29 protein-coding genes (2 of these 29 cut by a window edge) are annotated in these 57,671 nt (G+C 40.5%); all 29 read right to left on the reverse strand.

What is annotated here, in order from left to right; translation table 11 throughout:
* Window positions 1–821: the 5' portion of a TonB-dependent receptor domain-containing protein gene (locus tag ACE38W_RS09895; RefSeq protein WP_375830493.1), read on the reverse strand. Its footprint begins 2,350 nt before the window's first position; only the first 821 of its 3,171 coding nucleotides appear in the window; it begins with the start codon at window positions 819–821; its stop codon lies off the left edge, out of view.
* A gap of 29 nt (window positions 822–850) precedes the next feature.
* Window positions 851–1,759, reverse strand: a complete 909-nt coding sequence (locus ACE38W_RS09900; RefSeq protein ID WP_375830494.1) for a FecR family protein — start codon at window positions 1,757–1,759, stop codon at window positions 851–853.
* A gap of 77 nt (window positions 1,760–1,836) precedes the next feature.
* Window positions 1,837–2,466: a hypothetical protein gene (locus tag ACE38W_RS09905; protein ID WP_375830495.1), complete on the reverse strand. Its 630-nt coding sequence runs from the start codon at window positions 2,464–2,466 to the stop codon at window positions 1,837–1,839.
* A 4-nt stretch (window positions 2,467–2,470) separates the two neighbouring features.
* Entirely contained in the window at window positions 2,471–3,193 is a 723-nt protein-coding gene (locus ACE38W_RS09910; protein ID WP_375830496.1) for a hypothetical protein, read from the reverse strand.
* Window positions 3,194–3,207: 14 nt separating this feature from the next.
* On the reverse strand, window positions 3,208–3,504 hold the full coding sequence (locus ACE38W_RS09915; RefSeq protein WP_375830498.1) for a hypothetical protein: 297 nt from the start codon (window positions 3,502–3,504) through the stop codon (window positions 3,208–3,210).
* 19 nt (window positions 3,505–3,523) lie between these two features.
* Window positions 3,524–3,826, reverse strand: a complete 303-nt coding sequence (locus tag ACE38W_RS09920; protein ID WP_375830499.1) for a hypothetical protein — start codon at window positions 3,824–3,826, stop codon at window positions 3,524–3,526.
* A gap of 111 nt (window positions 3,827–3,937) precedes the next feature.
* On the reverse strand, window positions 3,938–6,058 hold the full coding sequence (locus ACE38W_RS09925; RefSeq protein ID WP_375830500.1) for a tail fiber domain-containing protein: 2,121 nt from the start codon (window positions 6,056–6,058) through the stop codon (window positions 3,938–3,940).
* 215 nt (window positions 6,059–6,273) lie between these two features.
* Entirely contained in the window at window positions 6,274–8,949 is a 2,676-nt protein-coding gene (locus tag ACE38W_RS09930; RefSeq protein ID WP_375830503.1) for a tail fiber domain-containing protein, read from the reverse strand.
* A gap of 191 nt (window positions 8,950–9,140) precedes the next feature.
* Window positions 9,141–11,672 (reverse strand): tail fiber domain-containing protein, encoded by a 2,532-nt coding sequence (locus ACE38W_RS09935; RefSeq protein WP_375830504.1) that lies wholly within the window; start codon window positions 11,670–11,672, stop codon window positions 9,141–9,143.
* 216 nt (window positions 11,673–11,888) lie between these two features.
* Window positions 11,889–14,021, reverse strand: a complete 2,133-nt coding sequence (gene pilV / locus ACE38W_RS09940) for a shufflon system plasmid conjugative transfer pilus tip adhesin PilV (protein ID WP_375830506.1) — start codon at window positions 14,019–14,021, stop codon at window positions 11,889–11,891.
* A gap of 218 nt (window positions 14,022–14,239) precedes the next feature.
* A complete protein-coding gene (pilV, locus tag ACE38W_RS09945; protein ID WP_375830507.1) occupies window positions 14,240–16,378 on the reverse strand; it encodes a shufflon system plasmid conjugative transfer pilus tip adhesin PilV in 2,139 nt (712 codons plus the stop codon).
* A 162-nt stretch (window positions 16,379–16,540) separates the two neighbouring features.
* Window positions 16,541–16,921 (reverse strand): hypothetical protein, encoded by a 381-nt coding sequence (locus tag ACE38W_RS09950; protein ID WP_375830508.1) that lies wholly within the window; start codon window positions 16,919–16,921, stop codon window positions 16,541–16,543.
* Entirely contained in the window at window positions 16,890–25,130 is an 8,241-nt protein-coding gene (locus ACE38W_RS09955; RefSeq protein WP_375830510.1) for an RHS repeat domain-containing protein, read from the reverse strand. Before ACE38W_RS09955 ends, ACE38W_RS09950 begins: the two co-directional genes overlap by 32 nt.
* A gap of 672 nt (window positions 25,131–25,802) precedes the next feature.
* Window positions 25,803–26,396: a hypothetical protein gene (locus ACE38W_RS09960; protein WP_375830511.1), complete on the reverse strand. Its 594-nt coding sequence runs from the start codon at window positions 26,394–26,396 to the stop codon at window positions 25,803–25,805.
* Window positions 26,393–34,717 carry an RHS repeat domain-containing protein gene (locus tag ACE38W_RS09965; protein WP_375830512.1) on the reverse strand — a complete coding sequence of 2,775 codons (8,325 nt, stop codon included), beginning with the start codon at window positions 34,715–34,717 and terminating at the stop codon, window positions 26,393–26,395. Before ACE38W_RS09965 ends, ACE38W_RS09960 begins: the two co-directional genes overlap by 4 nt.
* A gap of 58 nt (window positions 34,718–34,775) precedes the next feature.
* On the reverse strand, window positions 34,776–35,513 hold the full coding sequence (locus ACE38W_RS09970) for a hypothetical protein (RefSeq protein WP_375830514.1): 738 nt from the start codon (window positions 35,511–35,513) through the stop codon (window positions 34,776–34,778).
* A 1-nt stretch (window position 35,514) separates the two neighbouring features.
* On the reverse strand, window positions 35,515–38,973 hold the full coding sequence (locus ACE38W_RS09975) for a hypothetical protein (protein ID WP_375830515.1): 3,459 nt from the start codon (window positions 38,971–38,973) through the stop codon (window positions 35,515–35,517).
* Window positions 38,974–39,005: 32 nt separating this feature from the next.
* Window positions 39,006–39,512 carry a hypothetical protein gene (locus ACE38W_RS09980; protein ID WP_375830516.1) on the reverse strand — a complete coding sequence of 169 codons (507 nt, stop codon included), beginning with the start codon at window positions 39,510–39,512 and terminating at the stop codon, window positions 39,006–39,008.
* 10 nt (window positions 39,513–39,522) lie between these two features.
* The gene (locus ACE38W_RS09985; protein WP_375830517.1) at window positions 39,523–45,198 is read right to left on the reverse strand and encodes a PA14 domain-containing protein; all 5,676 of its coding nucleotides are present in this window, start codon (window positions 45,196–45,198) and stop codon (window positions 39,523–39,525) included.
* Window positions 45,199–45,250: 52 nt separating this feature from the next.
* Entirely contained in the window at window positions 45,251–46,327 is a 1,077-nt protein-coding gene (locus tag ACE38W_RS09990; protein WP_375830518.1) for a hypothetical protein, read from the reverse strand.
* A gap of 9 nt (window positions 46,328–46,336) precedes the next feature.
* Window positions 46,337–48,637, reverse strand: coding sequence for a hypothetical protein (locus ACE38W_RS09995; RefSeq protein WP_375830519.1), 2,301 nt, complete (start codon window positions 48,635–48,637; stop codon window positions 46,337–46,339).
* A 264-nt stretch (window positions 48,638–48,901) separates the two neighbouring features.
* On the reverse strand, window positions 48,902–50,737 hold the full coding sequence (locus ACE38W_RS10000) for a tail fiber domain-containing protein (RefSeq protein ID WP_375830522.1): 1,836 nt from the start codon (window positions 50,735–50,737) through the stop codon (window positions 48,902–48,904).
* 17 nt (window positions 50,738–50,754) lie between these two features.
* Window positions 50,755–51,726 carry a hypothetical protein gene (locus ACE38W_RS10005; RefSeq protein ID WP_375830524.1) on the reverse strand — a complete coding sequence of 324 codons (972 nt, stop codon included), beginning with the start codon at window positions 51,724–51,726 and terminating at the stop codon, window positions 50,755–50,757.
* 74 nt (window positions 51,727–51,800) lie between these two features.
* The gene (locus tag ACE38W_RS10010; protein WP_375830526.1) at window positions 51,801–53,405 is read right to left on the reverse strand and encodes a tail fiber domain-containing protein; all 1,605 of its coding nucleotides are present in this window, start codon (window positions 53,403–53,405) and stop codon (window positions 51,801–51,803) included.
* A gap of 501 nt (window positions 53,406–53,906) precedes the next feature.
* Complete coding sequence (locus ACE38W_RS10015) at window positions 53,907–54,260, reverse strand: hypothetical protein (RefSeq protein WP_375830527.1); 354 nt, start codon at window positions 54,258–54,260, stop codon at window positions 53,907–53,909.
* A gap of 73 nt (window positions 54,261–54,333) precedes the next feature.
* On the reverse strand, window positions 54,334–54,630 hold the full coding sequence (locus tag ACE38W_RS10020) for a YrhB domain-containing protein (RefSeq protein ID WP_375830528.1): 297 nt from the start codon (window positions 54,628–54,630) through the stop codon (window positions 54,334–54,336).
* An 881-nt stretch (window positions 54,631–55,511) separates the two neighbouring features.
* Window positions 55,512–55,805, reverse strand: a complete 294-nt coding sequence (locus ACE38W_RS10025) for a YrhB domain-containing protein (RefSeq protein ID WP_375830529.1) — start codon at window positions 55,803–55,805, stop codon at window positions 55,512–55,514.
* 245 nt (window positions 55,806–56,050) lie between these two features.
* Window positions 56,051–56,530 (reverse strand): hypothetical protein, encoded by a 480-nt coding sequence (locus tag ACE38W_RS10030; protein WP_375830530.1) that lies wholly within the window; start codon window positions 56,528–56,530, stop codon window positions 56,051–56,053.
* On the reverse strand, window positions 56,502–57,671 hold the 3' portion of the coding sequence (locus ACE38W_RS10035; protein ID WP_375830532.1) for an RHS repeat domain-containing protein. It continues 63 nt past the right edge of the window; 1,170 of the gene's 1,233 nt are visible here — the last part of the coding sequence; its start codon lies off the right edge, out of view; it ends in the stop codon at window positions 56,502–56,504. The genes ACE38W_RS10030 and ACE38W_RS10035 overlap by 29 nt, the downstream gene beginning before the upstream one ends.

The following is a 57,671-nucleotide window of genomic DNA, read 5'->3' on the forward strand; positions in this document are numbered from 1 at the left end:
ACTACTACATATTTATTTTCCATGGTAGATAGGCCAGATATGCGTTTCAGTACTTCGCCCACATTTTTATCTGGGGTGCGGCCTATTTGAGCGGAGCTGATACCATCAGTAATACCGGGGCTATTTTTTTGTACAGCGTAAAGTCCTTCTACAGAAGCACGTTTATACGTTCCCGTTACTGTTACTTCTTTAAGCTTGGAGCCATTGCTTTTCAGCACCACGTTCAGCGGGGTGGTTCCTTTAGGAGCCACCACCACATCTGTTATTTTGCGGGAATCGTAAGATATAAAAGAAAAGGTGAGGGTATAGGAACCTGGTGCCAGTGGCAGATCGAAGGTACCGTCTACATTGGAAACCGTACCGGAGCCATTGCTTACCATGATGGTAACGCCAGGAATAGGTTCATTTTTGTTATCTACCACTTTACCGCTAACGCGGCCATCGGCACGGCTTGCAGGCTTTTCTGCCCGGCCTTTGCGCAATGCGATGGTATTAGTAGTTGTCATTTCAATATCTATAGGTGCGTTATAATCAAGATATTCGAGTACAGAAGTGAGTGGTGCACTATTGAATTTTACGGAGCCAACAGCGCAGTGTTGTAAATATTCAGGATCGTATACAAAAGTATAGGTGGTCTGTTTCTGCAGTGATTTCACTATTTCAACCGCGTTAGACTTTTCGAACTGAAGAGAGACTTTGTCTTGCAGTCCTTTATAAGACTGTGCATAAAGATTATTAGCTGATACAGTCAGCATCAACAGGGATACCAATTTCACGGGCATACGATTCCCTGTACAAAATCCTTGTAAAGATTTTTGCATACTTTTTAGCTTATTAAGAATTGATTAGTTTATTTTTTTCCGGTAACCAGGAATGTGCTGTCGTTTACACGCGTACAGGATAAGTTATGTACATAAGCCAGTGAGTTGAGCACATCCTTCACGGGAGTTCTGGCACTAAATTCACCTGATATCTTTTTGTTTGCCAGTTGTTTGTCTTGCAGTACAATTTTTAGGCCTTCACGTTGTTGCAATCTTGTCAACACGTCTGCCAACGTGGTTTTATTAAAAATGATTTTGTTGTTTTTCCAGTCTAGCACTTCATTACTATCGAAATGCGCCATGGCAGGAGGTGTATCCTCTTTGCTGGTAAGCATTTCTCCTGGTTCCAGAATTTTCGTATAGCCGTTATTACCAGTTACGGATACTTTTCCTTCGATGAGACTAACCTGGATACCGCCATCAGCGCGGTTATCGGTGGAGATCTGGAAGGTAGTTCCCAGCACGGTGGTAGTTAGGTGTCTGGTATGAACATTGAAAGGCTGTTTGGGATTACTCACTACCTTAAACAATGCCACTCCCTGGAGCCAGAGGTTTCGGCCATTCGTATTATAATCTTCTCTATAGCCCAGCATGCTATGAGCGTTTAGCCATACCTGTGAGCCATCGGGGAGGTTATAGATTTGTACGTTGTTGGTATTATTAAAGATGGTATCAATTTTTTGAGCCATCTGTTTGGAGGGTTCATGTTTATAGAATCCTGCCAGTAGTATAATACCGGTGGCAACAGCGGCGGCAACGCCGTACCATAGCTTGTGTATGCGTGTTTTAGGTTTATTGGCCGCTTGATAGGTGTCATGGAGCATATTATCCAGCGTGGGCGTTTCGGCTTGCTGCAGGTAGGTTTCTACGAGTAGCTGTTCCTGTTCGGAGCAGTTGCCCTGGAAATACCGTTCTAATATGTCGCGATTGATTTGCATACATAGAGAGTACGCTTCAAAAAAGAAGAGGGACTAAGGAGGACGTTGGAGTTAACAATTTGGTAATATCCGGGTGATCAGCCTTTTAGTTTTTTGTTGTCCGTGCTGCGGTAGATGGCGTGTGGCGCCTTGCCGGTGGCTTTGATTTGAAAGTCCAGGATACCATCACCATCGAGATCGCCGAGATCTACCTGGGTGAGCGGCTGGGCCGTCTGGAAGTCGGAGGTATTCAGCAGGTTATCTTTGGCGTCCAGCTTGAGCAGGAGATATTCGCAACCATTGTTACTGCTTAGTGATACCAGGTCCAGCTCCAGGAGGAGGTATTTATCACTACCAAGGCTAAACGAAGTTAGTTCCGTAGGTAGTAATATAGCGCAGTCATTGATAGCCTTTGGCAAGGTTACTTGTTTGCCGTTATAGAGGAGTATGGGTTTGGTATCGGTGGCCGCTTTGAGGTTTTTGAGCATAACCGGCTTTGCTTTCTTATCGATTACATCCAGCTCTGTGATACTGTAGTAGCCGATTTTGGCAGAGGTGCTTTCCATAAAAGCGTAGGTACCGTCGCCGACTTCTACTTTAGCAGCCTGCGTGGGAATGATGGTATAATTACTTATTTGTGTTTTAAAGGGCGATTTTCCTTTCGTTTGTGCGTGAGCGATAGCTGGGCAAAGAGCCAGGGATAGGAGATAGGGAAGAAGGTATTTCATCAGATTAATAATTAAGACTGATTTTATTGATACTTAGGCTGTCTTTATCACCCATACCGTTTAATGGCATGGTGCGTAATGCTGCCAGGTGGCCGTCTTCCGCCTTGATAAAGCAATCGCCGGATTCGTTCAGTGTAGAGATACCATATACGGTATTAGTAGAGATATCAAAGATAAATGCATAAACGATTTTGGAGAAGGAGGAGAGTGCTGCCTCGATAGCGGTTCCTTCTACGTAGTAATATTCTTTATTGTTGATTTTATAGGAGATGACAAAGGGCGCGTCTTTGAAATTCAGCCAGGCATTGGTGATAGGCTGGCCGTTTTCATCTTTGGAGTTCAGCGGCTTATCATCATAGTAGAAGGCTGTTTGGCCGGAACCACCTCTGGCGGCGGCGATGCTTTCAATGCGAAATTTATGATCCGGAATTACAAAAGTAGTCACAGCAGTTTTGCTACCATTTTGAACAGGAAACCTTGTATTTACTTTGGCTTCTATTCGTGTACCGAAGGTGGAGTCGTAGTGATAGGTGTTTATGACGTAGTTGCTTAGCTCCTCCGCTGCGATGGCGGTTTCGTCATCACCGGCAGTTGTTTCAACAGGTGCAGTTGCTTCAGCAACAGGCGCTTTTGCAATAGAATCCACAGCCGTAGTTAGCTGTTGTTTCTGTTGCTGCTCAGCACAGGCAGTACAACATAGCAGGAATATTATAGGAAGATATTTCATGTAAAATGGTGGATTTAGATTGGTAAATATGTCAATAACCCTTCACTAAAGTATTTAATTTTCACATCATCAAGGTAAGTCTGTAATTCTTTCGCTAAGTGGATGCCTTCATCAACTAAATTATTAATCAGTGTGAGCTTATCTTCTCTTTCAGGATGAGATAGCGGGATTATTTCCCGGTATGTGTTCCACCAGTTTTCAAGGTGCTCAAGTAAGGGTCCTGGAAGCTGAAGATCTGCGATGTTAAAATCAGGCTCGAAGTCATCTTTGAGAAAGGACATGTAGTTAGCAGAAAGGGTAAGGTATTGCATTTTACAAGACGTATATAAATCAATTAACCATCATCACGATTTGCAATGGTGGTATGCGCTTCTTTATTGTATCATAATCAGAATGAACTTCATGTACCATAGAGTTGGCGGGTAATTTTCCAACATGAATTGCTTGATGCGTGACAGAACACCAAATGATACCTTGAACTAAATCTTTCTTATTTTCATAATAAAAGAATATTGATTCAATAAGCCCATTCTCTGCAAATGGAGATGAAACAGGAACTTGTGGATTATCCATTACATTAATCAGTAGCTCCATCCAGATTTTCTCTTTTGTTGGTTTACTTTTTCTCTTCATGAAAAGTGAACATTATTTAGAGTACACAATTGTGCATATCTTCTTAAAGATAAAAAAAGGCAGATGCATGTCAAAAAACATACATCTGCCAAAAGTATAAGGTTTATGATGCTATTGCTTTTCCAGCGCTTGTACGCGTTTTAAAATTTCGGCCAATTGCTGTTTAAGTACTTCATTTTCACTTTTAAGGGTAGTGATTTCTATCTCTTGTTTATCTTTTATTACTGTCAACTCCTGCACTGCTTTCATGGTAATTGCCAGGGAGTTATTGGTATCAAACCTATCATGATTCTTGCCAGCAAAGTGCCAGTCTGTGCTATCAGCTATGATACCAAAATGAAGGTAATTCTCTGCATCACTTTTATAGATAAACTGTTTAATTTTCACTTGTCCCAATAAAGACAAACCGGATTCATTAAAGTCGGCGATATCTTTTTTCAGGCTGGCTTTTGAGGATTGATAGAAACCGGTAGCAGTGGCGGTTCCGCTTATGGTGAAGCTGGCATTTTGTGCAGCTGTGGTTTGGTTTTGTATAAATGACCCACTTGTATTCATGATATCTCCGGTAGCATTAGTACCTATAGAAAGCATATTAGCCCATTTTCCATTGACGCCATCCAGGCGGAGTTGATTTGTTTTGAGTCTGATATTGGCCAGATAGTCAACGCCTCTGCGAGGGCCAAATACCATACTACCAGAATTGGGTGCTTCAAACCAAATTCTATTTGTTTGGAGGTTGCCATCTATTCCGTCTTGATTATCACTATAAATACCGTAGCCTTGCTGTAAGTCGATGAGCCTATTACCAGTACTGATAGGTTTATTAAATGTGAGAACTTCATTAAAGGTCGTCTTACCAACGACGTTAAGATCACCTGTGATATTAACCTGATTGGCGTCTAATTCCAGCGGCGCTTTAGTGCTATAGTCGGTATTATTCCAGCTACCTGCATGTATTTGGGAAGTGCTACCAGACCTGTTAATACTAAGACCGGCATCTCCGGTGGAGGCTGATTTAGCGGCAGCCAAAAAACCTTGCGATGCGTTAGTAGCGCGAATGGTTCCATTTACATCTAATGTATAATTGGCTAAAGTATCTCCTATTCCAATATTACCAGCAAAAGGTTGTAAGATTAAATTAGTGGGTAAAGTATCAAGGCCTGAATATGATGTAATATTTCCAATTTGCGAAGTTTGAATGGTAATATTTGCACTTGTTCCTATTGGATAACGTGGGTTTGTTATTCCCGGATTAGACAAGCCTAAAGACAGAATATGATGGGTTGTACCAATAGCATTGTTGCCATTGCTTTCTAATCTGAATAATGCGGTTTTGGTAAGACTTTCTTTAAGGTTTCTGAATACCATCACCTCCATATCCTGCGGCACGGCACTAGATGGACCAAATAAGTGATAATACGCCTTTATTGGTCCTGAATATGCTGGTTCATGGAAGAATGCCACTGAATTTGTATTGTCAGAAGTAAATTTAAAAACCGAACGACCATAATTTCCTGTCATTTCAAATCCATAAGGGTTGAAGATGAGTCCCGCTGATCCTCCCGTCAGTTGTAGGTTGGTTAATCCTTGAAGGTCCATATTATTCTGGTTCACATTAATGTAAGATCCTCCATCCTCCATAGTAGCAGGCTCAAATGCTGTAAGTCTTATAGAAGTTGGCGTTTGGGATATTATACTAGTATATCCATTAAGGCCATTTCCTGTTTTAGAGGCAAATAGATTACCATTCTGGTTATAAATGGGCCAAGGTATTCCTAATGCGTTTTTTGGGTTTCCGAATACTGCATAAGAGGTATCCTTTCCATTGCCATTAGTAATAAGGAATGATTGTCCTTTGGCATCAATTTTTGTATCTCGTGTCAAATTTCCGCCGAAATACAGGCTATCACCAACTTTAATCAAACCACTACCAGCGCTTATATTTGAGCCGCCAATACCTGGTAGTATGCTAAGATCTAATGTATCTTGTCCAGTGATAGCAATACGAGAATTTCCAATTGCCTGGAGTTTGAGTTTTTGGAATTCAGTACGGCCATATCCTCTATTGAAAAGAAAGCCTTTTACTTGTTGCGTTTTGTTCTCAAGTATAAGTTCTGCGGTGTCGCAAACGTTATAAATACGTACGCTATCAGCACGGATCTGGTATACTTTCTGACCAAAGGCAACGGTGGTTAACAAAAAAGCGAGTACGCTCAAGATAACTTTTTTCATGGTATAGTTGAGATATAGGATTTACATTGATTAATAGGGATGTTAATAATTGTAGCAATGATAAAAAAAATAGTAGAGACTAGGCTTATCTTCTAAAATGTAAGGAAATCATTGGAGTGCAAAAAAAGGGCAAAAACCGCATGGGCCCCAAGATTATCCACATAAAAAAAGTTCTGCAGTATAAATCCGCAGAACTTTTTTTATGTAGGGAATTATTATTTAGACATTTTCTTTTCTAGTTCTTCCATTTTCTTCATCAATTCCATCATCTGTTTTTTCAGCAATTCATTCTCGCTCTTCAATTCCTGGTTTTGTGAGCTTAGCTCCTGCACTGCTTTCATGGTAATGGCTAAGGAACTGTTGGTATCGAATTTATCATGAGCTTTAGTAGAGAAGTGCCAATCGGTGCTATCAGCGATAATACCAGTATGAACATGTTCTTCCTTATCATCTTTATAAACAAACTGTTTAATCTTAACCTGGTTAATCAATGGCAGGGCCGATTCAGAAAAATCAACAATATTCTTTTTCAGACTAGCTTTGGAGGATTGATAGAACCCGTTCGCATATACGTTTCCGCTGGCATCACGTTGTACGAGATAGTTAGCAGTGGAGACTGTAGAAAATAACAGGTTGCCGGCATGATAGATAGTGTTACCATATATAGTAGGTGTTCCACCAGTAGGTACATTCATGGTAGCACCTTCCGAGCCTACCTGCAGGATTCCATCCGTACGCCACTTTCCGTTAGCTTGATAAACACTTTTATCACCATATACCCTTACCCAGGTATTATCGGTCATTTGCCACCCACCACCGAAATCCTGGAAATATAAACCTGATTGGCCTCTTACTCTCAACCAGTCTTTGACAGTAAGACCCGTATTATCAATCTGCACCTGGGCTACATCATTACCAGGAATAAACACAAAACCTCTGTTTCCTTCCTTCATTCTGAAATACATGTTAAAATCATTATCTGCTGCACTTACGTTGGCACGGCCAGATCCCGTTGTAGTGGTCATAGATATCGCATATTGCGGGGATCCATTCCAAAACCTGATAGCAGAGGCATCACCCGCCTGAAGATCTAAATGGGAACCATCAAATTGGCCATTGGTATTGTAGATATGCATAGCACCATTCACGTACACGCCTTTATCGAAATAAAAATTGGGAAGCGTAGTTCTGAAATGAGCATAAACTGCATTAGGCGCGCCAATAGACATAGATCCAAAGCCATTATTGATATTCAGGTATACGTTTGTTGGATCGGTATTGATATTAAATCCTGTTCCTAACTGCACGCCTGGCGTAGTAATCACGCTCGTAGTGGTATTACCGCGGCTGGACACCGATTGCAGCGTTTCGCCGGCAGTGGGCAAATTCAGGAAATTTTTGATGGCATTAGCATCATAGGCTCTGATGTAATTATCATTACTACCGAATAGTTTAACAGGAGCATTTGCTGTTTCAATTGGAGCGACTGTGTTGAAGTACTGTGCGAATATATTTCCATTTGAATTTCGTTCTGCAACAGTGTTGGCCACTGCATCCGGTGAGCTGATTTTTCCGCGTAAGAGGTCCGCATCCAAACCTGAGTTGATGCCGTCGTTCTTGTCTGTCCAAATGGTTTTCCAGGCATTCCATGTATTTTCATCTACTTTATCTCTGAATTGGAGGATTCCAGTATAACTTGCCAGCAGCTGGAAAGTTCCGGTACTACCTAAATTGCTAAAACTGAGCAAATTCATAGAATATCCTGGCGCATTTACGCGATAGGTGCCGTTAATCCCTCCTACATTATCCAGGTCATTTATAGAGATGGTACCTCTGTTTCGTAACAGGTCTTTATCATTACCAGTATGCCAGACATCATTGCCACTCACTTTCAGAGGTACTATCACGTTAAACATGCTATTGCTCCAACGTGCAATTTCCAAGCCTTTAGATCTTAACGTTAGAACACCTTCAGCTTCTGTATTAATCCCGGAAGCATAGTCCCCAACAGCCAGTGAAACGGTTGGTACTCCTGTTGTAAAAACCTGGTGAACCGCCATGGTTTTAGCGCTGGTATTTCCACGGGTAAGAACAGAGGTAAGGTTATCCTGTTCACTAGGAACATTCAGAATGTTTCCCCAGGCAATTTGCGCCTCTCCCGAAGTAGCAAGGTTTGATTTAGTATAGGTATTGCTTAACAGGGCATACTTATTATCCGCATAGTCTTTGAACAATAGTTCTCTCCATTGTCCCCAGCCGGCAGGATTAGTATCATCTTTTGTTCTAAGAAATGCCCCCTGAGGGCCATAAGTTTCGCTGTCCCAGTTAACGGCCATCTGATAGCCAATCCCACCATATCTCAATGCATGGCCCACATAGTATTGCTTACCTCCTGGCGTATGAGGCTGTGCCTGGTCCGAAGTTGGCGGCATATCAGGAGAATTATAGGCAGAGAAGCCTGTTAATGTTGCTCCATAATAATCAGTTATTGGATTATTTGCGCCTACAGGTACTTCAAGGAATGGAGACAGTACGCGGAATGAGTATACTTTTCCTTGTTTAGTAAATTGTACCAAATTACCACTGGCATATATGGTATCAACACCAGCACCTATGCCAGGCAAGGTACTCAGATCCAAAGTATCTTGTCCTACGATGGCAATCCTCGATGTACCAAGTGCTTGTAATTTTAATTTTTGGAATTCAGTACGGCCAGCACCTTTATTATAAAGAAAGCCTTTTACATTTTGAGTTCTGTTTTCCAGAATCAGCTCTGCGGTATCGCATATGTTATAGATACGGACGCTATCGGCGCGGATTTGATAGACTTTCTGTCCATAGGAAACAACGGTTAACAGGAGTGCTACAACACTCAGAATAGTTACTCTCATAGTATAGATAATAGGATCGTTATTTATTCACACATAGGTAAATCTTATCAAAGATGATTGCAATGATAGAAAAATTAAGAGATATTTTAATCATACATGCAGCTTCTTAATTGGCTTTATACATCTTCAGCTATAAAAAAGAAGGCCTGCAATCTTTAATTGCAGGCCTTTTCATAGATCTTAATGTATTGCTATTTTGTTATTTTCTTTTCTAGTTCTTCCATTCTCCTGATGATATCAGTCATTTGTTTTTTAAGTTGATCATTTTCGCTTTTCAGGTCATTATTCTGAGACTTCAACTCCTGGTTTTGTACACTCAGCTCTTGGACGGCTTTCATGGTAATAGCTAAAGAACTGTTGGTATCAAACTTATCATGGGCTTTGGTAGAGAAGTGCCAGTCAGTACTATCCGCGATAATACCTGTATGAACATGTCCCTCCTTATCATCTTTATAAACAAACTGTTTAATCTTAACCTGGTTAATCAATGGCAGGGCTGATTCAGAAAAATCAACGATATTCTTTTTCAGACTAGCTTTTGAAGATTGATAGAACCCATTCGCATATACGTTTCCGCTAGCATCTCGTTGTACGAGGTAGTTTGGAGTGGATGTCATGGAGTACAGCAGATTACCTGCATGGAATATAGTATTACCATAGATGGTAGGTGTACCACCGGCAGGGACATTCAACGTACCTCCACTCTCCCCTACCTGTAATGATCCATCTGTACGGGTTAATCCGTAGCCTAAATAGACGCTTTTATTGTTATACACTCTCACCCAGGTATTATCGATCATATTCCAACCACCGCCATAATCTTGGAAAAATAAACCAGCCTGGCCTCTTACTCTTATCCAATCTTTGACTGTGAGTCCAGTATTATCAATCTGAACCTGTGGCTGATCATTTCCAGGGATAAACACAAAACCTCTGTTATTCCATTTCATCTGGAAGTACATATTGAAATCATTATCCGCGCCAGTACTTACGTTTGGAAACCCTGAACTGGCAGTACTCTTCATGCCGATGGAGTATCCATCATTACCATCCCAAAAACGAATATTTCCATTATCTCCATCATGAAAATCTAAATGAACACCATCAAATTTTCCATAATTACCATTGAAATTAATTCCACCTGTGGTGATAGTTTTAGAAGTTGCGCTACCACGATCAGTTACAGATTGCAGGGTTTCTCCTGTTGCTGGCATTCCAAGGAAGTTCCTAACAGTATTGGCATCGTATGGCCTGATATAGGTATCATAACTACCGAATAGTTTTACTGGCTGGCTGGCTGTTTCAGTAGGTGCAGAAGTATTAAAATATTGAGCGAATAGATAACCATTTGCATCACGCTCAGCGATGGTACTGGCCACAGCTCCCGGGGAGCTTGCCTTTCCACGCAGCAGGTCAGCATCTAAGCCGGAGTTGATACCATCATTTTTATCTGTCCAGATACTTTTCCAACCGTTCCAAACACCTTCATCTGTTTTATTCCGATATTGAAGGCTGCCCGTAAAGTTGGCCAATAGCTGAAAGGTACCCGTACTGCCAGAATTTGAAAAATTCAACAGGTTATAGGAAAATCCATTTGCTTCCACTCTATATGTACCGTTGGTTCCTCCCACATTATCTATGTTTGCCTCCGTGATCACGCCTCTGTCTCTCAATAATAAATTATCATTTCCACGATGCCAGACAGGATTATCGTTCACAGTTAAATTTCCTTTTACATTAAACAGGTTATATGTCCATCGGGCAACTTCAAATCCATTGGATACGAGCGTTGTGGTACCGTCATTAACAGCATTGATACCAGAATCATAATCACCAACCGCTAATGATATAGTAGGGGGACCTTCACTGAAAACTTGGTGAACACCTATTGGTTTTAAACTTCTGTTTCCACGCGTGAGGATGGATTCCAGGTTATCTTGCTCTGCGAAAGTAGGTACGTTGATGATATTGCCCCATGCCAACTGTGCAGCGCCAGGGGTTGCAAGATCAGTTTTTGTATAAGAGTTGCTGAGCAAAGCATATTTACTATCTGCATAATCTTTGAAGAGTAATTCTCTCCATTGGCCCCAGCTAGGTTTGGTATCATCTTTTATTCTTATGAACGCACCTTTGGGTCCATAAGTTTCTCCATCCCAGTTGACAGCCATTTGATAACCATAGGCTCCCCATCTGAGTGCATGTCCTACATAGTATCTATTTCCAGCGGATTGGTTTATTTGTGCCTGATCAGAAAGTGCAGGCATATCAGGAGAGGCATAAGCCGAGAAGCCCGTTAAGGTAGAATCTTTGTAGTCGGCAAATGGATTTTCATTCCCCCATGGCACATACAAAAATGGGGCAGGTGCTTTAAAAGCATAAACTTTTCCTTGTTTGATATACTTCACAGAATCAGTGAAAGTGTAAATGGTATCAACACCAGAACCGATACCAGGCAAGCTGCTAAGATCCAATGTATCCTGCCCAAGGATGGCAATTCTTGAGGTACCCAGTGCTTGTAATTTCAATTTCTGAAATTCAGTACGACCGGCGCCTTTATTGAATAAGAAGCCTTTTACATTTTGTGTTCTGTTTTCAAGAATGAGTTCTGCGGTATCACAGACGTTATAAATTCGAACGCTGTCGGCACGGATTTGATAGACTTTTTGTCCATAGGTGACAACGGTTAACAGGAGTGCTACAACACTCAGAATGATTACTTTCATGGTATAGATGATAGGATATTAATTTACCGTAGTTAAAGGGTTCTCACATATTGAAATGCAGGTGTAAAAATAACTAAAATTCCAACACACCAATTATGTACTTGGCTATAAAATTCGATTGGGGGTCAATATCGGGTAGATGAAAATCTTATATTTCACTAAAAAGCAAAATGGCCTGCAATTCAATATTGCAGGCCATTCTAAGATTTTATGCTTTTATTGAGATTTTTTTTGTTCTAACTTTTCGAGTCGGCTTAATACATCTTCCATTTGTTTTTTCAGTACATTATTTTCATTCTTCAGTTCATTATTCTGCGCTTGTAATATCTGATTTTGTTTATTCATTTGCTGGTTTTGGGCGCTTAATTCTTGCACTGCTTTCATAGTAATAGCTAAAGAACTGTTGGTATCAAATTTATCATGGGCTTTGGTTGAGAAGTGCCAGTCGGTGCTATCAGCCATAATGCCGGTATGAATATGTTCATCTTTATCATCTTTATAAACAAACTGCTTAATCTTTACCTGATTGATCAAAGGCAGTGCCGATTCAGAGAAGTCAACGATATTCTTTTTCAGACTGGCTTTGGATGATTGATAGAATCCATTTGCAAATACGTTGCCGCTAGCGTCGCGTTGTACGAGATAGTTGGGAGAAGACGTCATGGAATAGAGGAGATTACCAGCATGGAATATAGTATTACCGAGGATGGTAGGCGTTCCACCGGTAGGAACATTCATTGTTGAACCATCTGGTCCAACCTGCAACGTTCCATCTGTCCGGGTTATTGCAAATCCCATATAAACGCTTTTATTATTGTATGCTCTGATCCAGGTGTCATCAGTCATATGCCATCCACCACCATGGTCCTGGAAGAATATTCCATTTTCACCTCTAACCCTTACCCAATCTTTGACAGTGAGTCCAGAGTTATCAATTTGAACTTGTGCAAGATTATTTCCTGGAATAAAAATAAATCCCCGGTTTCCTTCATTCATTTGGAAATACATATTGAAATCGCTAGGTTCATTGCTGACGTTAGCACGTCCTGATCCAGCAACAGAAGACATTCCTATCGAATACTGAGGAGAGCCATTCCAAAACCGGATAGCAGAACCATCGCCAGCATTAAGATCTAAATGAAAACCATCGAAGACACCATTGGTATTATAGATATGGAGTAATTTCTCCACATGCATTTCTGCACCAAAATAGAACCGACCTGTGTTGGTATTAAAATGAGCATATTGCGTATTACCACAGCCTAAAGTCAAGTAGCCGTTGGCGTTATTGACATTCAGATATACATTGTTTGGATCTGGGCTTAGGGTAATATTACTACCCAGATTAATTTTATTGACAGACAAAGGCACTGACAGACTAAACATATTATACGCCCAACGCGCTACTTCAAGGCCATTTGATCTTAAGGTTAAGAAACCATCTGCTTCAGAATTAATACCGGAATCATAGTCACCTAAGGCAAGAGAGATTGTAGGTACCCCTTCGCTATAAATCTGGTGTACGCCCATTTGCTTGAGGCTTCTGTTTCCACGAGTTAGTACAGACTCCAGGTTATCCTGTTCTGTCAGAGAAGGTACATTCAGGATATTTCCCCAAGCTATTTGTGCCTGACCTGGAGTAGCTAAACTCGCTTTAGAAGCATATTTACTATCTCCGTAATCTTTAAATAATAATTCTCTCCATTGGCCCCAGCCAGCGAGGTTAGTATCATCTTTTACTCTTAGGAATGCTCCTTGCGGGCCATAGGTTTCGCCATCCCAGTTGACAGCCATCTGATAGCCATAGTTACCAAATCGTGCTGCATGGCCAATATAATATAATGTGCTACCTACCGGATGCACTTGTGCCTGATCCGATGTTGGCGGCATGTCTGGAGAACTATAAGCCGCAAACCCTGTAACGGTGGCGTCTTTGTAATCGCTAAAAGGATTATTAGCACCGTCGGTCACATATATAAATGGTGCACGAATGTTGACTTCATAAATCTTCCCTTGTTTAATGTACTGAATTAAATTGGCATTTGCATAAATAGTATCTATGCCAGACCCAATACCAGGCAGGCTACTAAGGTCTAATGTATCTTGTCCAACGATGGCAATGCGTGAAGTACCTAGTGCCTGAAGCTTTAGCTTCTGGAATTCAGTTCGTCCAGCGCCTTTGTTATAAAGGAATCCTTTTACATTTTGTGTTCTGTTTTCAAGAATGAGTTCTGCGGTATCGCAGACGTTATAGATACGAACGCTGTCAGCACGGATTTGATAGACTTTCTGGCCATAGCTGGCGACGGTTAACAAGAGTGCTACGACACTCAGAAAAACTACTCTCATGGTATAGATAATAGGATATTTATTTATAATAGTTATAGGGCTTTCTCTTCTTGAGATGCAAAGATAAAAATAGGCAAATTATTTACACATTAAGAGATTATGGCCAACATGATTTGATTAAAATATTTCTTTTAAAAAATGCTTAGATAGTTTAAAAAAAGAATGACCTGTAATTTGACATTACAGGTCATTCTTTTAAATTATTTTCCGTTGCCGGATTATTTATGCTCTAACTTTTCAAGTCGACGCATGATATCCTCCATCTGCTTTTTAAGCAGATTATTCTCATTTTTCAGTTCGTTGTTTTGCGCTTGCAGTTCTTCGTTTTGTTTACTTATTTGTTGGTTTTGTTTGTTCATTTGTTGATTTTGCGCGCTTAGTTCCTGTACTGCTTTCATGGTGATGGCCAATGAACTATTGGTATCAAACTTATCATGGGCCTTTGTAGAAAAATGCCAATCTGTACTATCAGCGATAATGCCTATACGAGTATTCTCATCTTTATCATCTTTATAAACAAACTGCTTAATCTTTACCTGATTGATCAAAGGCAATGCAGCTTCAGAAAAATCATCGATATTCTTTTTCAGACTTGCTTTAGATGATTGATAGAAGCCGTTTGCATAAACGTTTCCACTAGCATCGCGTTGCACGAGGTAATTTGGAGTGGAAATGGAAGAGAACAAAAGATTCCCTGCATGATAGATCGTATTACCAAAAAGGGTAGCAGTACCGCCATCTTGAACACTCAATGTCTGTCCATTTATACCTACTTGTAAGGTACCATCTGTGCGGGTGATGCCATAACCCAGGTATACGCTCTTATTGTTATAGGCTCTGATCCAGGTAGTATCAGACATATGCCAGCCACCTCCATAATCCTGGAAAAACAGGCCACATTTCCCGCGTACGCGTAGCCATTCATTGGTGGTAAGGCCTGAATTATCTATTTGAACACGTGGCACATCACTACCAGGAATAAATACAAATCCTCTGTTATATCCATGCATTCGGAAATACATATTATAGTCATTGTCTCCCAGAGGTGTCACGTTAGGTACTCCTGAACCAGGGGTACTTGACATACCAATTGAAAAGGTATTGGACCCGCTCCAAAAACGTATAGCGGAAGAATCGCCAGCAGTTAAATCCAAATGATAACCATCAAAAACTCCGGCTGTATTATAAATGTGTAAGTACTTTTCTACATGCACTTCTGAACCAAAATAAAAACGACCTGTGTTGGTTGTAAAGTGTGCGTAGCTTGGGTTTCTGGTGCCCATTGTAAGATTACCATTAACATTTTTAACGCTAAAAACAGCATTGGTAGAATCAGGAGATAAGGTAACGTTGGCGCCTAATTTGATCTGATTTACGGACAATGGAGCTGTCAGGCTAAAAGTATTATAAGCCCAGCGTGCAATTTCAAGTCCATTTGATCTTAAGGTTAAAACACCATCTGATTCTGCATTGATTCCGGAATCATAGTCACCCACAGCAAGAGATATAGTAGGAGCACCTGCACCATATACCTGATGTACCGCCATTGCTTTTGCACTTACGTTACCTCTGGTGAGTACGGTGGTCAGGTTATCCTGCTCTGTTGGCGGGTTCACGATATTCCCCCATGCTATCGGTGCAGCACCAGCAGTAGCCAGATTGGCTTTAGAGGCATACTTATTATCTCCATAATCTTTAAATAGCAATTCTCTCCATGTACCCCAGCTGGTATTGGTATCATCTTTAACTCTTATAAAAGCGCCTTCAGGGCCTTTGGTTTCTCCATCCCAGTTAACGGCCATCTGATAGCCATAGTCACCATACCTTAGGGCATGTCCTACGTAATAGGAAGTACTTCCCGGAAGGTGTGATTGGGCCTGATCAGAGGTTACTGGCATATCCGGCGACTTATAAGCAGTGAACCCAGTAAGGGTTGCATATTTATAATCATAAATAGGGTTGGTGCCATCTATGGGAACAAATAGAAATGGAGGTGGTGCATTAAACGTATATACCTTTCCCTGTTTTACATACTGCATTGCATTGCCACTGGCGTAAATGGTGTCAACACCGGATCCAATACCAGGGAGGCTGCTAAGGTCTAAGGTATCTTGTCCAACGATGGTGATACGTGAAGTACCTAATGCCTGAAGCTTTAACTTCTGGAATTCAGTTCGGCCTGCGCCTTTGTTGAATAAGAAGCCTTTTACATTTTGTGTTCTGTTTTCAAGAATAAGTTCTGCTGTGTCGCAGACGTTATAAATGCGGACGCTATCAGCGCGGATTTGATAGACTTTCTGGCCGTGGGTAGCGATGGTTAACAGGAGTGCGAGGGCACTCAGAAGGATAACTTTCATGGTATAGGTTGTCGGATGTTAATTCTACAATTAATCTTCAAACAAATAGAAAAAAGACCTAAATGAGATTTTTCATCACTTCATTAAATTTGGCAATATATTGCGCGGTAATGCAGATTTCGGACCAATATGGTTAAAGGTCCGAAATCCGCATAAGTCGGTTTACCAGGTAATTTGTAAAGTATCTGTCTGTCCTAAAAAATCAGAGATAACTAAATATCGTTTTCCTTGAATCAATAGGCAGTTTAGAGAGTTATGAATTTCAAAGTACACGGTATCTGATTTTTCCAAACTTACAATGGACGTATAAGGTACGCTTTGTCTTTTATAATAGTTTATACAACAGCCTAATGAACCGTCTGTATTAACCTCGTATACTGAAACGCTACGAAAACCCTTGCCATTTAATTCCTTCAATTCATGTGTCGAACCTATATATTTAACATTTAAATGATTAGGTGAGCATCCCAACACCAGACTTAACATGAAAAATATGTAAACATTTCTAACCTCACCCAGCAGACCTATTACTTTGTTGTCCATTATTATTTTGTTGTCCATTTTCTTTTTCATTAAACTTATCAACTAATTTAAGTAAGGTCTTAAAATTAGCTTCATATCTTTTCTGTTGTTTTGCTTTTATTTTATCATCAGTGGTATTCTCTATTTTATTCTTTGCATCCTCCATTGCCTTTAATAAATTTAGCACACGATTATCATATAGTGTCGAAATTTGGCCATTTACTTTTCTTTTCCTTTCAAACCTTTCTCCATCATAGAAGCGTTTAAACTTAGCTTCAAATGAGTTTGCTTCTCTCTCTATATCGATATCATCGTGCATATCATCTTTACTTTTTCCCATACCTCCTATAAAAGCTCCCGCCGCATCTATACCATATTTCACGATCCAGCTTTTAACAGCATTTTTATACTCCTCTTCGTTAAGGTTTTTGCCAAACATTAAAATAAACTGTTGGACATGCACTTTTTCATGTGCTAAAAGTTTAAGCCAGCTTTCGGCTGAAGCGCGACCATAATTTTCTGTGAAGATCATTTCGTAACCTAAAGTTATGGCGCCACTTTGATATTTAGTAATCTTATCATGTATACTTTGATCAATCTTAATATTCGCTCTTGCTCCAGACAACCAAAAAGCTTCTCCATAAAGCTTTGCAAACATAGCTATTACAGGTAGCTTGAGATGCACCTTACCATCATTACGAGATTTGTCTGCTACATAGGCTGGTTCTGCACCATCGATATCAATCGCCTGGATTGGGGTATTACCAGCAAACTGATATGGAGTATACCATGGGTAATCTTTAGTGAGTGGATCTACACTAAGGAATTTCCCTATTCTTGGATCATATATTCTCATACCATAATCCTGCTGATTACCTATTCCTTTTACCTCATTATCATTCTCTTTACCATTAAAACCATATCTATAGCTACTTGCATTATATGATCTTCCGGTCAGTCCCATACCAAATGGTGCATAATCTTGCATCGATTTTATCCTTGGAATGAAATATGAAATGGTACTATCGTTAGATGTTATTGATAGTTTATCGTCTCCAATTGTTGCTAGCGAATTATCAACATGATTAGATAGTTCAAAGAATTTATAACCGCGTTGGAAATTACTAAAATGTCCAGTACCTAAACCTGGCATCGGATAACTATTAATCGTATCAGTAGCCATCATATTGGTAATCCAATTATTTATGCCAAGTCTGCTGCTACCATATAGATGGGTTTCTGTCTGGCTCATCTGTCCGTGGTTGATGAATGGATCGCCTGTTACATATACGCTTATTACATTACCTGTTGCATCCCGAACATATCTCGTTTCAATATCACCAATGGATTTGCTTACTCGATTGCCAGTTACATCATAAGCATATTTAATCTTTGTTCCATCTAGTTTCTCAATCTCAGCCATTTTTCCATAAATCGTCCAACTGATCTTCTTAATTTTTCCATCAATATCACCAATCACATTGCCCATTGCATCATATGTATAGTTCCCATTAGATTGATTATCTAAATCATTATCATAATTATCACCACTTACAGTATCGGAAATATAATCCAGCTTGTTAGTTCCCGAGATGTAGTGATAAGACAATCCATCCATATCTGGACCTGCACCAGCCAAATTTTTATTACCATTTCGGTTGTACTTAAGGATATTCCCATTATTATCATATGAAATAGATTCTGCAAAATCATTGATTGATACCGGTATCCATTTATTAGCAACTGTATCCAGACCACGGAAAGTATTCATCGCTTTAATACGGTTCAGTACATCATAAGTATAACTATATAACAATGGCTCGCCTACCTTTGGTAAGTTAACACCCATAATGGCTATGTTACCATTGTACAATGGACGCCCTACATTTAAATTGGCGATAGCCGTGCTTCCACTGATATTCGTATAATCGTTATTGTTATAATGCAAGCTATAACTGAATGCATCTCGTGCTGTCAAGCCCGAAACACTACCATCCTTACCCATATCCTGAGACGCGCCAAGTGTGGAACTATTTACTCCTTTTAACCAACCTTGTAAGGTATAAGCATAATCTACACCCTGCACTTGTGCCTGGCCTAGAATAGCTCTAGCTAATACACCATGCCTATAATACTGATAATACGCATCATTTTCCCAATAAATACTATCTCTGCTAGTTTCTACATTAGTGATTCTGTTTTCTGCATCATAACTATAACGATGGTAGAATGCATCTTTCTGACCAGGCTGATAACTAACCATATTTATTTTTTCGCTGATTAGATCATAGTCATAGTTAATTCTTTTAAAGATGTTTGCGCTGTCCTTCATATTCGAACGATAGTCCTGCAGCAAAGACCTTACATTACCATGAATATCATAACTGTAGTAAGTGGCTGACACATGCTTACCTGGAAGCGTATCTGCGATATTATTATATACTGCACTCCATGCCACTCTGTTTCTTAAATTGTCTGGTGTCCAGTTAATCGCGTCTGTAAAGAGATATGGTTTATCATAAACAGTACGGGTTATCTGTGTACGGCTTGCAGATGGCGCCGTCAGCCAGGATGTCAATAATATTTGACTCCTGGATATATTATCAGATATAGGAGTGCCCGTATTTATTTGCCCTACCTCAGTCACTCTACCAATTTCATCATAGATTGTATAACTGTAATTTCCATCAAGCTTTTGTTGCGAATTCTGTACAATCAAAGGTCGCCCTAAAGGATCATACCAGAAATTGGATACTCCTCCATCAGGCGACTTTTTCACCACGACGGTATTCAATGTATTATAACGATAATTTGTCGTTAAACTATGTTGCGGCATTAGCGTATTACCATTAGCTACCGCAGCTTTCACCTGGTTGATCCAACCTGCTGTCCTGTTTTTCACAACACCTGCCGGTGGAACTGTTTTAACCAGATTTCCTGCCTGATCATAATAGTATAAGGTATATTGGTACTCGCTATTCTCATATTGCATCGCCAGCTCTTCCTGTGTAGCGGCTTCCATCGCCTTGCTTACATAAGACTGCTCAAATGTATTCAGCACAGAGTCCTTACGGTAGTTAAAGATCTCATTGCCTTTCAAATCAGCCAGTATCAGACTATCGGAACATTTGGTCAGTGGCTCACCAGCCTCCTCAAATATTGGGTTCGTATTACCACACAGCAGACCATTATAAGTAAAGTAGCAGGTATCAATGCCAGGACAGGATAACGGTGACGCAGATACGATATTAAAGCGCTCACCAATTCCAAGATCATTCACATTCCAGCTACCAAGGTAGGTTACCACTCCGAGGGATGCCGTATCTATAGCGCCTGGATTTACCGTAGACGCACTATAGCTCATGGATGCCGCAACATCGTTACAACCTGTTTTACCACTACCATTGGTCATGATCAGCATTGCACTATTACCCGTCATACCAACCGCTGCAAAGCTCGCATTACGACGCTGGATGATATTATTTATACGCTCATTTGCAGGTAACTGGATATGGTTAGACCATAATACGGAGTCGCTGTACATCCGGTGCAACCACACATCTCCATTTGACTGACCACCGATGATACTACCGTCGCCGGTAGCTCCTGCCTGCCAGCTGCCGGCAGCACGGCCTGCCGCTGATTGCATCACCTGCATCGTAGCACTGCTGCTACCTGCTGTCAGGTTGATAACACCGCCGCTACCACCAAACTCTCCACTTAAACTATAACCCAGTGGCGTACGGATGATGTCGAAGTTATTGCTCGCTGCAGCAGTTGTGTTATAAGTCACCGCATCTATGTTCTGACCGGTGGTCACCAACTGACGGATCACCGTTGGATAGGTACCGCCTCCTTTTGGCACCGCTGCCGCCAGGTATAAAGTATCGTCTCTTTCTATCAAGCCCACACTACTGATAGTGCCGCCGATAGCTTGTTGTTTCACCCATTTCACTTCGCCTTCTGCTGAGATAACACCTGTTACCCAATCGGTGGCTACGCCGTTGGTAGTTCTTGCTCCTGCAAAGGCAATGTTGCCACTGGAGGTGACCACCACTCGGTTACCAATACCGCCATTGAATGGACCAAAGTCGATCGCCTTGTTCCAGATGATGGTACCGGAAGTATCCGTACAAACGATCATGATCGCACCATTATCATAGCAATAAGAAGTAGTGCTACCGATGGCTACATAGGCACTGTCGCCCAGTAAGGCCACATGGCGGAATACATCTCTGCCTGCGCTGCCATAGTTCTTAGCCCATTGTAATACCCCATTCTTGTTGGTGCGGATCAGGTAACCATCTTCTGCCCCCATAGAACGACCAGTCGTACTTCCTGCTAACAGGAACCCGTCCGGTAATTCTTTTACTGCCGTGATGCTATCGCTGCCCGTGTTATTATAAGAATAGATCTGTTGCTGAGAAGATGGGGCACCTGGTACACATACCTGTACTGGGTTACTGGTAAGACCTTTGGCACAGCTGTCGATAAAGGCAAGGTATGCCTGCGCCGTCTTACTGAAGCCGGTGCGGTTGTTCATGTAATTGGCGAAGATCTGATTGATCTGATGAAGGTTATCTGTTGAATCTTCGTATACTGGTGTTAGTTTATAGGCATCTTTAAATCCGTTATATAATTTATTAACGGTTGTACAGGACACACATGGCGGCGCAATATTACATTGCAACAGTCCTGGTACTTTTATCTGTGTTTCCAGGTAAGTGCAGGCGGTGCCTCCGGTACAAGCAGCATACATCGCATCCAGATCAGACTGGGCGATCGTTACACCACGTGTACGTTTGATGTAGGCTGACAGGGTAGTATCCTGTGTTTTCTTCGCTGCCGCATATTCTGAACGCATCATCGTCAGATTGGAACACTCACAGTCTTTAGGCTTCTGGTAAGTATATACGGTTACCTGTGATCTTTGCAGCTCATAGGCTTTAGGGAAAGTGATCAGGTCTGCATTACAGTTTAATTTATCAGTAATACCATGATCAGCATTGTATTTATTAATAACGTCTTCAAAACTTCTGAAACCATTTACTGGAGGTGTGTTTGGTGCTATCGTGCTGGCGCCGTAAGGGTGCATACCATCCTGTGCGCTACCGGCTACGGCCATCAGGTTACGTTTGATCGTCGCTTTGGCAGTGGCATCATAGTAAACACAAGGTGATAACTGCGTCAGCCAGATATTGGCCATACTATCCAGGTTACGCGCTTTCTCCTGGTTAGCCAGGTTATTGGCGTAGGCACCTGCAGCCGATTCCGGCTTAGTTCCGGCTGCTGGTATCTGGTTGGTAGCGATACCCCCCATGCTCAGTAAGTCATTGTTGGTAGTAAACTGAGGATGCTTGTTGTTTGCCAGCAGGTTTTTGTTCGTACTACCGTTATCGTTAATCGCTTTACTTAACAGCAGCTGACGGTGTTCGTTGGCATACATGCCACGGAACGTGCGCCAGATCATGTTACGGTCACCGGGACAGAACACCTGTTCTACGGTGGTCGGCGTATAGTTCATGTATTTTACCACACAGTCATTGCTCTTATCCTGGCACATGGTGGTGATCACGGCCATGGCAAACATGCTCACGTTCTGAGAGGCAATCCTGCTATTGGTGGCAGTACCTACCTTATATTCTATTTTCTGGTAGTTGGTAAGCTTGTTCTGTAAGGTATTTTTATCGTTGTTATTGCGCAGCAGCGTATCGTTGTTAACGCTCGCAGGTGCCAGATAGCCTAAATCTTTTGCTTGTGCATAGGTATCGGTATTATTAAAGTTTTTCTCCCACAACAAGGAACTTCTATATAAGGAGAAACGATTCAGGCGATCGTACTCCGGATGCTTTGAAAGCAGCGTTACTGCCCAGCTATCCTGGAAGTTATCACTGAACTGTACAGGATCAAGGTCTGTTGCCTTGAGTGTATCACCTGCTGGCGTGTAGATTTTGCTAATGTCTCCATTGGCATCTTTATAAACAAAAGACGATGTCTTATAGGCCGCTGAGATATTTCGTTTCTGGTCACTATAGAAAATAGAGTAGGGAGAAGATGAATCAGTAACATTAGCATATTGACCATACGGTGCGCTCATATCACTTAGCATCAGGTCACGGATATCATCGTAATCTGTGCGGGAAGGATTATCGCAATCGGCGCATTGTGGGTCGCAACTGGATTTCTTCAGCACTGTGAGTGCGCTATCCACCAGGTGTTCTACAGATACGCAGACATTGGAGTTCAGGAAGATGCTATCGCGGTAATAGTTCAGTACCTGTTGGTTGACCGTCAGCACTTTGCTGATGGTGTAAGAACCTTTGGTCAGATAGAGATGAATATTGGCGTTGATGGTATCGCCGCTGATGGTTTCTTTTCTGAGATCTTGCGGATCATAGTTACGGGCTGTTTTTTCTATCGCGCTACCACCAAGTCTGGCGTTGTTCAGGTCATCGGTCAGGCGAAGCAGCAGGTCAAAAGCGCCGATATAGCTGATGGTATCACCCGCACAGTTCTTCATTTTTAATACCGGTGGCTTCAGTGTATAGTTAAAATCATAGTAACCATCCTGGGCTACAGTGAAAGAACGTTGGGCTACCAGGTTTCTATCCTGGGTGTTAGCGGGCTTCCCATCGGTGATAACGTCGCGGTAGGTTTCCACCTGTACGCTATCCAGTGGCAGCAGGGAAGTATCTTTAGGATGGCCGGCAAGCGCGGTGGCAATGGTACGACCATGCATATCTAAATAACTTACACTTACCTGGCCATTGGCATCTGTGACCGTATTTTTAAAATAGTGGCTGGCATCCCCGACCTCGGTTCCAAAGAGTGCATAAAGATCTTCCTGAGAAGGAGTGCCATAGGTAAAGGAGATATCATGTCCACTATTTAAGATATACTGTTTTCCAGCAGCACCCTGTTGGCGGGGGCGATTCGTATTATCCATCGTATAGGCTGTCTCAGAAAATACATATCCTTCCGCATCCGGAATAAATTTATTAAAACCACTATCTCTTTGGGGGTTATTGGGAGAATAATATTGTGCAGTTCCTGAACCGGTACCCATGGCGGGTGCATGCTGAGTAAGAATATCAGAAGGTTGATTTAAGTAATCAAATTTATCAGGTGTATATTCAGCACCGTTAATATCGGTATTTAAACGGCGGGTATATTTTATGATGGTATTAAGGGTAGGAGCAGGGAGTACTTTTAAAGCCGCACGTCCCTGGTAGTCGTAAATATTTTCTCCAACAGCAATGGTGTTGGTGGTATTATCTTTTGTAACGGTTTGTCTGCCACGAAGAGAACCATCGAAATAGTTTAATACCGTTTTACGTTTACCTTCTTCAGCAAAGGAGGTTTGTGCCTGCCAGTTGAGCTGTCGTTCGTGGCCGGTGAATGCAAAAGAGCCTAAGCCACCGGTATACTGCGTGCTCCAGTTTCCTGTAATGCGGCCATTGCCTGTCTTCTCCTGTACAGGGCGGAAACGGAAATACAAGGCCCCTTCATGGTCATACATTAATGGGATGCCATAGCTGTTACTAGCAACGGTTACCCGGGTAGCATTGTTTTCAAATATCTTATCAGGGTTAATAGGATTCCCATATCGTTGGGCATCAATGGCAGAAGAATCTACATAAGCCCATTCCAGATCATAGGCATTGGCGCCAAATATTACAGGCCAGCTCACAGGTAATTCATCTGCATTCGATGGATCAATACTTGTAGCATGGATACCACTTAATGAAGTCGTCATGGCATCCATCTTAAAAGCTGGCGTTACTTCCATCGCATTTTCCAAAATCAGCGCGGGCAGAATATTCTTATTGGCGTCTGTTTTATAGGAAAGCACTTTTACAGTAACGGCATGTGCATTTTCAAAAATAAAACTACGCCGAAGGATATACGGATGTGCCGTATCATAGTTCAGCGTTAGTTCTTTATCTGTAGAATCTACCGTAAGCGTAGGAGTGGTGTAAATGATTCGCACATTCAAGGCGGCCGTGAACTTCACAGGTAAGGCACGGGTGGAATACTCATTCAGCTTAAAGGTGATGATATTCCTTACCTTGTAAGCATTATCCAGCTTACTTTTCAGGTTAGCATCAAAATACAGACTATCCTGTACGCTGACAACTGAATCCTTTTGCAGTTGCCTTTTGGCGCCGTCCAGCGTGCGGGTAATGATAATACTCTTGGTTTGTGAAAAAGAGTGTTGGGTTATAAACAATAAAAGACCTGTTAAAATCAGGTAGGATAGGGAAAATCTCTTAAAATAGCAATTCATTGTACTATAGGTTCGGGAATGCCGCAAAATAAGGTTACGTCAGTGACGGTGAGAATAAAATATTTCTATAATGATTCTAAAACAAAATAATTTAACTCATTCTATATCGAAAATTAATGTTAATGGTTTAAAAATAGTAAGAAATATATTTTTCCAACAAACAGATGCAAGCCTATTGGACATTTTTCAGTATTAATATAGAAATATTGGTCAGAAAAAAATTATCCTGATAATTTGTAATCACAATATTTCAAGTACGCATAGTTCCACCCTAAATCGTTTTTTTTCGATGCCTATCAAAGATGAGAAACTCAACGAATAACAACCTTTCATTAGCATATAGGACGCAAAAATATAAGCACTAACTATCAATTTAAACAAGATTTTCAGAATCACTCAATAAAGAATACAACATAGAATCAGGTCATGGTTACAAATGATAGTTCAGTACATCCCATTTCATACAATATTTTTTGAGATCGGAAACACAATACAATGCCTTTAATTATTCCACCAGTATATTCTAGTTGCCACATTATCCTCTTTAATAAAAAAGATCCGACCAACAATGTCACATTGAATGATGGTCGGACCTAAAGTCATATAAACATAGTTCTAATTGATATACTTCTTCAGCTCTGCTGGAGTCAGTTCTCCAGTAGTTTCAATTCCGGTTTGTTTTACAACAACTGAATTTTTAAGTTTTATAAGAAGATTATACCAAAAGTCTCCTCCCATGGAAGATACCAGGTTCATTCTAATCAGCACATAGTCTAAGCCGTTCTTCTTGGTATGACCAATGAAAGTAGGAAGCATTATCGTTCCGTCTTTGATTGGTTTTTCCAATCCAATCCACTTCCCATTTATTCTAAGCACCGCGTCTTTGGTTTTTAATTCAGCAACCAGATTAGCAGAATCAGTTGGAGTGGCAACGGAGTCAATTTGTGTAAGTGAGCTATTAAGATATAGAGCACATTGAATATCATCAATTGATGTCTCAAAGTAAGAGATTTGTGCGGTGTCATTCACCGAAAAATAAGCCGCGTGTATATCTTGTTCATGGTAAGTGCTATCGTACTGCTTATGTTCACTTGGTGTCACAGTTGATTTACTCACATCCGTAGAATTCAATGATCGCTGGTGACTTTGACAACTACATAATACCAAAAAAGAGAATAAAAACCCGCCATGAATAATATATTTCATCATAATTGTCCTGTTTTACTAATAGAGAATGAATATTTTGTGGATTTATAAAATAGTGTGGTTCCAAAATGCGTTCCTTTTGCTTTATTTTTTATACCACCTTGATATATAGCAGTAGCTTCGAAGAAAGCTTTTGACAAGGAATTTGTATTTTCCCATTTAGAGAAGCCATACTGCTGTTTCTCGGAATCAATATTTAGCCACTTTTTCCAGTTTTTATTGGTAAGAATATCTACTCCTTGCCATCCGATACCTCCACTTGAATAATCCAATCCAATATATTTATTATTCTTGTATTCAAATGCTTGTAAGGTAAAGGAGATAGCCAATTTCATTAATGGATTATTGTTTCGTCCTTGCAGATTTTTTGTTAGATCTGGAAATTCATGAAGATTAATATTCAGGAATTGTCTGAATGCAGGATTTCCAGAAGCACCATAGTGGAACTCACTCGCATATTGATCATCAGTCCAACGGTTTCTCATTGCGATTACCGTTTTATTTAGATCCCAGCCTTCTTTGTAGCGCTTAGCTCCGGATTTTATCAATTGATTATGATGATTCATAATGGCAAACGGAATACCCTTAATTACGTTCTCACTGTAACCAGATTCAGAATATGCTAACCCAGCAATTCTAGTAAACACGTTAATATCAGTATGTAAGGATTTTACATCATGATACAACATTAAACCATTGAGATACCCTGCTGAAGAAGCAATTCTAACATCATTGGATACACTTAATGGTAATTTATTACCATTTGCATCCACCGTACGATGACCTATATAAGCTCCATCTGCCGCAAAATAATATTCCAAACCATCTTGATCAATACCTGAAATTGGACTATTGGAAGCAAATTGATATGGTGTAAGTTCGGGATATTTAGCTGTTATCGGATCCAAACTTAAAAATTTACCAATTCTTGTATCATAAACACGCATACCATAATCTTGTTGATTACCTTCCCCTTTCACCTCATTATCATTCTCTTTACCATTAAATCCATATCTATAGCTACCGGTATTAAACGTTCTTCCGTTTAGCTCCATGCCAAATGGTGAGTAATCCTGGACAGATACAATTCTAGGAATAAAGTAAGCGATAGTAGTATCATTTGATGTTACTGATAGCTTATCATCTCCAACCGTGGTTAGCACATTACCAAGATGATTAGAGAGTTCAAAGAACTTGTACCCACGCTGAAAATTACTATAATATCCTGTACCTAAGCCTAGTATGGGATAACTATTAATAGTATCAGCAGCCAGCATATTGGTAACCATATTATTAATACCCAGTCTGTTTGTACCATATAGATGTGTTTCAGTCTGGCTCATCTGTCCTTGATTAATTGTTGAATCTCCGGACACATAAACACTTAACACATTGCTATTCGCATCACGCACATACCTTGTCTCCATATTGCCAACAAATTTACTAATGCGATTACCAGTAACATCATACGTGTATTTAATCTTCGTTCCATTCACTTTTTCTAACTCAGATATTTTACCATAAATCGTCCATTTGATATTTTTAATCTTCCCATCCACATCGCTAATAATATTACCAATTGCATCATAAAGGTAGTTACCTGCCGATTGATTATCAATATCATTATCATAATTTCCAATTGCTACTGCATCCGATACGTACTCCAGTCTATTGGTACCTGAAATATAGTGGTAAGTCAATTTATCCATATCTATGGATTTTCCTGCCCAGGTATTATTTCCGTTTCTGTTATACTTAAGAATATTTCCATTATTGTCATAAGATATAGACTCCCCAAAATCATTGACTGATACAGGCATCCATTTATTACCAATTGTATCCAGACCACGGAAAGTATTCATTGCTTTAACACGATTCAGTACATCATAAGTATAACTATATAACAATGGTTCTCCCACCTTTGGCAGATTAACGCCCATACTTGCGATGTTACCATTATACAGTGGACGTCCCACATTTATATTGGCTATAGCAGTATTTCCACTGATATTCATATAATCGTCATTGTTATAATGTAAACTATAACTGAACGCATCCTTTGCTGTTAATCCCGAAGCAATACCATCCTTACCCATATCCTGAGATGCACCAAGCGTGGAACTGTTTACTCCCTTTAACCAACCCTGTAAGGTATAAGCATAATCAACTCCCTGTACCTGCGCCTGGCCTAAAGTTGTCCTTGCCAACCCTCCATGCTTATAATATTGGTAATATGCATCATTCTCCCAATAGATACTATCTCTACTAGTTTCAACATTTGTGATTCTGTTTTCCGCATCATAGCTATAACGATGGTAGAAAGCATCTTTCTGACCCGGCTGATAACTAACCATATTTACTTTCTCACTAATCAAATCATAGTCATAGTTTATTCTTTTAAAGACGTTTGCACTGTCTTTTAAACTCGAACGATAGTCTTGCAGTAAAGATTTCACGTTACCATGAATATCATAACTATAATAAGAAGCTGAAACATGTTTACCAGGAAGTGTATCTGCAATAGCATTATATACCGCACTCCATGCCACTCTGTTTCTTAAATTATCCGCTGTCCAATTTATAGCTTCTGTAAAGGAATATGGCATATCATAGACAGTACGGGTTATCTGCGTACGAATCGCAGATGGTGATGTCAACCATGCTAAATACGAATTTTGATTTCTGGATATAGCATCAGTCATAGCCGTTGCAGTTGCAACTTGTCCAACTTCTGTAATCCTGCCTAACTCATCATATTGAGTGTATGTATAACTTCCGTCTATTCTCTGTTGTGCATTCTGAGATGCAGCTGGTCTTGCTAAACGATCAAACCAGAAATTCGTGATGCCGCCATCTGGAGATTTCTGGATAGTAGCAGCATTCAAAGTATTATAACGATAATTGGTTGTTAAACTATGCAGAGGAACCAATGTATTACCACTGGCCACTGCAGCCTTCACCTGGTTGATCCAGCCTGTGGTCCTATTCTTCACAACGCCCTGCGGCGGCACCGTTTTCACCAGGTTATCCGCCTGATCATAATAATACAACGTATACTGGTATTCACTATTCTCATACTGCATCGCCAGCTCTTCCTGTGTAGCAGCTTCCATCGCCTTGCTTACATAAGACTGCTCAAACGTATTCAGTACTGAATCTTTACGGTAGTTAAAGATCTCATTGCCTTTCAAATCAGCTAGTATCAAACTATCTGAACATTTGGTTAATGGCTCGCCAGCTTCCTCAAATATTGGGTTCGTGTTACCACACAGCAACCCATTATAAGTAAAGTAACAGGTATCAATACCAGGACAGGATAACGGTGACGCAGATACGATATTAAAGCGCTCACCAATACCAAGATCATTCACATTCCAGCTGCCAAGGTAACTCACCACACCAAGTGATGCCGTATCTATAGCACCTGGATTTACCGTAGACGCACTATAGCTCATGGAAGCCGCCGCATCGTTACAACCTGTTTTACCACTACCATTGGTCATGATCAGCATCGCACTGTTGCCTGTCATACCTACTGCCGCAAAGCTTGCATTCCGACGCTGGATGATATTATTTATACGTTCGTTCGCTGGCAACTGAATATGGTTAGACCATAATACGGAGTCGCTGTACATCCGGTGCAACCATACATCTCCATTAGACTGACCACCGATGATACTACCGTCGCCGGTAGCTCCTGCCTGCCAGCTGCCGGCAGCACGGCCTGCCGCTGATTGCATCACCTGCATCGTAGCACTGCTGCTACCTGCTGTCAGATTGATAACACCTCCACTACCACCAAACTCTCCACTTAAACTATAACCCAGTGGCGTACGGATGATGTCGAAGTTATTGCTCGCTGCAGCATTCGTGTTATAAGTCACCGCATCTATATTCTGGCCGGTGCTTACCAACTGACGGATCACCGTTGGATAGGTGCCGCCACCTTTAGGCACCGCTGCCGCCAGGTATAAAGTATCGTCCCTTTCTATCAAGCCTACACTACTGATAGTGCCGCCGATAGCTTGTTGTTTCACCCATTTCACTTCGCCTTCTGCTGAGATAACACCTGTTACCCAATCGGTAGCTACACCGTTGGTAGTCCTTGCTCCTGCAAAAGCGATGTTACCACTGGAGGTGACCACCACTCGGTTACCAATACCGCCGTTGAATGGGCCAAAGTCGATCGCCTTGTTCCAGATGATGGTACCGGAAGTATCCGTACAAACGATCATGATCGCACCATTATCATAGCAATAAGAAGTAGTGCTACCGATGGCTACATAGGCACTGTCGCCCAGTAAGGCCACATGGCGGAATACATCTCTGCCCGCGCTGCCATAGTTCTTTGCCCACTGTAATACCCCGTTTTTATTGGTGCGGATCAGGTAACCATCTTCTGCGCCCATAGAGCGACCGGTGGTGCTTCCTGCTAACAGGAACCCGTCCGGCAATTCTTTTACTGCCGTGATGCTATCGCTGCCCGTGTTATTATAAGAATAGATCTGTTGCTGAGAAGATGGGCCACCTGGCACACATACCTGTACTGGGTTACTGGTAAGACCTTTGGCACAGCTGTCGATAAAGGCAAGGTATGCCTGCGCCGTCTTACTGAAGCCAGTGCGGTTGTTCATGTAATTGGCAAAGATCTGATTGATCTGATGAAGGTTATCGGTAGAATCTTCGTATACTGGTGTTAATTTATAGGCATCTTTAAATCCGTTATATAATTTATTAACGGTTGTACAGGACACACATGGCGGCGCAATATTACATTGCAGCAGTCCTGGTACTTTTATCTGTGTTTCCAGGTAAGTGCAGGCAGTGCCTCCGGTACAAGCAGCATACATCGCATCCAGATCAGACTGGGCGATTGTTACACCACGTGTACGTTTGATGTAGGCTGATAAAGTAGTGTCCTGTGTTTTCTTCGCTGCCGCATATTCTGAACGCATCATCGTCAGATTGGAGCACTCACAGTCTTTAGGTTTCTGGTAAGTATATACGGTTACCTGTGATCTTTGCAGCTCATAGGCTTTAGGGAAAGTGATCAGGTCTGCATTACAGTTCAATTTATCGGTAATACCATGATCAGCATTGTATTTATTAATAACGTCTTCAAAACTTCTGAAACCATTTACCGGAGGTGTGTTTGGTGCTATTGTGCTGGCGCCGTAAGGGTGCATACCATCTTGTGCGCTACCAGCTACGGCCATCAGGTTACGTTTGATCGTCGCTTTGGCAGTAGCATCATAATAAACACATGGTGATAACTGCGTCAGCCAGATATTGGCCATACTATCCAGGTTACGCGCTTTCTCCTGGTTAGCCAGGTTATTGGCGTAGGCGCCTGCAGCCGATTCCGGCTTAGTTCCTGCTGCTGGTATCTGGTTGGTAGCGATACCGCCCATGCTCAGTAAGTCATTGTTGGTCGTAAACTGAGGATGCTTGTTGTTTGCCAGCAGGTTTTTGTTCGTACTACCGTTATCGTTAATCGCTTTGCTTAACAGCAGCTGACGGTGTTCGTTGGCATACATGCCACGGAACGTGCGCCAGATCATGTTACGGTCACCCGGACAGAACACCTGTTCTACGGTGGTTGGCGTATAGTTCATGTATTTTACCACACAGTCATTGCTCTTATCCTGGCACATGGTGGTGATTACGGCCATGGCAAACATGCTCACGTTCTGAGAAACAATCCTGCTGTTGGTGGCAGTACCTGTTTTATATTCTATTTTCTGGTAGTTGGTAAGCTTGTTCTGTAAGGTATTTTTATCGTTGTTATTACGCAGCAGCGTATCGTTGCTAACACTGGCAGGAGCCAGATAACCTAAATCTTTTGCTTGTGCATAGGTATCTGTATTATTAAAGTTTTTCTCCCACAACAAGGAACTTCTATATAAAGAGAAACGATTCAGGCGATCGTACTCCGGATGCTTTGAAAGCAGCGTTACTGCCCAGCTATCCTGGAAGTTATCACTGAACGGTACAGGATCAAGGTCTGTTGCCTTGAGTGTATCACCTGCTGGCGTGTAGATTTTGCTAACGTCTCCATTGGCATCTTTATAAACAAAAGTCGATGTTTTATAAGATGCAGAAATATTTCGTTTCTGGTCACTATAGAAAATAGAGTAGGGAGAAGATGAATCAGTAACATTAGCATATTGACCATACGGTGCGCTCATATCACTTAGCATCAGGTCACGGATATCATCGTAATCTGTGCGGGAAGGATTATCACAGTCGGCGCATTGTGGGTCGCAGCTGGACTTCTTCAGCTCCGTGAGTGCGCTATCCACCAGGTGTTCTACGGATACACAGACATTGGAGTTCAGGAAGATGCTATCGCGGTAATAGTTCAGTACCTGTTGGTTGACCGTCAGCACTTTGCTGATGGTGTAAGAACCTTTGGTCAGATAGAGATGAATATTGGCGTTGATGGTATCGCCGCTGATGGTTTCTTTTCTGAGATCTTGCGGATCATAGTTACGGGCTGTTTTTTCTATCGCGCTACCGCCTAGTCTGGCATTGCTCAGGTCATCGGTCAGTCGTAGCAGCAGATCAAAAGCGCCGATATAGCTGATGGTATCACCCGCACAGTTCTTCATTTTTAATACCGGTGGCTTCAGTGTATAGTTAAAATCATAGTAACCATCCTGGGCTACAGTGAAAGAACGTTGGGCTACCAGGTTTCTATCCTGGGTGTTAGCGGGCTTGCCATCGGTGATAACGTCGCGGTAAGTTTCTACCTGTATATTATCCAACGGCAGGAGGGCAGTATCTTTAGGATGACCGGCGAGTGCAGTAGCGATGGTATGGCCTTTCATGTCAATATAAGTAACGGCCACCTGACCATTAGCATCAGTAACTGTATTCTTAAAATAGTGGCTGGCATCCCCTACCTCGGTTCCGAACAAAGCATATAGGTCTTCTTGAGAAGGAGTACCATAGGTATAAACTAAATCGTGTCCACCATTCAATGTATACTGTTTTCCAGGAGTTCCTTTCTGACGGACACGATTGGTATTATCCATTGTATAGGCAATTTCAGAAAAAACATAACCTTCCGCATTTGGAGTAAATTTATATTGGCCACTATCTTTTTGGGGATTATTTGGAGAATAATATTGTGCTGTTCCAGAACCAGTACCCATAGGTGGCGCATGCTGGGTGAGGATATCAGAAGGTTGATTTAAGTAATCAAATCTATCAGGTGTATATTCAGCACCGTTAATATCGGTATTTAAACGTCGGCTATACTTTATAATAGTATTAAGCGTAGGAGCAGGAAGTACTTTTAGAGCAGCACGTCCTTGGTAGTCATAAATATTTTCAGCGACAACAATGGTATTGGTAGTATTATCTTTGGTAACAGTTTGTCTGCCTCGTAGCGAACCATCAAAATAATCGAGTATAGTGTTACGTTTACCATCTTCAGCAAACGTCGTTTGCGCCTGCCAGTTGAGCTGGCGTTCATGGCCGGTAAAAGCAAAAGAGCCTAAGCCACCACTATACTGCGTACTCCAGTTGCCAGTGATGCGGCCATTGCCTGTCTTCTCCTGTACAGGGCGGAAACGGAAATACAAGGCCCCTTCATGGTCATACATTAATGGGATACCATAGCTATTACTAGCAACGGTTACCCGGGTAGCATTGTTTTCAAATATCTTATCAGGGTTAATAGGATTCCCATATCGTTGGGCATCAATGGCAGAAGAATCTATATAAGCCCATTCCAGATCATAGGCATTGGCGCCAAATATTACAGGCCAGCTCACAGGTAATTCATCTGCATTCGATGGATCAATACTTGTAGCATGGATACCACTTAATGAAGTCGTCATGGCATCCATCTTAAAAGCTGGCATTACTTCCATCGCATTTTCCAAAATCAGCGCGGGCAGAATATTCTTATTGGCGTCTGTTTTATAGGAAAGCACTTTTACAGTAACGGCATGTGCATTTTCAAAAATAAAACTACGTCGAAGGATATACGGATGTGCCGTATCATAGTTCAGCGTTAGTTCTTTATCTGTGGAATCTATGGTTAGTGTAGGTGTGGTGTAGATAATTCGCACATTTAAGGCGGCCGTGAACTTCACCGGCAAGGCACGGGTGGAATACTCATTCAGCTTAAAAGTGATGATATTCCTTACCTTGTAAGGGGCATCCAGCTTACTTTTCAGGCTCGCATCAAAATACAGACTATCCTGAACACTGACAACAGAATCTTTTTTCAGTTGTCCTTTGGCACCATCAAGTATGCGGGTAATAGTAATACTCTTGGTTTGCCCAAAAGAGTATTGGGTTATAAAAAACAAAAGACCTGTTAAAAACAGGCAGGATAGGGATAATCTCTTAAAATAGCAATTCATTGTACTATAGGTTCGGGAATGCTAAAAAAATCTGGTAACCTTTAAAAGCGGCAGCAGGAACAAACTCTTTATTTACAATATCAAAATACTGACTTTCTTCAAACCCTGTAAATTCGGCTGGTAAAGGCTTATAGTTAGAGAAAAGATATTTGATAGCGGAATAGGATTTGGAGGAAGTTGACCTACTGTCTGCCGGAGCTGGCACTATTGCCCCGGGAAATTTCAAATTTATCTCCTCCATCTTGCCTGTTCTGCTATCAGTCAGGATATCCATTCTGCTAAGGCCAAGCTCCGGATTACAATAAACAATAAGGAGTTTCTTTTTATCCAGGTGCTTTTCCTCCCAGTTGACCATTATTTTTCCAATCACTTCATTATTCAGTAATTCAAATGCGGGTACTGCAGGTTTAACAGGTGTTTTACCTACCATTATTTGCTGTTCTTCCTGCGAAACAGAAACAATATATCTTTCATTTTGCATTACCTCCATTTCATTCGATTTCGTTCGCATCTTATTTCCTGAGAGTTCGATATGGGAGCTTAATGTATCATTCGAATTCTCCTCTTTTATTTCACTGGTTTGGGAGTATATAATGGAGAAATCATATTGAATTGGTGCAACACGACTAATCATATATATATTCCGGATACGACTGAATAATTCAGTCGTATCCGTACTTTTCTGGCCTTTGGCCAATAAACCTGTTAATGCTATTATACTGGTAAAAAGAATCTTTTTCATCTTATTGTCCGTCTTCTTTCAGCAATGCTGACCTGGTTTCTGAAATAGTTTTAACACCTCTTTCGGTTTCTTTCTTCACACGAACCAATGTTCCATCATCGTCATACTCATAAAATGAAGCATAGTTATTCTCATCCAGTTCGGCCATCAGTCGCAATGATTGTGCATCGTAAACAAAGGATTTCATATTCGCATTGTAAGGATGGAATCTGATATCATCAAAGAATACACGGGTAGTAGCTGGTGCTTGTACGGAGAAACTGATACTGGTCGCAGTTTTTGCAAAACGAACTACTTGCTCATATCGTTGCCAACCGTCGATAATAACGCCAGTAGGTTTAGCTTCCGCAGCTACTCTAACTTCGTCTGGGCCACCCACAAATACCATTACAGAAGTTTTACTGTAAGAGGTACAATTACATGGTTGCTCTTCTTTTACCCATATGGAGAACAGCATTTGTTTGCCTGTCAGCGGCGTAAAGGAAGGAATAAGAATGTCCTTATTGACACGAATATCTTTCAGCACGTTACCACCTACACAAGCATTGGTTTGATAGTTAACAGTAGGGGCAGAGAAGGCAGGAGGATTTTCAAGTGATGGAGCCGTTAAGCCAAAGCTTTTTCCTGCTTCAATACGCATACTAAATCTACCGGTATGATGTTGAGTACTGTCGATATTATTTTGGAAAGCGGAGAAATCAAAATGTCTGCCTACAGCACAAACAGTATCTGCACAGTCTGAACCTACATTCAGAAAATAATCTTCAAATCCATCATAGGCAGCATCGGAGTAGCGGCTATTCTGAACGACTGCCACAGGCAGTGCATCTGCATATCCATATATGCCAGCATTATACCTACCTAAAGGATCTTTATTTTCTAGTTCATATCCTTTGAGGTTAAAAATGGTGCTTTCAGCATTCCATACCCATTTTGCGGTATCGTACTGCGCTTGCCATTTTCCGGATTGCTTCTGCCAGAATGGTGCAAAAGTTGAATAAGTACCATCCACACGGATATTCGTGAGAGAATCAACAGGAGATCCATTACGTTGTCCGTAATAAACATAGGTTTTTGATGGATGCCAGTTGCCATACATACCAATCCTAACCGGGTTCACAAAAGTATCAGTTACTGCACTATAGCATAATGGATAGGATTCTGCCAGTTTAACTTCTTTGGTAGCAACGATAGGATTATCACACATATCTGAGTTGACAGTTACCTTGTAAATACCTCCGGTACTGTAATTTGCTTTATTAATTGTCAGCTGCTGCATGTAACGGGTAACATTTCTAGTGAGCCCCGGACCATCCCATGCATAGGCATATGCTGTAAGCGGCAGGTTATTCACTCTAAGCCTGATTCTATCTCCATAACAGAAAAGTGTATTATCTCCGTTAATCAGTTGATTGGTATCAAAATCTGTTACTGGAACTACAGCTTTTACTGATTCATTACAACTTGTTACTTTTACTTCATAGGTTTTGCCTTTAATTAATTTATAGGTAGAATTACCTACGAAGTAACCTGTATCTTTTACTTCCAGATAAGGCCCCTCCAGATAATTACCTACTTCTGCCAATGAATACTTGTATTTATAAGAAGTAGATTCTCCACCTTGCCCCAAAACGAAAATTCGACCTGCATCATCAGGAGCTCCCGGACATACCCAGCCTGCACTCTTAACAATGTTTAAATCACTCTTAGTATAGTTTATAACTAGTGGATTTATAGAAACAATGCCATTATTCAAAAATATGTAAGCATTGTAATTTCCTTGTGTCGTAAAGAGTAAAGTAGATCCACCATTAATATATTGCGTTCCTCCCGGGCCGTCTACCATGAAGCGAACAGGATATGTAACATCACCTACTGTAGCCGCCCCATTAATGGTTACTTTTAATCCATCACAAGTGTGTTCTGCTGTATACGAACGGGAATAATGAATAACATCAGATTCTGTAATCCAAATTGGAAGATCTGTAGTATCACATGGCGTAGATACTCTCAGCACATAATATCCCGTTCTTGTTTCTGGATACCAGACATTAATTACTGTGCTGGCAGATCCGGTTGGGAAATCCGCGAATGTATATTTATCTGGATACTCCATAGTAACTGAAGTACCAGCCGGGAAACCGGTTGTCGCCATAATATTAAATGATGCATTTTGGTCATACCCATAACTTGGGTATCCACTGATGGATGGAGCCACCGAAAACTGGCTCTTGGCTTGAGGTTTAATACTCGTTTCTGAAGTACTGATTACAGTACCATCTGCAGTAGTGCATGTAACTGTATAATTGCCAAAAGGTATGTTGGTAACACTTACCACACCATCATAATATGTGAACGGGACAGTATTCGTATATACTTTACTGTTATCGTCTTTATTTTGTAAAGAAAGTAGTAATGGGAAACAGGAATAAGTCCCGGCATTAGTAATATAGTAGTTAAGCTGATAGTTAAAAGTAGGGTCACAATTATAGGTGATAGTTGGGTTCGCTGTGGTTGGCAGTCTTAGTTTGAAACTATCTATGGTTACATCACCACAGGAATTGGTCATCACTCTTTTGTAATAAGCACCCGCTTTATAATAATCACTTAAGGATTTACCAGCAGGCAAATAAACAGTATCATAAGTCACACCTACCGAATTGTATGTTTTTTCGGTAGACCATACATCTCCAATACCAAATTTAGCCTTTATGGAATAGTCAGTACCCAATCCGGACAGGGCATAGGTGTAAAATGGGGCTATAGCCTTATTGCAATCGCTTTGCGCCATTACTGCATTAACACTATTAACCGTAAACGAATTTCCGCCCACGTTTGATATTACACTATCCTTTTGTGTTCCACAAGAGTCTATTACATCAATAACGTATCTGCCAGCAGGTAATGAATCAAGTACAATACTATTGGCCCTAATGACAAACTGTTTAGCGCGCTTATAACTAGTGGGTGCATTCAGGATACGAAAAGTATATGGCATCCGGCCACCAGTAATACTATATATTAGCTGTCCGTTGGAGCATGATCCTAACGCATTCTTGCCGCTGGATAATTGATAATTAAGGTTACCAATATAATTGCCTGGTACTACTACTGTAGTTTCATAGCTCACCGGATTATTGTTACAGCTAGCAGTTACTCTCAATTTATAAGAGTCGGGTATCAACCCACTCAATACTTTGCTTGTTTGTCCAGGACGAGCACTTCCGCCCCCCATAGGTTCAAGGTAGTATAAGATGTTAGACAACCCGCTAACATCTGCCCCTGTCAATGTAACTGTGATTGTGCCACTGGCAAAACACCTGGAGCTGTCCACCGTAGTGGTGACAGCCCAATTAGTACATCCGGCTTGGCTGTACGACTTTACAGAAAGCATACCTAGCACAAGAACGGCTACAAAATATTTAATTATTCCTTTGGTATTAGGGATTAAAGACATCATTCTTAATTGAAGAATTAAAACCAGTTACACTACTATTTACTTGCTTCATATCTGCAGCGATATGCTATCTTAACAGGTTGCCCCGTTAATTTGTCCGCATAACTCACTACCATTGGCCCCACCAGCAAATATTTCTTGCCTTCAAATTCATATTTGTATACTACTTGAACAGCTGATGGCACATCTTTTTTAATATCTTTATTGATATCAATAGTAGTAACAATACTGGTAGCACTATTTCTATCAGACAGCGTAAAATGGTCAGCAGCTTTTGAATAAGCCCAGGTTTCTGTAGATAACCCATGTTGTGTCACACAAGTAGAATCTGTAAATGAGAGTGAAGTATAAACCATCACCCTGATATTATTCAAACTATCACCAGCAACCGACCACTGAGCCAATACACCATTATTCCAGAAATCGCGCTTTTCAAATTCTACCGTATTTAGTTTCCAGTTTCCTTCCAGCTGCTGTGCCGAAGCACTAACAGCCGAAAGCATTAACAGGAAAGAAATGACATACAGAATATTTTTATACATATCAATAATTTTAGTTTAATGCACATTTAATTTTCACCTGGTTGCGGTCTTGAACCTGCCAATTCTGTTTATACTCCAGCATAGAGGCATTCAGGATCTTTTTAGTATCATTGATGATCAGGTATGGTTTACCAGATACCCACTCAATAGGATTTTTCATCATTGAAATAGCACCAATTTGAGCATTGAGGTTTTTACGGCCCGATCTAACTACTGTTATAGTCATATCTCTTCCAGTAATAGGCTGACCATTGTCACCAACAAAATACAAGTCAGGAGTTCCTCCACTAACAGTATTCAGATCTACTACCCATACTCTGTTATAACTTGGGAAACTTGCCAGCGCTTCTGTACATCCTACAGTATTCACGGATAATTTAGAATATACCAGTAATTCATCACCGGAGGTGAAATAGGTAGCAGCAGTAGCAGGAGCCAGGCTGGTCACCAGCTTACCAGAGGTAACGTTAATATGTTCCAGTTTTGCATTTATATTCTTGTATGCACCACCCATACCATCATATACCCATTCCGCAGGATAAGAGAAATTGTACAGCGAGTCATTAAACTCATTTTGTGCAGAAGTCAGCAACACATTTCCATTCTCCGCATTATAGAGCATATTTTTTGTAGTTACCGTACTTCCATTTTCAGTAGCAATAACTTTTTCCAGTATACCTCTTCTGTTAATAACTTTCGTTAAAGCAGATGACCTGAACATCAGCTCTTCATTTTGAGGGAATACCATACCTCCAAATGAGGTAACCAGGCTCACAATATAAAAACCTTCGACCGCACCATTTGCTAATACACCATTCATCACGTTTCTCTGCTGGCGGTTATCCATCATTATTTCCATATCCATTGCAATAGTAGCAGAGTCGATATTTCCTGCATTATCAATTGCAAGTACACGGTTACTCAAGTGTTTCTGTTCTGCGTTGTCATTGTCTACCTTATAACGATACTCTGTTGAAGAGAAAGGAATAGAATCGCCCTCTTTATATGAGTAAACACCTTTCTCTTTACCATGCATATCATTCAACTCAATTTTGAAACCCTGAGATTTAGCCATGTATTTCTTAGCATTAATTTTCAGGATATTACCAATCTTAGTATTATAGGACGCATCCATTTGTTCACCAACTATCTCGGAGAAAGTGGCGATAGTAGGAAAATCATAAGCGGTATAAAAGGTATTTTCTGTATAACCGGATTTAGATCTCGCATTGGCAGGAACTATACTCTTTGTACGCACTCGGCTGTAACCAACGCTTGGTGTTGGGAAGAAAGACTCACCCAACGGAGTTTCTACATAGCTAGCCACACTAGGCACCAGTTTTCCAATATGATCTTTATAAGTAAGCGGTGTATGCCATGGATTATCTTCTCCACCTAAAATAGGCTCATAACTTGCCACACCACTGGAAATCGTTGTCAGTTTACCATCAATCACCTTATCTGTAGTATAGCTGTATTCTGTACCAAATACTGATTCTTTCTGACCAGTCATGGCATTCCAGTTATCATAAACCATAATGCGCTTAACACGATGACCACCACCATATTTTTTATAGAACGGATTATACAGTCTTGCCGAACTACGCGCCAGATCAAGGTCTCTGGCTTGGTTTTCCTGTCTTGCAGTAGTAGGGAAACCTTTAATTTCATCTACCAGAGTAGTTGCCATTGAAGCAACTAACTTAATTGCATTAGCTCCATCCAGGTCATCACCTACATCAGATTTGTAATAAGCTTTTGATGGCAATGAATTTTTCAGGAATTGAATAGCAGCATTTGCCAATGGAGAATATTTACCACCTTCATCACCATCTATCTGGACATTTTTCAATTTTATGTAAATAATTGAACCATCTCCTATATATCCATAATCGTCACGATCCATATATCCGTAGCAATGAACATACTCACTACCGCTACCCACACGATTCGCACGCATCTTCACATTCAAGCGGAAGAAAATAGTATCTTTCAATCCATCCAGGTATGTGCTCAGTACCTCTGCTTTAGAACGCACCGGCTTAGCTACCTTAAAGGCCACATAATTATTATCTACTACAGATAGGCCATCACGGTCATAAAGATGATTGTTAAGATCAGATGCCTTCGTTGGTCTTGAATGTGCAAAACCTGCAATTGGCGTCATTGTACAAGCACGCTTATGTTGTACATAGGCATAGTCATCACTCTCATAATCGATCTTCATTCTTCCACCGGAAGGAAGCTTAATGGAATCCAATAACCATGCGCCTGCATTATAAGCCATCACGCTGCTGTCCTGTAAACTATATGGATACTCTGCATTTGTAATGGGATCAGTAGTGCTGAAGTTAGGATTATCTTTAGCATTCTTATAATTACCCCAACGGTCAGTAGACTGGTTGCTATATCCCGGATTGTTCTTGTTATAATAGAATACATAACCATTTCTTCTGGCTCTATCCAGGCTCTTACTGGTATTACCATTATAAGAGAACCAGATTCTTTTCAGGGTAAGTTTACCGTTACCTTGTGCATCAGGACACAATTCATAAGAATATTCAAAGTGTACCGTTTTTACAGGCACCGCATTGTTACGATTTTTCAGGAACTCTGCTTTAGTGTACAGATTAATTTCTCTGAGTAATTTTGGCAAACCACTGTTGGCTATCTTCTTACCAGCAATATTAATTGGCTGCAAGTCGCTCCTGTCTTCTAGTTTAAAGGTAGCTACCATATTCTTCGATACGATAGAGTTCATATACCACAATTCTTTTTCACCATATACATAACTACCTTTATCGTCGGTGGTATCGCTCCTTAATCCAGTGTTATAGTTAGCACTATCCGCATAAGGAATCCTCCACTTATATGGATTATTGTAACCTGCTATCTTTGAATAGTTGAACTTAACTGCGCTTCCATAGTCATCGTCACTCACACCATTACCGGTAACATCTACATAATCAGGCGACAGAATAGCCGTTAAAAGGAAAGTATGCGCATATGCCGGAATTTCTTCCGCAGAGTAGTAATTCTCCATACCAGCATTATTCTTAACGCCGTCATTCAAACCTGGAGTATAACCAACCAATCCGGTATTTGTATTTCCACGGAATTTGTTTACTGAGAAAGTGGCTTCCTTCTGTTTCAGATTATATACTGGAAGACCATACACATATTTCTTTCCATCCGGGTTCATCACATCAATTTCTGACAGATGATTTTTCTTGCGGAAATTATTAATTCTTTTTTCAAGGGTCAGCGCCGGACTGATCTTATATTCAATTACGGTGTCAATCACAGAAAACTGGGACATATCTATTGATTTCCCATCACATATCATGGAGAAGTTTAAACTTCCGTCCCCAATTGTGTTATAAAAAAAGAGATCGAAATCGTAATATTTTCCTGCTTCGAGGTTGATAGTCGTATCTTTTCTACTGTTTCTGTTATCGAGGTCTACGTTCATCCATGGCACGCCATTAACAGCCACTCTAGCCTGATCATTTGCATCTGTATGCATTTGATATACACCAGTGAATGGTGCCATAAATCGTCCTTTAGCCCTAAAGGAGAACCATGATGTTTCATTATGTTCTCTATCTGGTTCACGCCAGTTCAGCTTAGCAGGTAAAAAATTATTTGAAACCATCTTTCCCATATTGGGAAAAACAAAATTATTCAGATGGTAATGACCTAAATATCTGTTCGGATCAATATTCCCATACTGCCAAAAGTCTGCTTCCAATCCCTGCTGAGTTTCAATATCATAATCTGCATTGTCGCTACATGCATCAACAGGATAATTATTAATAGTATAGTTCTCAATATATTTGGAGAAACCCGCCTTGCTGGCATCATCGGCTGTCAAATAGGTAATTACCTGAGAGCGTTTGGCTCTTTCTGTGCGCATGGTAGATGCTTGCGTAACAGGAAGCTTTTCTCTTACTTCCCCACCCACATATCGAAGTAGATTACCAGAGGTACCAATATTCTTGGTATTGTTACCCGTTAATTCAGGCACTACCACATCGGTTCCACCAAACTTATCAAAGTATGCCTGGTCACTTTTAGCCATCTCACCAACGTTACGCAGATAAACCGATTCATACAGACCACTGCTTTTGGTAAATTTGGTATTAGCCGCGAGTTTATTATAATCTGTCCATGGTTTATCCTCATTGAAACTATTGGTGATGTTAACATCCGCGCCTATGTGAAAAAGTCCACCAACACCCACATTCGCTCCGAAGCTACCAGAAGTACTTTTGGTAACCATCTTCGCATCATTCACATAACCAACATCATTTCTGTAAGCCCTGAACATACCACCGGTACCTTCACCGCTAATAGAAAACAAATCCGGTGTATAGTATGGCATTCCAATATTTCTGATAGAAGACTTAATTGGAATTTCACGCTCACGGTTATAATCCTGAAGTGCCAACTCGCTTTGTGTGGCGCCATATAAATTAAAATATCCGAATGCAGGGAATGTTCTTACCGTATCTGCATCAGCGATATATTGCTTACTCACATAACCATTGATACCAACAGAAGTAAAAGAACCCCATGCCGCTCCACCAAGATCAAAGCTACCACTATAGGAAAAGGATGTATAAGGAATACCTGAAGATGGAATAGAAGATGGATATGCATAAGAAATGCTACTACTATAGGTAGCACCAACGCCTTCGTGACTATCTTTTACTTTATCCAAATCGGCTCGCTGATCATTATTCCTAGCCGAATACTTCATCCTATCTGCAATCTCCCCAAACTTTGTCATCAGACCCACTCCCGCTGAAAACTGCATTGCTTTCAGACCACTGCGCGTGCTAAAACTTGAGCCAACAGATACGTTGCCACTATACACGTTATCTCCATTGGTAATAGATCCTACCCTCAGAGACAACGATGGATTAGCAGACAAACCTTCCTGGCTATTGTTGGATAAACCAAGTCCACCAGTTAAAGGGCCCGCACCTTTTTCACCAGATGATACAGATACGTTCACACCTACTTCCATGCCCCAACCTTTGTAGTTGTTCTTGAAAAGACTAAGATTAGCACTTGTCTTGAGCATGTCTATATTGAACAGTTTAAATGACGCCCTGGCACCACCTCCAATTGTTCTGTTTTCCTTAATTTTTACAGACTTGGTAATATTCTCGGTTCCATCAAAATCATCAGGTAAACCACGCAGATTACGCTGGATAACCCCAGGGTTAACACTCCAGCCCAAACCTACCCAACTAGCTTCATCAGCCATTCCAACACCACCACTGTAACCAATCGATAATGGATAGCCATCCACATCAATCAATGGGATATTATAGTTAAAATCTCCGGTAAATAGATTCACCATATTAGTAGCGCCTACAGGCTGATAGGCTGAAAACTCCGGCTGCGTAGGACCTCCATCCACTTTATCCATATCTTTTTCAACAACGACAGGAGCTTTAACAGCAGCTACTTTACTAGCCACTGCATTATTCGCCACTGTTATATTTGAGGTCTTATTGATGCTGATACGCTCAGCAGGGGGAGCTATTTCCCGGTTATACAATGAATGCCTGCTACCAGCCAATGCATAAGCCGGAATAACAGTCTGAAAATACATTGCAGTCAACAACACACTAGCTATTACTTTCTTCTTTTTCTCGCCAAAAGTCAGCAACATTTCTTTTCTATATTTATAGGTATAAGGACTTCGTTTCTTAAAAAATTTCAGACTACTCTGAATAAATAAATCTCAGCTGCCAGGTTTCATTCCTGCTGTTTCTCATTCTGAACAAATAGGACGCTCCTGTCTTCAGACCAATTTTATTCAGTGGTATAGCGATCCTGTTCTCACCTCTTTCCAATGTCACTACATCACTGTACACTACTGTATTCCTATCAGAAGAAACAATTTCATAGCGGGTATTATTATCGCCTGCTTCATTCGTATATACTACCTGTACCGCAGATTTCACCGCCACTACGGCTGCATCCTGTTCGCGGCGAAGCTGCACAAACGCGCCGTTATTATCCAAGGATTTTTTATCTACACCTCTGATTTTAAATGTCCAAACATCAGCCTGGGCAGCAAACAAAGCACCATTACGCGCGGTAATCGTCCAGGCATAATTAACACCTGTATCAAGTGGAGTTCCGGATGTTGGGTAGTTAACAAAAATATTTTTCAGATACTTACCACGATAAACAGGAATGTTCTGCTGAACGGCCTCTTGTGGCGATTGCCCTTCTCTTACATGTGTGATGATCATATCGTAGTTGAGATCATTAAACATATTCAGTGGGGTAGGGGGAATCCAGGTAAACTGCGGCGCACGTGTATCCAGCACACTTCCATCCGCAGGCATATTCAACACTGGCGGACTAACAGGTTCCACTACAAATGGGACACAATCATCTCCCGCTTGCTGTTGTTTATTATCTGACAAAATCAAACTATAACATACCATGTAATTACCAGCAGGAAGCGTAGCATTCACGCTACGGTCCACACTACTACTTAGATATTCATACTGTATTGGCATGAAATCTCCGGCCTGCATTTGTTTGGCCCCACGTGAAAGCATTATTTCCTTGGTAATACCAGTCAACAAGGGTTGATTAGTAGTGGCGTCCATAAGCCTGATGGCCACCCGTACGCCTATTGGCGCCTGGGAGCCGGATACGAGTATCATATTCCATAGTTGGGCTTTCATCAACAGGCCCGCCGGTGGCAGCTGAGCAGTGATAGTAACCTGCCCGGATACACGAAAGGATAGCAACATTAACAGGAGGTATAAGGTCCTCTTCATACGGTTCTTTTAAAATATTTTAGTATAGGTTAACCGGCCTGTTTTATTTGGTACCAATTGCTTATTCACACCAGGAACAAAGCCCTGGTCTGCCATTAGCCCAAATTCACCGATTTTAGGGATTGTTATTTTAGTATTTCCAGAATATCCTAATTGCTTGTTTTCATAAACAGTCTGGTAATTGTATTTCACACCAGCACCTACTTCCAGCCACTTGTTCACTCTATATTGTGCATTACCATCCGCTCCATACAGGGCGTACTCCTGATTAACAGCCGCAGACAGGCCACCAGTCAAAGTCAGGGCATTTATAAAGAAGGTTTGTATAAACTGCAGATTGGTACTGTTGAAATAAACAAAACTCGAATCCGTCTGCCTGTTATAAAATCTGGTAGCAGATAACGTCGAGTTCATCCCAATACCTTTATGTGTATAATAATAGCTGGCCGTTCCTACCAGGGTATAAAACAAATTCTCAATAAACTTATCATCAGTAGTTTTTGTTAGCTGGGAAGATGGGAAATAACCCAGGGAAACCACCGGCCAGTTCTTTCTCCGGAAAGTAGCCTGTAGGCTTTTAAAGATAGTTTTACTGCTATAATTGGTACTATCAAAGATGTTATTGTAAGCATTTCTTTTAATAGCCCCAACAAGTGTCAACTGCTTCTTGAAAAACGGCTGCTCTGCCTTCAACGACCAAACTATCTGCTGGCTACCACTACTGTATAAACTGAATGACTGAAAATCAGATCCTAAAAGCTTGTACATGGTAGTAATCCTGGTAGATGTCTGAGGAATAAAACTGAAAGTACTTACAGAAAAAGCCTCATTACTATGATCACCAAATTTCATCATACTACCACCTAAACTTTCATGGTTCGAAGCCCGCTGATAATACGGCATGGATGATTTTGCGACCTCTCCAACTACATAGTTATACTTATTTATCTGCCAACGCCCCTCCAAAGACAAGCCCATGATTTTATTATCAGGCATATCTACTGTATTTCCATTAGCCGCGCTGGTATTGGTATTATACACCTGTTTCTTACCCGTATAAAAAGATAAGATAAGGTTATTGCCTTCTTTTTGTCCATAGCCGGCCCTCACAATATTCAGATACTGTTTAGGCCTGTTTGCATTGACGATATAATCCCGAAACCTATAATCTACAGCACCTGTAGCAAAGGCCAGATACCAGGAAGGGTTAAACTCTACCTGCAACCCTGTGATACTGATATTCTTAGCAGTCAATTCACTGTAATCAACCATCGTTCTACCAATACCAATGGATTTCATCGATAGCAACAACTTGTAACCTGGCGGCAATACCGAATCAGGTAGATTCATACTTGAAAGATCAGATACTAATTCACCATCATTCTGACTATTCTTCAATGCACCTAATAAAGAAGCCTTCTTATTACCATATGCAGCTTTTTTCTTGTTATAGAGCTTCATCAAGTTATCATAGGCTACTTGCACAGAATCCAGTTGATGTTGCTTATCTTCAAATTCTTTCCTGAGTTTGGCGACAGCACTATCTCCATCTCCGAATCTATTAAGTTTCTTATCTGCAAAAGGCTGCAAAGGCCATTTAAGATTGTATTTTGGCAACTCTACTCCTGTCATTGGTAAAGAGTCTCTATACCGGAGATTATAATCATGCTCCTTGGCTTGCACCATCCGTTGTAATTGCTCCGGAGAAGAAAACCATGATTTTAATAATTGCAATTGCGCCCATCCAATATCCAGCTTAGACTTAATCGTATCCAGCTCTTTCAGCTGCTTCAATTTTCCAGCCTCCCAACCTTGTGCCTTATCCATCAACATCTGCTTAAAATCGCGGTTAGTATAATGGAGGTTAATGCCAGTAAGATTTCTGAATAACATGGAATTCCCTTTGCTCGTGCTAAAAGCTAAGTGCAGTGGATATTGATTCTTAACCGTTATATCCAGGTTAGTAGTAAGTGTATGTTGATAAATATCTTTTTCTAAATAAGGGGTATCACTATTCGATTGATAATAGCCATCATAGGAAACGTTACCATGAATCTGAAGGAAAGGATCGTGTTTAACGATTGGCGCAAGAACCTTAGGCTTACGGTCCCGAATACTTGGCAGACGTGTATCTCCCAAGGGACCAGCGTATATGGCTACAGGCATTGGAATCATTGTTTTACAACGATCCGCATGCACATAGTAGCACATGGTATCTATCACATTCTTGGCTCCTGGTATTTCTTTTACCTGCGCAGAGGCTCCTAGGATAGATAATAGGGATAATATTATTACGGTTAAAGCTCTCACAATTTTAACGGGTTCCTGTTCGGGCTAACTAGATAAAGTACTGACTGACATAGGCTTACAAAAACAAAAATAGGAATTACATTGGTATTTCAAAAGGATTAGTTTTGACATAGAACAGAATATAATACCTACTTACCTTTCATAAAATTAAATATCCAATCAAACTTATCAAGGATGAAATGGACCTCAAATTTACTGTGTAATTTAATCATTCATCTTTGATAAAATGAATTAAAAAAACTACACAGTAAGTTCAGAGGGCAATTATTTTTTATCGGCAGCTAATTTTTCAATCATTGCTTCCAGCTTTTTTACTCTTTCTTCCAGCTCTTCATTTCTCTTACTCAATTCTTGTACTGACTTCACCAGTAAACCTACTGTACTGGCTTGATCCACTCCTTTACGACCAGGAGTAGACATTTCATCCGGTACTTCATCAGCAATGAAACCGATATTGGTTTTGCCAGTGCTATCAGCCTTAAATTGGAAAGTGCGAACCTGTGCCTTATTCAGTACTGCTAAAGCAGAAAAAGTCACTGGTTCAATATTCTTTTTAAGAATTCTCAAAGACGTCTGGTAATAAGAAGTGGCATACATGTTACCAGAGGCTGTCACATTACCGGCACCATCTAAATTAAATACAGCACCAAAGTTTAAATTGTCTCTATTAAATTTCAAGACATTTTTTAAACCAGCACCGGCAGTAGCATTACTTCTGAACAACCAGCCTTCATCTCCATTATCAGCGGTTTGAAATATCATATTACCAGAAGGCGTGTCTTGATATGACTCTACAAAAATTCTCCATTCATCACTATTAAATCCCCAATACAAGCCACCGCTACGAGTTAAACCGTTATCATTGACAAACTGAAGATCACCATTTGCATCTCTAAGCGCCAATGTATTTGAGTACCCCCAAACATCAGGACGATATCCACGCACAACATCTGCATCTAAGCCAGAGCCCTGGCCATCATTTACAGAGTTCCAGATTAAACCATCCGGTCCCGAAAAACTCTTCACCCTTAATTGGTTATCATCCGATAAATACAGGGCAGATCCTACTTTTCCTGGCCTATGGAACCCATAAGAAGGATACCCATCACTTCTCGCTTCATAGTTAGCACTGGCATATAACTGGTTATCCAAAACAGTAGGTCTCGATGAACGAATAGCATTATTCACCAGGATATCGGCATCTGAAGTAGCGCCTCGTGCAGTAACACTAGCTAATGTTTCACCGGAAGTAGGCATACCCAGGTAATTCCTTACAGAGGCCGCATCTACAGGTCTGATGTAATTATCGTAGCCACCAAAAAGACGGGTTAGTGTAACACCACTTTCAGTAGCAGCAGTAGTATTGAAATAATTAGAATAGATATACCCATTACCATCGCGAGCCACAATAGAATTAGCGTATGGAGCAGCCACTGGCACCATTCCACGTAATACATCCGCATCCAACCCAGAGTTTACACCATCATTTCCAGCATGCCAAATGACATTATTATTTACATAGGGTGGATAGAAAAAATTAAAGTTTTCTTGTGTCCATCTGGCAACCATACGACTATTTGCCATCAGAGACAATATGCCATCACCATCAGACCGTATACCAGAATCATGATCGCCAATAGCTAAAGAAATAGAAGGCGCAGTATAAACGAAATTTCCATCTATCAGTACCTTATTTTTTGTCATGTTACCGTTGGTTGTAACACTTTCTAAGTTACCTGCCAATGGTGCATCAATAGCATATACAGTACCGTTTTTAACATACTTTATCTGATCACCTTCTCTATAAATGGACTGCACACCGCCAATACCGGGCATCGTGCTGAGGTCCAACGTATCCTGGCCAACAATAGCAATCTGGGAACTGCCGATTTGTTGTAGCTTAATTTTCTTAAACTCCGTACGGCCGTTACCTTTATTATACAAATAACCATTAACGCCGGAAGTCCTGTTCTCAAGGATCAACTCTGCAGTATCGCACACATTATAGATCCTGACACTATCCGCACGTATTTGATAAACTTTTTGGGCATAGGCGCTACTTCCACCAAGCAGCGCTAACAATACAATTATTCTTTTCATAGGTTTTACTTAAATGACTAGTAACACAAGCTAACATTAGATCCTCTGAAATCAGCGGTAGAAAAGATCAGGTTTAAGGTGCTATAGCTGGTTGCTGCACGAAGTTGGGCGGCGGTATTATCATACATTTCCACACCTAATCCAGATGCACTACTGTGATTTGAATAGCCAATTGTAAAGTAATGATCACCAGCAGTTAATGTTACTGGTACAATGTGCCACAATTCAAATGCAGCTTGATCCAGTCCTTCATATTTTGCTACCAGTTGATTATCTACACTTACACGGAAATAGTTATCCGCGCCTACACCAATGTAGTAAGTACCAGCATGCGTAAGCGTTCTTTTGATCGTCATGGTAGTCCATTGCTCATCTGGTGTTAAAGATTTGATACCACAACGGTTCATAGGGCCAGCAGGCGCCACCCATGCAGCAGCAGCCATCAATCCATTGGTAGCTATTCTGGAAGTAACCATAGGTGTGGTATCACCTGTATTTGCAGTTGTACTCAGCAAGCGCGCACTTTTTGCATTTAACTGAATAGAAGAAGGAGACGCAGAAGTACAAATATTCACACCACATACTGTTGTATCACCAGCCCAGAAAGAGTTGTTTTTGATTTTACTCCTCGCACAGTTATCCCGAAGATCAACATTATAACCAACATCATAAATATAAGAACCGCAGGCAGTATATACATTTAGCGATTCAATCGTATTTAATACATAAACGTTGTTACAAGGCTTCAGCTCCTGATACCAAGGCATCCTGCCATTGGTTGGCAAAGTCGATTCATCTAAATACAACCATGATCTGGCCTCATCAGCAGTAATACACTTATTATCTGCCGGAATAGTGGTACCAGGGCGTTGCTTGAAAATGCTGCTGGCCACCTGCGTTCTGATGAGGTTGTGTGTAGCTAAATAATTCTGAGCATACAGTTCTTGTGTCAACAATAGACAACAAAAGGCATAAAGGATTTTCTTCATTCTCATTTAGATTAACAAACTGCTCGTTTAGCATGATAGAATAGGGATAGCAATTCGAACAGTTACGATATTAATTACTTTTTTGCTTCTAAATTTTCGACTCTTTTCAGTAGCTCTGATAAAGTGCTTTGTAATTGCTGATTTTCTTTTTCAAGCTGATCGTTTTTGGTCGACAACTCCTGAACAGCACGTACCAAAAGCCCTACAGTACTGGCCTGATCAACTCCTTTTCTTCCAGGAATAGAGATTTCTTCCGGCACTTCATCTGCAATAAATCCTACATTTAGTTTATTGGTACTATCTGCCTTAAAACGAAATGTTCTGACCTGCGCTTTATTCAGTACTGCCAGCGCAGAATAGGGGATAGGTTGTATATCCGTTTTCAGACTCCTTAGTGATGTTTGGTAAAAGCCGGTAGCAGTCACCGTTCCCTGTGTAGCAATATCTCCAACAAGATTGATCCGTACCCGTGTGAATAACTCTCTCGCGGTAGTACCGTTTGCCGGCTTCGAAGGCCCGAAAATCATTTCACCTGCAGCATTGATACCAATACCCCAGTTTAAAATTCCCGCCTGCGTCATGGAGATATAAGACAAATCTCCTGCTTTTCCGCGGGTAACCCCAAAAGGAGAGTACCAATAAGTATCAGCGGCATGACCAGGCTCCGTAATCTCAGCTGATGCCGCCCTTGCAACACCGGAAATATTGAAATTTCCATCCATGGGCGTATCAGAAAATTTATTCTGGATAAAATTGCCAGCGCCTTCAACTACTTCTCCAAACTGGTTAGTAGCTAGTGCCTTATAATTTTTATGGTTCACCATCGTCATTCTACCATAAAAGGCATGACTGTTGCTCTTTCCGGCGCTAGTATCTATCAACACATAATTGATATTTGTTCCCCCAAAATCTATGTAACCACGGCGCGTACCATCAGTAGTATAAAATCCAATAGAGCCAGTAGATGGCGCAACCCCTTCTTCCAGCTTTGTAAAACCGGTAATACCTGGTCTACCAAAGGACGCATTACCGCCTACATTAAGTGTTTCCTTAGTACTGAAGGCATTCCCCATCATTACATTTCCATAAGGAGAAATAGTCAGGAAAGGATTCATTAGCCTGGTGCCATATGCAGTCGGAACACCAATTATTAACTGGTTGGTATCACTTACCCCCAGGGTCCAAACTTTATTACCAGCCCTCGTCATAGCTATATAAGAAGGGTTCCCCTTTGTAGTAGCAGGCCTTGTCACGCCCAAGGGCGCATAGTTACGTGTATCAGGATAATTCATTCCATCATTGACCTCAAACACACTAGATATCCCACGGCCATTAACCCAAAAATCGGCAGTCTGTCCAACAGCAATCTGATTTTTGATAAAATCATTGCCATTACCACCAATACCAGGTATGGTAGCGAGATCCAAAGTATCTTGTCCGATAATTGCAATCTTGGTATTACCCACTTTCTGTAATCGAATATGTTGGAACTCAGTCCTGCCATTACCTTTATTGAAAAGGTAGCCAACAGTATCCTTTGTTCTGTTTTCGATGATTAATTCGGCAGTATCGCAGATATTATAAATACGCACGCTGTCTGCCCTGATCTGATAAATCTTTTGTGCATATACGCAAGTGGTTAACAAAAATGCTACAAAAGTGGTAACAAAAAATTTCATTGTATAGGATAGGTATAGTTGTGACGAGGCTAAAGTAAGCTGTTTAAAGGTAATTAGCAAATCGTTCCATACAGAAGTACCCCCATTTATCAATCAAAATAGGAGGTAAAATGCCGAAACTATTAGCATCTAAAAAAATAAAACTGGATAAATTGCCGGTAAAATCAATTCCTTAGATTTTGGCCGATATTAAAATTTAAATGCCAGTATACTATCGGGGAAATCTCTAAATAATTTGCTTTCCGAAAAGATAAATGCCGCATCATTTGCCGACCACTTGTACTTATCAATCTGGATAAATGAGCTATCATCTTTCATTGCGTCAGTGCAATAAGCATAGACATCACCGGTGCTGTTTATAAATACAAGATGGTTTTTTATGGCAAGGCCATCATACTCATTTTCAGGCGTTTTAAATTTTAGTGCAACCGGCTTTTTATTATCAAGTTTAAATACCTGATAATAAGATTGGATTCAGATTACAACAAATATTCGTACCCGCTAGATATTATACAAGTCGTGAAGAAATTCTTCGTCAAAGTCATTCAAAAGTATGTCGGTTTGCTTCATACTGTTCTTATAGCGCAATTCCAATGTTCCTTTGTTCGGTCCGTGTTCAATTGCCCTAACACCATCAAGTGCACAGAAAAAGCCAAAGACAGCACTATTTACAGATTCTTTTATTATTTCTTCAACTATCATCTGCCCTTTATCATCCAGCGCACTATAGAATGCAGACATCCTTTTAAGGCGATCATTTTGTAGCTTATTTGTTTGAAGTAACGCTACGATACCATGGATAGCTGGCCTTTCTACCGCAGCCTTTATCGCATTAACAAATTCGACATTATTCATTAAAACATTTTTAAACAAATCAGGATATATCGGCTTATTAAAGTCAATTAGAGTAAAAAAGGAGCGTGGTCCTTTATAAATAAGGTTTAAAAATCAAATTTTGCTCCTTTATCTCTTTTATATATTGATCAATATAATACGCTGAATTTCGCGCCGATCTGAGCTTCCGTACGCTACCATCAAATTTATTTATTATGATAGGTCCATTTCCTCCCAGACCATACATTGGATTCCTTGTTTCCACAAACTTTTTACTCTGATAAAAAAAGACCCAACCATACTCAAATTCTTTGGGCGTATCGAACAACCATGCCAATTCGTATCTAGAATTTTGTTTTAATTCCACTAAATAATTATCGGCAATTTTCATTGCATCACATTTTGTCAACATAAATTATCTATGATTAGAAAAATCAACCTTATTCCGGTTCGAGTTCTATTAATTTAAACTTCATATATTCTTCTTCCATAACAAATAGTTGTACCAAGTCTACTGCATACTAATCAACTTCTTGACGTAAAAATAAAAGGAACTTTTCCAAATCAAGATAACTATAAGCCCCAAATACCACATTGCATACGTTTTGTTCCTCCGTACCAATCTTGTGGTAATTTCTTATCTTTTACAGATACAATAAAGAATCCACTGGCATATTCGGAAATCTACTGAACAATCCGCTCCTCATCTTCTAACATTCTAAATATAAGGATCAGATTAGTTACACTACTCATATCAATTTTCACGGCTTACCTCTTTAATATAAACAAACTTACCGCTATTTATCGATCAACAAACTACTCTGGCTTATATGTTTGCGGATAATTCTCAAAGCCATTCCAATATACATGCAGCCTGTTACATACGTCACATTTAACAACAAGTTTAAATTTTTCGTATAGTTTATTAGCATCGATACAATCTGAATAAATTTCATCAAAGTCCGTATCTGTAATCATTAAAAGTTCGTTGGGACTAGGAATATCACTCAAGTTTATTGTATTTCCACAATCGCATCCAATTCTCGGCATAATTTATCTTTTAGGTAAGTTTACAACATCAGAAAACAGGTAAGTCTTTAAATGGATTCTTATCAGGCCTCCTTTTGATACCCTCAAAGGCATGTAGCACAATGATTGAGAGGGAGAGTTCCAAACAATATTAATAAAAATACTTGACAAGCACTGTACCGGATTATCGATACAATGCTTACCAAGTCTAAGTTTATGGATTTCTTTCAGAAAAAATATTGATTAAAATGTGCTAAAATCCTTAACATATTTTTCGATATAAAATTCAGAAGGATATGCTGTCCCTGGAATTGATAGGTCACCATTACGTTTATCAATAATAATTGGGCTATTTCCTACTAGCATTTTCATAATATCTCCTGATTCAATAAATTCTTCAGATTGATAAAAAAACATCCAGCCTATTTCAAATTCAATCGTTTCATCCTCCAGTAATCTCAAATCAATTTTACTCCTCTCTGATGCTTTTTCTAAGTAAGTAATCGCTACCTCTTTTGCGTCTACTAGTGATAACATAATTTTATTCAGTTGTATTGAAACCATAATTATATATATCCTCCACTTTTCATGGATGTATTAGGATTAATTACACGACTACCAATTGACCCATCATTGGTAACTATGAACGCAATACAAACACTCCATCTATTGAATGAACTACTACTAAAACTATAGATAAGATAAAAGCCGCTGAAGATCTTACTCTTGCAGCGGCTTTCTAAAAAAATCAATTTGCTACGAAGGCATTTTAACCACACATTTCACTCAAAACCTATCGAAGACATAACCTTACCCTGAGTATATTCTTCCTTTTTCAATAGCTGTCCAATATTATTGTAGTATTTCCATACACCTGTACGAAGTGGTTTATATTGTACATCAGTTTGTTCACTACGTTTTCCCGTTATAGGATCTATTGCCCAGCCAGTAATAGTGTCCAACTTAATTGCATCCGCATAATACCCACTAAGTACAATTTTATTATTTGACTTGTGATACCTCTCAAAATACATCTCTCCTTTACAGCTAAAAAGCAAAACTTTCAAATAGAAAGCTTCACTTTCTCGTACAATTGCTGTATCATGATCTAATTTCAAATAAGCTCCACGACCAATTGCATCAATAAAAATATTGTGCCTACATCCAACTTTACTTTGAGCAATTAATGTCTGAAAAGAGAACACAAGGACAATAATGTGTAAACATCTATTATTACTCCAATTTAATATTTGTACCAGCATCTTTTACTTTATTAGCGGTTTCATTTGATTTAACTACTTTAGCACCTCCACCAATTATTTTCACCTTACTTTTGGTGTCTTTCTTTAAGGTCTTAATTATGTTATCCAACACTACATTTGCCTGACGCTGAGCTTCATTAAGTTCTGTCGTAGTCAAGTCGGCACCCACCACATGCAGCAAGCTTACCGTTACCAATTTGTAATTCCCGGCTTTATCAATAGATTTCCCCAATTTCAACAATGCACCTTTTAATTCGTCTCCCAATTCTCCTGCACCAGGGAAATTACTGACTCCTAAATAGTAATTATTCGACCCCTTAAACCCTGATATAGTAACTGGCCTAGGGGGATGTGGAACTGGTTTGGGATAACTAATTTCTCCCCAAGACTTAGCAAAACTTCCTTCAGTAAATCTTTCTCCACTATACTCTGCACTAGAAAAAGATTCAAATCCACCATTTTTGTGTGAAAAGTTTCTTATCGAAAGATTTTTATCTAGTACACTCTGCTGCACCTTTGTCAATTGATCCTGTTCTACAACTTCGGACACATCAGAACCATTTCTATGATTGAACACTAAAACCTTTCGTCGTATTTCATAACCATCAGCTAACCGGGTCATTCTATTATCCTGTACATTACCATTTACATCTGCGAATCTCACTATCTCTATCTTAGACACTTTATTCTGATTAAAATATTGATGGACAATATACTCTTCTAAACCATCCAGGTCTATAGCTACTATTGGTTTATTTCCTGCAAATTGATAAGGAGTATACCATGGATAACTTTGTATTAGCGGATCAACACTAAGGAACTTTGCAATTCGTGGATCATAGATTCTAAACCCATAATCCTGCTGATTCCCTTCCCCCTTTACCTCATTATCATTCTCCTTACCATTGAACCCATACCTATAACCACCCGCCGTCACAGTGCCGCCGCTACCACTACCATTACCACTTCCACCATCCGCAGCTACGACCCATGCGTCAAAAGTATCGGCCTCGCCGGATTCAAACCCATCGTCGAATGTAATAGAAGATGAAGCATTGTAGACACCAGGCTGGTTGCCCGTACGGCTGTTCACCACCAGGTCCACAGGTATCTGCATGCCGGTGTTCACATTCCAGTTGCC

It is taken from the genome of Chitinophaga sp. Hz27, assembly GCF_042263525.1.
Taxonomy (GTDB): domain Bacteria; phylum Bacteroidota; class Bacteroidia; order Chitinophagales; family Chitinophagaceae; genus Chitinophaga.

Excerpts from the sequence above, each read along its gene's own strand:
- ACE38W_RS09970 (WP_375830514.1), bottom strand. The coding sequence starts at position 35,513 with ATGAAAAAGATTCTTTTTACCAGTATAATAGCATTAACAGGTTTATTG.
- ACE38W_RS09980 (WP_375830516.1), bottom strand. The coding sequence starts at position 39,512 with ATGTATAAAAATATTCTGTATGTCATTTCTTTCCTGTTAATGCTTTCG.
- ACE38W_RS09990 (WP_375830518.1), bottom strand. The coding sequence starts at position 46,327 with ATGAAGAGGACCTTATACCTCCTGTTAATGTTGCTATCCTTTCGTGTA.
- ACE38W_RS10015 (WP_375830527.1), bottom strand. The coding sequence starts at position 54,260 with ATGAATAATGTCGAATTTGTTAATGCGATAAAGGCTGCGGTAGAAAGG.
- ACE38W_RS09905 (WP_375830495.1), bottom strand. The coding sequence starts at position 2,466 with ATGAAATACCTTCTTCCCTATCTCCTATCCCTGGCTCTTTGCCCAGCT.
- ACE38W_RS09915 (WP_375830498.1), bottom strand. The coding sequence starts at position 3,504 with ATGCAATACCTTACCCTTTCTGCTAACTACATGTCCTTTCTCAAAGAT.
- ACE38W_RS09900 (WP_375830494.1), bottom strand. The coding sequence starts at position 1,759 with ATGCAAATCAATCGCGACATATTAGAACGGTATTTCCAGGGCAACTGC.
- ACE38W_RS10020 (WP_375830528.1), bottom strand. The coding sequence starts at position 54,630 with ATGAAAATTGCCGATAATTATTTAGTGGAATTAAAACAAAATTCTAGA.
- ACE38W_RS09960 (WP_375830511.1), bottom strand. The coding sequence starts at position 26,396 with ATGATGAAATATATTATTCATGGCGGGTTTTTATTCTCTTTTTTGGTA.
- ACE38W_RS10025 (WP_375830529.1), bottom strand. The coding sequence starts at position 55,805 with ATGTTATCACTAGTAGACGCAAAAGAGGTAGCGATTACTTACTTAGAA.
- ACE38W_RS10005 (WP_375830524.1), bottom strand. The coding sequence starts at position 51,726 with ATGAAGAAAATCCTTTATGCCTTTTGTTGTCTATTGTTGACACAAGAA.
- ACE38W_RS09910 (WP_375830496.1), bottom strand. The coding sequence starts at position 3,193 with ATGAAATATCTTCCTATAATATTCCTGCTATGTTGTACTGCCTGTGCT.
- pilV (WP_375830506.1), bottom strand. The coding sequence starts at position 14,021 with ATGAGAGTAGTTTTTCTGAGTGTCGTAGCACTCTTGTTAACCGTCGCC.
- ACE38W_RS09925 (WP_375830500.1), bottom strand. The coding sequence starts at position 6,058 with ATGAAAAAAGTTATCTTGAGCGTACTCGCTTTTTTGTTAACCACCGTT.
- ACE38W_RS10030 (WP_375830530.1), bottom strand. The coding sequence starts at position 56,530 with ATGCTGGTACAAATATTAAATTGGAGTAATAATAGATGTTTACACATT.
- ACE38W_RS09920 (WP_375830499.1), bottom strand. The coding sequence starts at position 3,826 with ATGAAGAGAAAAAGTAAACCAACAAAAGAGAAAATCTGGATGGAGCTA.
- ACE38W_RS09950 (WP_375830508.1), bottom strand. The coding sequence starts at position 16,921 with ATGGACAACAAAGTAATAGGTCTGCTGGGTGAGGTTAGAAATGTTTAC.
- ACE38W_RS09930 (WP_375830503.1), bottom strand. The coding sequence starts at position 8,949 with ATGAGAGTAACTATTCTGAGTGTTGTAGCACTCCTGTTAACCGTTGTT.
- pilV (WP_375830507.1), bottom strand. The coding sequence starts at position 16,378 with ATGAAAGTTATCCTTCTGAGTGCCCTCGCACTCCTGTTAACCATCGCT.
- ACE38W_RS10010 (WP_375830526.1), bottom strand. The coding sequence starts at position 53,405 with ATGAAATTTTTTGTTACCACTTTTGTAGCATTTTTGTTAACCACTTGC.
- ACE38W_RS10000 (WP_375830522.1), bottom strand. The coding sequence starts at position 50,737 with ATGAAAAGAATAATTGTATTGTTAGCGCTGCTTGGTGGAAGTAGCGCC.
- ACE38W_RS09975 (WP_375830515.1), bottom strand. The coding sequence starts at position 38,973 with ATGATGTCTTTAATCCCTAATACCAAAGGAATAATTAAATATTTTGTA.
- ACE38W_RS09985 (WP_375830517.1), bottom strand. The coding sequence starts at position 45,198 with ATGTTGCTGACTTTTGGCGAGAAAAAGAAGAAAGTAATAGCTAGTGTG.
- ACE38W_RS09935 (WP_375830504.1), bottom strand. The coding sequence starts at position 11,672 with ATGAAAGTAATCATTCTGAGTGTTGTAGCACTCCTGTTAACCGTTGTC.